This window comes from Neobacillus sp. GCM10027624 (genome assembly GCF_042675345.1).
Classification (GTDB): Bacteria; Bacillota; Bacilli; order Bacillales; family Cytobacillaceae; genus Neobacillus; species Neobacillus cucumis_D.
The window spans coordinates 173,014-230,684 of the sequence record NZ_JBHTHD010000010.1; the positions used below are offsets into that span (position 1 = coordinate 173,014).

General features: G+C 36.5%; 38 protein-coding genes and 1 pseudogene (2 of these 39 only partly in view). 35 read left to right on the forward strand and 4 right to left on the reverse strand.

The window, feature by feature from the left end; translation table 11 throughout:
• Positions 1-2,336 carry the 3' portion of a bifunctional 2',3'-cyclic-nucleotide 2'-phosphodiesterase/3'-nucleotidase gene (locus ACFQZ9_RS15240; RefSeq protein ID WP_498944587.1) on the forward strand. The gene continues 1,738 nt to the left of window position 1, outside the view, so the window shows 2,336 of its 4,074 coding nt (coding positions 1,739-4,074); its start codon lies off the left edge, out of view; the stop codon is at positions 2,334-2,336.
• A gap of 136 nt (positions 2,337-2,472) precedes the next feature.
• Here the strand turns inward: ACFQZ9_RS15240 and ACFQZ9_RS15245 are convergent, their stop codons facing one another.
• A complete protein-coding gene (locus ACFQZ9_RS15245; RefSeq protein WP_498944445.1) occupies positions 2,473-3,684 on the reverse strand; it encodes a HupE/UreJ family protein in 1,212 nt (403 codons plus the stop codon).
• A gap of 225 nt (positions 3,685-3,909) precedes the next feature.
• Here ACFQZ9_RS15245 and ACFQZ9_RS15250 point away from each other — a divergent pair, with 225 nt between their 5' ends.
• The 26 genes and pseudogenes from ACFQZ9_RS15250 to ACFQZ9_RS15375 all read left to right on the forward strand — a co-directional run bounded on the left by ACFQZ9_RS15250 (position 3,910) and on the right by ACFQZ9_RS15375 (position 45,317).
• Positions 3,910-10,485 (forward strand): lamin tail domain-containing protein, encoded by a 6,576-nt coding sequence (locus ACFQZ9_RS15250; protein ID WP_498944446.1) that lies wholly within the window; start codon positions 3,910-3,912, stop codon positions 10,483-10,485.
• A 443-nt stretch (positions 10,486-10,928) separates the two neighbouring features.
• Positions 10,929-11,942, forward strand: coding sequence for a UDP-glucose 4-epimerase GalE (galE, locus tag ACFQZ9_RS15255; protein ID WP_498944447.1), 1,014 nt, complete (start codon positions 10,929-10,931; stop codon positions 11,940-11,942).
• A 176-nt stretch (positions 11,943-12,118) separates the two neighbouring features.
• Positions 12,119-12,622, forward strand: a complete 504-nt coding sequence (locus ACFQZ9_RS15260) for a serine hydrolase (protein WP_498944448.1) — start codon at positions 12,119-12,121, stop codon at positions 12,620-12,622.
• The gene (locus tag ACFQZ9_RS15265; RefSeq protein WP_498944449.1) at positions 12,615-13,388 is read left to right on the forward strand and encodes a serine hydrolase; all 774 of its coding nucleotides are present in this window, start codon (positions 12,615-12,617) and stop codon (positions 13,386-13,388) included. The genes ACFQZ9_RS15260 and ACFQZ9_RS15265 overlap by 8 nt, the downstream gene beginning before the upstream one ends.
• A 107-nt stretch (positions 13,389-13,495) precedes the next feature.
• Positions 13,496-14,212 carry a polysaccharide deacetylase family protein gene (locus tag ACFQZ9_RS15270; protein ID WP_498944450.1) on the forward strand — a complete coding sequence of 239 codons (717 nt, stop codon included), beginning with the start codon at positions 13,496-13,498 and terminating at the stop codon, positions 14,210-14,212.
• Between the two features lie 516 nt (positions 14,213-14,728).
• Positions 14,729-15,760: an acyltransferase family protein gene (locus tag ACFQZ9_RS15275; protein WP_498944452.1), complete on the forward strand. Its 1,032-nt coding sequence runs from the start codon at positions 14,729-14,731 to the stop codon at positions 15,758-15,760.
• A 101-nt stretch (positions 15,761-15,861) separates the two neighbouring features.
• Positions 15,862-19,197 (forward strand): CDP-glycerol glycerophosphotransferase family protein, encoded by a 3,336-nt coding sequence (locus tag ACFQZ9_RS15280; protein WP_498944454.1) that lies wholly within the window; start codon positions 15,862-15,864, stop codon positions 19,195-19,197.
• A gap of 198 nt (positions 19,198-19,395) precedes the next feature.
• On the forward strand, positions 19,396-20,286 hold the full coding sequence (gene galU / locus ACFQZ9_RS15285; RefSeq protein ID WP_498944455.1) for a UTP--glucose-1-phosphate uridylyltransferase GalU: 891 nt from the start codon (positions 19,396-19,398) through the stop codon (positions 20,284-20,286).
• Between the two features lie 90 nt (positions 20,287-20,376).
• Positions 20,377-23,601, forward strand: a complete 3,225-nt coding sequence (locus ACFQZ9_RS15290; protein ID WP_498944456.1) for a CDP-glycerol glycerophosphotransferase family protein — start codon at positions 20,377-20,379, stop codon at positions 23,599-23,601.
• 26 nt (positions 23,602-23,627) lie between these two features.
• A complete protein-coding gene (locus tag ACFQZ9_RS15295) occupies positions 23,628-24,800 on the forward strand; it encodes a glycosyltransferase family 4 protein (protein ID WP_498944457.1) in 1,173 nt (390 codons plus the stop codon).
• A 69-nt stretch (positions 24,801-24,869) separates the two neighbouring features.
• Entirely contained in the window at positions 24,870-25,805 is a 936-nt protein-coding gene (locus tag ACFQZ9_RS15300) for a glycosyltransferase family 2 protein (protein WP_498944458.1), read from the forward strand.
• Entirely contained in the window at positions 25,802-27,547 is a 1,746-nt protein-coding gene (locus tag ACFQZ9_RS15305; protein WP_498944459.1) for a DUF6020 family protein, read from the forward strand. The genes ACFQZ9_RS15300 and ACFQZ9_RS15305 overlap by 4 nt, the downstream gene beginning before the upstream one ends.
• Positions 27,540-27,887: a DMT family transporter gene (locus ACFQZ9_RS15310; protein ID WP_498944460.1), complete on the forward strand. Its 348-nt coding sequence runs from the start codon at positions 27,540-27,542 to the stop codon at positions 27,885-27,887. Before ACFQZ9_RS15305 ends, ACFQZ9_RS15310 begins: the two co-directional genes overlap by 8 nt.
• Positions 27,874-28,212, forward strand: a complete 339-nt coding sequence (locus ACFQZ9_RS15315; RefSeq protein WP_498944588.1) for an EamA family transporter — start codon at positions 27,874-27,876, stop codon at positions 28,210-28,212. Before ACFQZ9_RS15310 ends, ACFQZ9_RS15315 begins: the two co-directional genes overlap by 14 nt.
• A 372-nt stretch (positions 28,213-28,584) precedes the next feature.
• Positions 28,585-29,787: pseudogene (locus ACFQZ9_RS15320) on the forward strand (CDP-glycerol glycerophosphotransferase family protein); the annotation flags it as partial.
• Between the two features lie 285 nt (positions 29,788-30,072).
• Positions 30,073-30,789, forward strand: a complete 717-nt coding sequence (locus ACFQZ9_RS15325) for an IspD/TarI family cytidylyltransferase (protein ID WP_498944461.1) — start codon at positions 30,073-30,075, stop codon at positions 30,787-30,789.
• Positions 30,782-31,813, forward strand: coding sequence for a ribitol-5-phosphate dehydrogenase (locus tag ACFQZ9_RS15330; protein WP_498944462.1), 1,032 nt, complete (start codon positions 30,782-30,784; stop codon positions 31,811-31,813). Before ACFQZ9_RS15325 ends, ACFQZ9_RS15330 begins: the two co-directional genes overlap by 8 nt.
• Positions 31,814-31,845: 32 nt before the next feature.
• The gene (locus ACFQZ9_RS15335) at positions 31,846-33,006 is read left to right on the forward strand and encodes a CDP-glycerol glycerophosphotransferase family protein (protein WP_198310495.1); all 1,161 of its coding nucleotides are present in this window, start codon (positions 31,846-31,848) and stop codon (positions 33,004-33,006) included.
• A gap of 78 nt (positions 33,007-33,084) precedes the next feature.
• A complete protein-coding gene (locus tag ACFQZ9_RS15340; RefSeq protein ID WP_498944463.1) occupies positions 33,085-34,989 on the forward strand; it encodes a CDP-glycerol glycerophosphotransferase family protein in 1,905 nt (634 codons plus the stop codon).
• A gap of 254 nt (positions 34,990-35,243) precedes the next feature.
• The gene (locus ACFQZ9_RS15345; protein WP_498944464.1) at positions 35,244-37,742 is read left to right on the forward strand and encodes an SH3 domain-containing protein; all 2,499 of its coding nucleotides are present in this window, start codon (positions 35,244-35,246) and stop codon (positions 37,740-37,742) included.
• A gap of 175 nt (positions 37,743-37,917) precedes the next feature.
• On the forward strand, positions 37,918-40,146 hold the full coding sequence (locus ACFQZ9_RS15350; RefSeq protein ID WP_498944465.1) for an SH3 domain-containing protein: 2,229 nt from the start codon (positions 37,918-37,920) through the stop codon (positions 40,144-40,146).
• A gap of 232 nt (positions 40,147-40,378) precedes the next feature.
• Positions 40,379-40,777, forward strand: a complete 399-nt coding sequence (tagD, locus tag ACFQZ9_RS15355; protein ID WP_498944466.1) for a glycerol-3-phosphate cytidylyltransferase — start codon at positions 40,379-40,381, stop codon at positions 40,775-40,777.
• Positions 40,770-41,969 (forward strand): CDP-glycerol glycerophosphotransferase family protein, encoded by a 1,200-nt coding sequence (locus ACFQZ9_RS15360; protein WP_498944467.1) that lies wholly within the window; start codon positions 40,770-40,772, stop codon positions 41,967-41,969. Before tagD ends, ACFQZ9_RS15360 begins: the two co-directional genes overlap by 8 nt.
• A 270-nt stretch (positions 41,970-42,239) precedes the next feature.
• Positions 42,240-43,070 (forward strand): ABC transporter permease, encoded by an 831-nt coding sequence (locus tag ACFQZ9_RS15365; RefSeq protein WP_498944468.1) that lies wholly within the window; start codon positions 42,240-42,242, stop codon positions 43,068-43,070.
• A 17-nt stretch (positions 43,071-43,087) separates the two neighbouring features.
• The gene (gene tagH / locus ACFQZ9_RS15370) at positions 43,088-43,888 is read left to right on the forward strand and encodes a teichoic acids export ABC transporter ATP-binding subunit TagH (protein WP_498944469.1); all 801 of its coding nucleotides are present in this window, start codon (positions 43,088-43,090) and stop codon (positions 43,886-43,888) included.
• Between the two features lie 109 nt (positions 43,889-43,997).
• The gene (locus ACFQZ9_RS15375) at positions 43,998-45,317 is read left to right on the forward strand and encodes an O-antigen ligase family protein (protein ID WP_498944470.1); all 1,320 of its coding nucleotides are present in this window, start codon (positions 43,998-44,000) and stop codon (positions 45,315-45,317) included.
• Positions 45,318-45,344: 27 nt separating this feature from the next.
• On the opposite strand, the gene murJ is transcribed toward ACFQZ9_RS15375, so the two are convergent.
• Positions 45,345-46,868, reverse strand: coding sequence for a murein biosynthesis integral membrane protein MurJ (gene murJ, locus ACFQZ9_RS15380; protein ID WP_498944471.1), 1,524 nt, complete (start codon positions 46,866-46,868; stop codon positions 45,345-45,347).
• A gap of 98 nt (positions 46,869-46,966) precedes the next feature.
• Here murJ and ACFQZ9_RS15385 point away from each other — a divergent pair, with 98 nt between their 5' ends.
• The 3 genes from ACFQZ9_RS15385 (at position 46,967) to ACFQZ9_RS15395 (ending at position 50,189) form a co-directional block, all read left to right on the forward strand.
• The gene (locus ACFQZ9_RS15385) at positions 46,967-47,689 is read left to right on the forward strand and encodes a WecB/TagA/CpsF family glycosyltransferase (protein ID WP_498944472.1); all 723 of its coding nucleotides are present in this window, start codon (positions 46,967-46,969) and stop codon (positions 47,687-47,689) included.
• 146 nt (positions 47,690-47,835) lie between these two features.
• Positions 47,836-48,942 (forward strand): glycosyltransferase, encoded by a 1,107-nt coding sequence (locus ACFQZ9_RS15390; RefSeq protein WP_498944473.1) that lies wholly within the window; start codon positions 47,836-47,838, stop codon positions 48,940-48,942.
• 194 nt (positions 48,943-49,136) lie between these two features.
• Positions 49,137-50,189 carry a glycosyltransferase family 4 protein gene (locus ACFQZ9_RS15395; RefSeq protein WP_498944474.1) on the forward strand — a complete coding sequence of 351 codons (1,053 nt, stop codon included), beginning with the start codon at positions 49,137-49,139 and terminating at the stop codon, positions 50,187-50,189.
• A gap of 84 nt (positions 50,190-50,273) precedes the next feature.
• On the opposite strand, the gene ACFQZ9_RS15400 is transcribed toward ACFQZ9_RS15395, so the two are convergent.
• Positions 50,274-51,278 carry an LCP family protein gene (locus tag ACFQZ9_RS15400; protein WP_498944475.1) on the reverse strand — a complete coding sequence of 335 codons (1,005 nt, stop codon included), beginning with the start codon at positions 51,276-51,278 and terminating at the stop codon, positions 50,274-50,276.
• 187 nt (positions 51,279-51,465) lie between these two features.
• Positions 51,466-52,098: a YigZ family protein gene (locus ACFQZ9_RS15405; protein WP_498944476.1), complete on the reverse strand. Its 633-nt coding sequence runs from the start codon at positions 52,096-52,098 to the stop codon at positions 51,466-51,468.
• 299 nt (positions 52,099-52,397) lie between these two features.
• Here ACFQZ9_RS15405 and ACFQZ9_RS15410 point away from each other — a divergent pair, with 299 nt between their 5' ends.
• The 5 genes from ACFQZ9_RS15410 to ACFQZ9_RS15430 form a co-directional block, all read left to right on the forward strand.
• Entirely contained in the window at positions 52,398-53,531 is a 1,134-nt protein-coding gene (locus ACFQZ9_RS15410; protein ID WP_498944477.1) for a sensor histidine kinase, read from the forward strand.
• A 72-nt stretch (positions 53,532-53,603) separates the two neighbouring features.
• Positions 53,604-54,287, forward strand: coding sequence for a response regulator transcription factor (locus tag ACFQZ9_RS15415; RefSeq protein ID WP_198310480.1), 684 nt, complete (start codon positions 53,604-53,606; stop codon positions 54,285-54,287).
• 265 nt (positions 54,288-54,552) lie between these two features.
• Positions 54,553-55,392 carry a DegV family protein gene (locus ACFQZ9_RS15420; protein WP_498944478.1) on the forward strand — a complete coding sequence of 280 codons (840 nt, stop codon included), beginning with the start codon at positions 54,553-54,555 and terminating at the stop codon, positions 55,390-55,392.
• Positions 55,393-55,820: 428 nt separating this feature from the next.
• Complete coding sequence (locus tag ACFQZ9_RS15425) at positions 55,821-57,293, forward strand: ATP-dependent helicase ComFA (protein WP_498944479.1); 1,473 nt, start codon at positions 55,821-55,823, stop codon at positions 57,291-57,293.
• 16 nt (positions 57,294-57,309) lie between these two features.
• Positions 57,310-57,671, forward strand: the 5' portion of a protein-coding gene (locus ACFQZ9_RS15430; RefSeq protein ID WP_498944480.1) for a ComFC family protein. The gene runs 355 nt beyond the window's last position; the window shows 362 of its 717 coding nt (coding positions 1-362); it begins with the start codon at positions 57,310-57,312; the stop codon falls past the right edge of the window.

Genomic DNA, 57,671 nt, shown 5'->3' on the forward strand with positions numbered 1-57,671 from the left:
GAGGAGGTAACTTTCCAGGGACAAAAGGTGGCAAGGCAACAATTGTTGTTGATTCTCCTTATGAAAACCGTCAAATCTTGATGGATTATATCAAAGAAAAAGGAGTAGTAAATCCATCAGCTGATAATAACTGGAAGATTGCTCCGATTGATGGTGCTGCAAAAACGTTAACATTTAAATCATCACCAGCAGCAATAAACGTGTTAGCTTCTACACCAAATGTTAAAGATGTTGGTGCATTATCAGATGGCTCTGGTTTTGAGCAATATACTTTAGACCAAAATGTACATGTCCAATTATTAGGTATCAACGACTATCATGGTCAGCTTGATACTTGGAGATCAATTAAAGATAAAGATGGTAAAATTGTAGATTACTCTGGCGGTATCGAATGGCTCGCTGGATATTTGGAACAGAGAGAGGCTACAAACCCAGCTAATACACTTAAGATTCAAGCCGGAGACCTTGTCGGAGCAAGTCCGCCAGTATCTGCCCTATTACAAGACGAGCCTACCATTCGTTTCATGAACGAACTTGGTTTTGACGTAGGTACAATCGGTAACCATGAATTTGATGAGGGTGTTGCCGAAATGAAACGTTTAATCAATGGCGGCAGCAATCCAAAAACTGAAAAATACGAAGAAAAGTATGGGAAGTTTACAGGTTCAACCATGGACTATGTAGTTGCAAACGTAGTGGATAAAACAACAAAAGAACCTATTTTACCTCCGTATACGGTTAAAGAGGTTGATGGAGTAAAAATTGGCTTTATTGGGGTTGTAACAACTGAAACACCAACCATTGTAACGCCAAAAGGTGTAGAAGGTGTTGAATTTACTGATGAAGTCACAGCAGTAAACAAATACGCACAAGAATTAACGGCTAAAGGCATTAAGACCATAGTCGTTCTCGCACATGATCCTGGTACATCCAATACGGATGGATCAAACGCAACTGGAAAAGTTGTCGATATGGCAAAAGCAATTGCTCCTTCCGTTGATGTGATTTATGGTGCACACGATCATAAATATTTAAATACTACAGTAAATGGAAAGCTTTTAGTCCAATCCTGGTCTTATGGAACAGCATTCTCTGATATTGATTTAACGATTGATCCAATCACACAAGATATCGTGAATGAAAAGGCAGAAGTAGTTGACACTCTTCACAGCAAGATCACTCCTGATGCGCACATCAAAGCGGAACTTGATGGATATCAAGAAGATATCAAACCAATTACAGGTCAAGTGGTTGGTGAAACAGCGGATGCTATAAGTAACACTGCAAATGAAAGTGGAGAGTCTGCACTTGGTAACCTTATTGCAGACGGAATGAAAGCTACGACAGGTACCGATTTTGGATTTATGAACTCCGGTGGTATTCGTAACCCGCTTCCGAAAGGAACGATTACATGGGGGGATTTATTTAAAGTTCAGCCATTCGGTAATGATTTAGTCACGATGACTATTACTGGAGTCCAAGTAAGAACATTATTAAATCAACAATTCCAAGCACCGCCAAGCTATAATAAAATTATGGCAATCTCAGGACTACGATACACTTGGTCTGACAAATTACCATATGGACAAAAAGTCCTTGATATCTATCTGCCAAATGGATCGAAGATTGATCCTGCAGGAGAATACACGATCACTGTGAATAATTTCATGGCAGACGGTGGAGACGGATTTACAATCCTAAAGTCTGGTAAAAACCGTGTAACCGATAAGGTTGATTTAGATGCTTTTGTTGACTATTTTAAATCATTGCCACAGCCGGTTAGTGCGAAAATTGAAGGAAGAATTATGATAGATACTGTAGCTCCAGATGCTCCAGATGTGAATGAAGTGAATGATCAATCAACAAAAGTAATAGGTACGACTGAACCTGGTGCAAAAGTTGACGTAAAATTAAATGGTAAAGTTATCGGATCAGCTAATGCATCCGATGATGGCAAATTTAGTGTAACAATTGAACCTCAAAAAGCAGGATCTGAATTAGCTGTAACTTCAACAGATAAAGCTTTAAATACTAGCACAGAAACAAAGCTAGTAGTTAAGGATGTAACGGCGCCAGCTGCTCCCGAGATAGGGAAAATCATTGCTCCTGCTAAGAATGTAACAGGCAAAGCTGAAGCTGGTTCCACTGTTAAAGTATTTGAAGGAAAAACTCTTCTTGGTATGGCTTCTGCTGATAAAAATGGTGTATTCTATATACCGTTTAAATCAGCACAAACTCACGATACGGTATTAATTTTTACTGCTACGGATGCTGCTGGAAATGCAAGTAAAGAAACGGCTATAAAGCTTGTAAAAAGTAATCCAAAGTTTCAGTAAAAACTTATCTTACCATTTGGTGTAATAATTTTCGCGTTGAAGCCCCCTGGATAATTCCAGAGGGGCTTCTTCACTATTTTTTGTAAAATAAACTGCTCTTGTCGAAGTGGATAAAGAGCAGTTCTTGGGTTTTATATTAAAAGAATATCCGTTGTATTAGCCAAATAGCTCCTAATAAAACAATCACCATTGAGCCGAACTTCACTATTTTAGGAGAAGCTTTCAACTTGAACATATAAGTCAAAAGCGGTAATAGCAGAAGTACAATCGTTAATTGAACCGCTTCAATTCCCAGATTAAAGTTAATTAAGGCGACGACAAGATGGCTTTTAGAAATCGCCATTTCTCTTAAAAGTGATGCAAAACCAAGACCGTGAATTAACCCGAATATAAAGGTTATCGTCCAGCGGTGATGGATTTTTATTCTGAAAATATTTTCAAGAGCTACGTAGCAAATACTAAAAGCAATTGTCGCCTCGACAAACCTTGATGGGATGGAAACCAATCCTAACACAGAAAGACTAAGAGTAATACTGTGTGCAATGGTAAAGGATGTGACAATGGCTGCATATTGCTTAAACGTTTGCTTTCTTAGTAACAACGCAAGCAAAAATAACAAATGATCGTAACCAGTTAAGATATGCATCATCCCTAGCTTAAAAAAGGAAAACCAGGTTGATGTAGTTGGCTGAACATGTGGAGCAGGAGGTTGATGTTGTTGGTTTTGATCCGGTTGTGCCGTTTGTCCGCTGTCGGATTGTTGCTCCTGCTGAACCTCGGTGAGCAGCATTGTCCATGTCCGATTATCCCCTTGTAAAGCTGCTTCACTTGTTTCACCTTTATAATTAGCGGATATCAGATTTACATAATTCGTTGTCGGGTCGTTGGCATAAAAACCATCATTAAAGCTAATCGTTTCCCCAGGAGAAAAGCCAGGGTACTTTAAATAGATAGAAAGAAATATTTTGTTTGATTTTTTTACGATTTTCATTTTTTCCAGTTCTGGAGTCTGTTCATTGTTGTCTTTATCAAGAGCAATTCCCTCGGTAAGAAGCTCTTCAATATGGTGCTTTTCTTTGTCTATTTCCGATTGCTGGAGAACCCAGTCTTTATTTTTATCAATCCCATCAATTAGTTCAATAATAGATAAAGTATCAATTGAAAAAACCACTTCTGTCTTGTTTTGATCCATTGTTATTTGCGTATAACTAGCACTATAGGCATGTGCTTGGGCGGTCATGGGGTGGTAAACACAAGATATAAACACTCCAAATAAAAAAATGGCAAGGATAAATCTATATATGGTAGACGTCTGACTTCGTCGATTTTCACCTGAAATAATGTTCACATAAAAACCTCCTGAATTACTATTTTGAAATACTTTCCTGTATATACCATTTTTAAAAAGATAATCAAATCACCTTTATATAATCATATTTCATCTACATTTGTATACAGAAAATAAAAAATTTACAAAATATTTATATAATAATATTGATTTCTATATATCTAAAAGTCGAAAAATTTCGTAGAATTAAAGAGTATTAGAATTAAATTATAGGGAGGTTAGAAAGTGGATTTCAGAAATAAAAAATTTAAGCGTTGGACAAGCTCGTTCATGGCGATTTTACTTCTGATCGGCACGTTTTTGCCAAGCGGTTTGATTGGTAGGGCACATGCAGATATGGCGGATCATGTGGTAATTTCTCAAGTATTTGGTGGGGGTGGCAATGGTTCAGGAAGTACAGCAGCTCCTTACAATAAGGACTTCATCGAATTGTACAATCCAACGGATCAGGATGTTGACCTTACGAACTGGTCTGTCCAATATGCTTCTTCAGGTGGAACATCTTGGCAAGCGACTCCATTAGCAGGTACGATTAAATCACATGGATATTACTTAATTTCTGAGGGCGGAGGTACAAGTGGAGCTGATCTTCCAACACCGGATGCTGGAGGAGCAATACCTATGTCAGCAACTTCTGGAAAAGTAGCTTTATTTAAAGACAAAACTACTGGAGCTTCAGGAGCAAAACCGGCTGAAGCAATCGATTTTGTTGGATTTGGAGCAGCAACAGCTTTTGAGGGCACTGGTGCCACGGGTGGACCATCAAATACAGCAAGCGCTCAACGACGTCCTTATGCAAACACTGACCCAGCACCTGGTAAGGGTAATGCATGGGATACGGACGATAATAAAGCTGATTTCTATGTAGGACCTGTTGCAGCACCAAGAAACACTGCAAGTCCAACCGAAGCCCCAATGGTTCCGCAAATTAGCTTGCAGCCAAAAGGAACTAATATTCAATTTTTACAAAATGGTACCTCAGTTAAGGTAACAGGGGCTGCTGAAGCCGCTGAACCGAATTCAGCTATTAAGGTCTATGAAAGCGCAACCAAAGTAAATGGAATTGGAAATGCTACTACAGCGGCTGATGGATCTTTTACAGTCGATTTTACAACTGACAAAACTTACACATCTGTTTTTGTAGCTTCAACACAAACAGGCCTTGCAGAAAGTGCAGCTATTGAAATTAAACTTGCAACAGCAAGTGCATCTGTTGATCAAACCAAATTGAGCTATGTGGTTAACGATGGAACAGGTACATTAATCGGCGGTGCAGGAAGTGCTGCAGCGAATGCAAACATTAATGTTTACTCTGATAACACTGCGTCTTCCACTGCAAAATTAAACAGTGAGGATATTAAAGCAGGCACATCAGGAGATTTTTCAACCACTATTACCAATGCTCCTGATACTGTTTATGTAACGCAAATCACCAATTCTGCCAAAGGAATTATGCTAGAGAGCGTTCCAGTAACCGTTACGAAGGCAGATACAGCAAAAGTTTCAACGATTAAAGATGTAAGAACCTATGATTCAAATGGACAGCCTTTAAATCTTAATAAGTATTTTACTATTGAAGGTGTCGCAACTGTAGATAACCAAATTCTTGGAACGCAGAAGCAAAACTTCTACATACAAGATGCTACAGGCGGAATCAATATTTTTAGCACAACCTATGAAACTCCCTTTAAAGTTACCAAAGGAGATAAATTAAAGGTTACTGGTAAGGTTATTGTTTACAACGGACTTCTAGAATTTGATACTTCCTCCATTGAAAAAATCAGTGAAGGCGAGCCGGTTCCGGAACCAAAGGACTTATCGATTGTTGATTCAACCACCTTTGCAACGGCAGAACCACTGGAAGGAAGCCTTGTTACCGTGACAGGTAAAGTATCTGCAACTGTAAGTACGCCACCTAACTATAATGTAACTTTTGTTGATGAAAACAATAAAGCTACAACCTTACGGGTTATGAGTACAACAGGGATTGTTCCAGATAACGATCTAGTCATTGGTAAAAGCTACACCATAACGGGGGTATTAGGTCAATATACAACGAATAAAACACAATTAACTACAGGGTACCAAATTTATCCACGATACGTAAAAGATATTGCGCCAATTCTTGGGATCACACATACAGCATTAACAGAAGTTTACGAGGACACGAATGTTCTTTTTGAAGCAAACGCAGATGGCGCAGAGTCTGTGACGGTTTATTACAGAGCAACTGGCACTACCGATTATACTGCACTGCCAATGACAAAAGGCAGTGAGGGTCGCTATACAGCTACATTAGATAAAGAAAATATCTCTAATAATGACTTTGAATATTATATTGAGGCAAAAGCCGGCCAACAGGTGAAAACAGCCGGGACAAGTGCTGCTCCTTTTGCTGTTAAAGTAATTAAGGACACAGTTGGACCAGTATTCAGCGGTGAAACTCCACAAAATGGAGATAAGATTGAAACACCGCAACCTGAAATTTCTGTATTAATTTACGACCCTAGCGGAGTGGATGAAACTTCTGTCAAATTTACATTTGATGATAAGGAAATAACAGCTCCGGATGCAACCATTAGCAAAACACAAGTAAAATATACTCCTACTGAAGACCTTGCCCTTGGAACCCATACGGTGAGCGTTACAGCAACGGATGTAAAAGGAAATTCGAATTCAAAAGAATGGACGTTTGAAATCGTTCCACGATTCACAGGTGGACATCACTATCGTGGTACAACACATAATCACACTGCCATTTCACATGATGCGGCAGGAACACCTGAAGATGCATTAAAAGCAGGTAAAGCCCATCACTATGATTGGTTTGCTTTTTCAGACCACTCACATGATATTGACCCTACGCTAATTGGGCAAGACACTGTTGACCGTAATGGAATGCAGGAGCGTAAAGGCGGGGAGCAGTGGCAATTAGAGAAAGATCTTGCTAAACAATATACAACAAGTGATTATGTCGTATTCCCTGCGTTCGAAATGACTTCAACTACATGGGGCCACTCCAATATTTTCGGAACCGATAACTTTATCGATCGAAAAATCAACAGCGGACAATATCAAGATTTAAATCAGTATTATGCATGGGTTATGACGTATGATGATATCGTTGGTCAGTTTAACCACCCAGACATGTCTGCAAATGCATTCAATAACTTCAAGCCGTACAATAAAGAAGTTGATCGATTATTTACAATGCTTGAAGTAGGAAACGGATCCGGCCACTATGGTTATGCGAATGCTGAAGCTAAGTTCTTTTCTGCACTTGATTTAGGCTGGCATGTTGCCCCTACTTATGGTGAGGACAACCATGAAGGAACTTGGGGTCAAACAAACCAACGGACGGTTATCGTTGCGGATGATCTTTCACAAGATTCGTTAATGCGTTCAATGCGCAATATGCGTGTGTACATGGAAGAAGATCCAAACTTCACATTAGATGTTTTAGCAAATGGCTACTACATGGGTTCAACGGTTGACAGAAAAACATTAAAGTTTGACATCAAAGGAAGCGACTTGGTAGCTGAAGCTCATAATGACTCAGACTATAACTATCTACCAACAAGCTATAAATCTGATGACCGCATTAAGAGTGTTGAATTGATTACAAGCGGTGGAAAAGTTGTTGATTCCATCTCACCAATGGAAAAAGAATTTTCTTGGAAACCTGAGTATACAGTTTCAAGCGGCCAGCAGTGGTTTGTTGTAAAAGTAACTCAGATGGATGGAGAAAGAATTTATTCTGCGCCAATCTGGTCAAAAGAACAGCCAGTTGATGTAAAGGTTAACAGTATTGATATCGACGGTGGCGTGATTGTTGGCGGCAATCCTGCTAAATTATCGGCAACGATTGCGAATAATGGTACACAAGAAATCACGAACTTAAAGGTAGACTTCTACTATGATTCTGTAGATGAAGGCCATTTTATCGGAACCAATGATATCTCATCAATTTTAAGCAAAGGTTCATCCACTGCATCTACAATCTGGAATAATCCTCTGACAGGGGACCATAAGCTAATTGCAGTTGTAACCTCTAAGGATGGACTTGATATTGGTGATGTTCAATTTAACCTTGCAGTAAAAATTAAGGATCCACTGGGAATCAAAGTATTAATTGATGCAAAACACAGCAACGAAAATACATCTGGTGACAGTGGTTCGTATAAAGATAATTTAAAAGCATTCACATTACAGCTTCAAAAAGAAGGCTATACTGTTGCTGAAAATACAGTCACGATTACCGATGAGGTATTAAGCAATGTAAAAGTATTAGTGATGACTGCTCCAAGAACAGCGCTTACAGCAGATGAACAGGCTGCAGTTGCGAAGTTTGTGAAAAATGGCGGCTCATTATTGATGGCTGGTAAGAGTAACAATAGCTCTGACCCATCTATTAATAATGGTTTACTAAGCGACATTGGTACAGCAATCCGCATGGGTAACGACGGAGTCTTTGATGATAGTAAGACAGGAAACTTCTGGTCTGATCCTGCTGTAAGCCCATGGGCTGTAAGGGTACACCCAGGACTTGTTTCAAACTACATTACAGACCGCGTATCATTCATTGATTACTACAGTGGTACAAGCTTATCAGGTGCAGATGGTCAGCCGTTAACTCAATCTGGTAAGGTTACGATCCTAGCAAAGGGTAATGACACCACATATCAAGGCAATATTAAAGGTGGATATACCTATGATGCCGTATCTGACAGCACTGGCGGATCAGCGATTCCATTAATTGCTTCAGATGAAGTCGGTGAAAATGGCCGTGTGATTGTCACTGGCATGAACTTCTTTAATGATAAGCAAATGGATGAGTCATACGAGCCAAAAGGAAATAACGAGTTGGCACTCAATGCGGTAAACTGGCTTGCATATCGTGAAGCAAAAGTTACGAAGATTGCCGATGTAAGAAAATTAGTTGACGATCAAGAAGCAGTAATCGAAGGAACTGTAACAACCAGTGCCGGCGTATTCTTTGATGCTTTCTATGTTCAAGATGAAACTGGAGGGATTATGGCATTTAAAGAAACTCCAGATACTTCATTAAAAGCAGGGGATAAGGTACGTATTTACGGACACCTTAAAACCTATGAAAATAACAAAGAATTCGAGTTTAATAGTTTTGCAACAGATGTGATAAGAGTTGGCAAAAGTACACCTCTTAAGCCGAAGGAAGTTAAGACGGGTGAGGCAACATCGAACGCAAATCAGGGATTGCTAGTCAAGGTAAAAGGGACTGTTGTAAAAAAATACGACGAAAATTCTTATGTAATTAATGATGGTTCCGGTGATGTACTTGTATTTACTGATGGGTATATCGTGAACCAAAGCGGCCCGGTTCCAACTCTTAAAGCAGGTGACACCTTGGAAGCTGTCGGACTTTCCGGTAAGTTTGCGGAAGGCGACCGGATTCGTGTTCGTGATACGAAAGAGTTAATGGGTACACCAGCAAAAGCTCCTGAGGTAACGGGTGTAGAAAACAATCATTCTTACAATCATGATGTAACCATTTCCTTCGATAAAGGAACGGCTACATTAAATGGCAAGGATTTTGAAAATGGAACAAAGGTTAGTGACGATGGAACCTACACACTTGTTGTAACCGATGAATATGGAAACGGAACAACCGTTATTTTTACCATTGATCAAACAGCTCCAAAAGTAACAGGAGTTAAGGATATGGGTCTTTATAATCAAGATGTGATGATTACGTTTAATGAAGGAACCGCAACTTTAAATGGAGAAGTATTTGAAGGTGGTACCGTTGTTAGCAAAGAAGGAAAATACACATTAATTGTAACGGACGATGTAGGAAACAAATCAACCATTGATTTCACGATTGATAAAACGGCTCCAAAGGTTAGCGGAGTAGAGGATGGTTACTATAATCGTGATTTAACCATTAGCTTTGATGATGGCACCGCATCATTAAATGGTGATGATTTTACAAGCGGCACAACGGTTTCAGCTGAGGGAGATTACACCTTAGTGGTAACGGATGATGCCGGGAATGATACAGTTGTAATCTTTACGATTGATAAAACCGCTCCAACTGTAACAGGTGTTGCAGATAATAGTTACTACAATAAGAACGTGACCATTACCTTTAATAAGGGTACTGCAACATTAAATGGGGAAGCTTTCGAAAGTCGCACAAAAGTTAGTGAAGAAGGAACTTACACATTGATAGTAAAGGACAGAGCAGGGAATGAAACAACCGTTCACTTTACGATTGATAAAACCGCTCCAGTGGTCACTGGTGTAAAAGAAAAGGGTCTTTACAATCATGATGTGGTCGTTGAATTTAATGAGCAAGGTGGTTTATTAAATGGGGAGTCCGTTCCTTCAGGAGTTGTTGTTTCCATGGATGGATCCTATACATTAACTGTAACTGACCAGGCGGGTAACGTCACAACGGTTAACTTTATCGTTGACCAAACGGCGCCTGTGCTGAAGGCAACAGTAGATAAGCCAATTCTATCTGTACCAAATCATAAATTAGAAAATATTATGGTGAATTTGGAGTATTCGGATGCGTTATCAGGAATTGATTCTGTTGTACTGGAATCGATTATAGTTAACGAAACCAATGTTGCAGCAGATGATATTCAGGATGCAAACTATGGGACTTCGGATACGGAATTTAAATTGCGCTCTGAAAGAAATGGTACAAGTAATGGAAGAGTATATACGATTACTTATTTGGCAAAAGACAAAGCAGGCAATAGTACTAAAGCGACTGCTACTGTAACTGTGCCGAAGGGGAACCAAGGAAAGTAATTAAATAAAGGTGAATAATTGTATGCCTTTTACAGTGTAAAGAAATAATAGCTTAAAAGAGAATGCCCTCAAATTTTTGAGGGCATTTCTATGAGGGGAAAATATCTCACACTTTAAGCAAAAGGTGGACAGACTTATCAAACCTATTACATTTATCCAAAAAAAGTCAGTCACGAATTTCACCTATAATAGCGTTATAAAGGTTTATTATAATTATGATGGATTGAGTTATACGTCCTACCTGTACAGATAAGCAAAGGGGGTCCAACAGGCACTTCTTTGTTTTTTTGTTAGTAAAATTCAGGTAAATGTAAAAGATAATTGATATACTAAATCTATTAAGGTTAAAATCAATATAGTAATTTGAATTTAATGGATAAATAGATCCTTTTTGTGAATATTTAATTATGAGTGTCGTTATTTTTTATAGTGAGGTGTTTTTTATGACGATTTTAGTTACTGGAGGAGCGGGATATATAGGAAGTCACGCTGCTGTTGAACTTTTGGAAAATGGATACGATATTGTAATTCTGGACAATTTGTCCAACAGTCAAAAAGAATCAATCAATCGTGTTAAAGAACTAACAGGAAGAGATTTTCCTTTTTGTGAAGTTGACATTTTGGATCGCGATGCTCTAGATCAACTATTTAGTAATTACAATTTTGATGCTGTTATGCATTTTGCTGGGTTAAAAGCAGTTGGAGAATCGGTCGAAATTCCATTAAAGTATTACAATAATAATATAGTCGGCACAATTAATCTATGTGAAACAATGGCAAAACATAATGTGAAGAAACTTGTTTTTAGCTCATCAGCTACAGTCTATGGGAACCCAGAGAGGGTACCGATCGATGAATCCGCTCGTTTGAATGCAACCAACCCATATGGACGGACCAAATTAATGATTGAAGAGATTTTAAGGGATTTAAATGTTTCTGATTCTACTTGGAGAATTGCTTTATTACGTTACTTTAACCCGATTGGTGCACATGAGAGCGGTAGAATTGGAGAAAACCCAAGTGGGATTCCGAATAATTTAATGCCATATATTTCACAGGTTGCTGTAGGAAAAAGAGAAAGGCTTTCCGTATTCGGTAATGATTATGAAACGCACGATGGCACAGGGGTCAGAGATTATATCCATGTGGTAGATCTAGTAAAGGGGCATTTGAAGGCACTACAATACTTAGATCACAATGAAGGAATCGAAACCTTCAATTTAGGTACAGGGACTGGATACAGTGTTCTAGATATCGTGAATACTTTTAAAGAGGTTACTGCCCAAGAGATTCCTTATTCGATTACCGATCGGCGTCCTGGGGATATTGGGGTTTGTTATGCAAATCCTGATAAAGCAGAAAAAGTACTTGGGTGGACTGCAGAAAAAGACTTGGAAGAAATGTGTCGAGATACTTGGAATTGGCAATCCAAAAATCCGAATGGGTATGATATTTAATTAGGTTAAACTTTTATAACTAAATCAACATTAGGGTGTTCCAAAATTTTGGGGCGCCCTTTTTTACTGCCGTTTTTGTTCTCCTTCGAATTGATTCCGAGTAGACTATACTAATATATGGATATTTTTGATAGAATTATAGTGAATATAGACTATAAAAAGGATGGGGAAAAAGGTTGAAGATAGGACGTTTTTTAAAAGGAATACTAGCCATTTTCATGATTGCCTCTTTGATGCTGCCAACTCAAAGCGCAAGTGCGGCAGAATTAACAGCCCAGAAGGATTTTTCAAAAAAGGCAGCAGCAGAATTAAATCGATACATAAAAAAGGCTGGAGGGACAGTGACCCTTCAATACCAAGATTTAATAACGGGTGATAGCTTGCAAATAAGAGGGAAAACAAGCGGCCGGGCCGCTAGTACGATTAAACTTCCACTCACCCTCTATATTATGGAGCAGGCATCTAAAGGGAAAATCAACCTAAATCAAAAGCTGACATACAAAAAGCATCATTATTATGGCGGGAGCGGCGTGATTCAATATCAAAAGGTGGGAACCCGTTACACGATTCGTGACTTAGTTAAAAAGGCGATTATCTACAGCGATAATATTGCTTTTATTATGTTAAAGGAACGGGTCGGCCAGGGGAATTTTATTAAATATATGAAAAGCCTTGGGTAAATATACCTATCCAAATGGACAAAATTTAACCTCTGCTAATGATTTAACGATTTATGCTAAAAAGCTCTATCAATTCTCGAATAAGAGTAAATATGGCAAGAAGCTCGTCGGATATTTGAAAAAGACGATATACAATACAACAATTCCCAGTGGGATAAAGGGAGTATCGATTGCCCATAAAGTAGGGATGATCCCGATGTACAAGGTATATAACGACGTGGCAATTATCTATCATCAGCAGCCCTTTACGTTAGCCATAATGACAAAAAATATTTCCTATGAAAGATCTCAAAAGGTAATTGCCGATTTGGCTAGAATTGTTTATAAATATCACAAAGCAAAAACAACTGTGAAATATTTTAAAAGTAAAGCAGATGTTACGGTCTATCAAAAGAGGTCAAAAACAACTGCAATCGGCAAACTTATAAAAGCTGAAACCTTTAAGATTACTTCTAATCAAGGTTCTTGGTACGGAATCAAATTTGGCACAGGAACAGGATATATCGAGAAGAAGTCGGTCACAGCAATCAAAAGTCCAATTAAATTGAATTGGACCACCTCTTCCCTAAAGACTGGGGCTATTGAAATGAATCAAGATGTAAATGTTCTCAGCCAGCCAACAGGCGGCAAGGTTATCGGTGTTCTGAAAAAGGGTCAAGATTGCTATTTTTCTAGGTTAGAAAACGATGTTTACATAATTGACCTAGGCGGAAGAGTGGGATATGTAACCAACAAGGATATAACTGTTGTTTCCAGCAATAAGTAAATGGAACCAGTCCTAGTATTCCTTTTAAAAAGGAGCAAGCTGGCACTGCTAATAGTGGAATCAAGAACATAAAAATAAGAGTATATGACTTATGAGGGGGAAGAATCATGGTTAAAAAGTCGGCAACCGTGCTGTTTGCTATGCTACTAATATTGAGTACGGGATATTTTTCTACTCCTGTTTCTTATGCAGCTGAACGTCATTCTAGTAAGGTAGTCTATCTAACCTTTGATGATGGACCCAACCAGTATACTCCAAAAATTCTTGATATTTTAAAAAGGAAAAAAGCTCATGCCACTTTCTTTATGATTGAAGGAAATATTAAACGGAACCCTAAAACCGTAAAACGCATCATTAACGAAGGCAATTATCCGGGGCTGCACAGTGTATCCCATAGCATAACAAAACTCTATCGCGGTAGTTCTAAAAATGTTGCGATTGAAATGGAAAAGACAAGACAGACATTGCTTAAGGTTGCCCATTTTAATAGTCATCTTACAAGAGTCCCATATGGAAGCAAGCCTTATATGACAAGGCCGTTCCGGGATGCCTTGGCTAATAAAGGCTTTAAAATGTGGGATTGGAATATTGATACGCTAGATTGGAAGTATAATAGAACAAGTCCTGGCACAATCACTTCGAGGGTGAAATCAGGACTTGTCGGAAAAAAAGCTCCGATTGTCATCCTGTTTCACGATTCAAGAGGGACTGCACAGCAACTGCCTATTATTATCGATTATCTTCGAAAAAAGGGCTATACCCTACAGGTTTATAATCCGAAACATAAAATTGTTATGAATTTTTGGGGGGATAAGAGGTTTTAATAAACTATAGGTAAAGATGTAGTGGTTTATAAAGATAGGATATTTTAATAATCGACCTACTGTACGATACTTGAAAGCTAGTTACAAAAATATTATGAGATAAAAAGTAAAAAAGCAGGTCTTTTATTTCTAGTGGACGTGACACGATATACAAAATGCGTTGGAATCTTGATGTTCCATAGAAACAATATGCAACAGATATTGGTTGGGCACATAAACAGGTAGGAGAAATTTATGAGCTTACAATATAATGGATTATTATCAAAATAGATTAGAAATTCCTAGGTATAAGTAGCTGTTAAAAGAAGGGCGTCCCAGAAGCCTGCTTTTGGGCACCCTTCTTTTCCATTTTAAAAGGAAAAAATATTTAACAAATTACATATTCTATACATATTCGGTTTATATTGTTAAAATCAAGTAAGAATATTGTCGAAATGTGAAATAAAATTAAATTTAAGGATAGGTAAGGTACATTTAATTTAAAATAATATAATAGTAATTTAAGGAGTATTCTACATGACGGAAAATATAAAAAACAGATTGGAATACCTTGATATTGCAAAAGGGATATTAATTATTTTAGTTGTTTTAGGGCACAGTCCATATGCAAATCGGTATGTTATTTATTGGTTCCATATGCCAGCCTTTTTTATAATTAGTGGCCTTTTGTACAAAAAAGGTAGACCTGTAAGTCTATTTCAAAACATAAAATCATTATTTATTCCCTATGTAAGTTTTTCATTAATTAATATAGCATCTATTTTATGGGTTAGTCCTATTTATAATGGATTAGAGGGCTTTAAAATTTTGGTGGAAAAACATCTTTATAGTGGAAAAGTACTTGGTGGGGTATTTTGGTTTATTCCTGTATTTTTTTTAACGAAAATAATATTTTCTTTTTTAAGCAACCGACTTAATAACAAGTATTTGGGATTAACAATTGCTATTTTATATACCATAGCACATTTACTATCTATATATTTTATTCCCAACAATAATCATACGAGAACTCCAGAGAATATGGTTTTCCCATGGAATATTGATGTTGTCCCAATAGCTCTAAGTTATTATTTTATTGGCTTTTATATACAAAGATTTACATACATTTTTCACAATTGTAAAAATGTATTACTATTTGCGTTGTTTTGTGTATTTTTTCTAATAATTAATAAATTATATGGTTTAAATTATCAATTTGATATGAAATACTCTTTTTATAAAAATCTTATGTTGGACATGTTTGTCCCATTTATATTTACGATTTTAATTCTTTTCATTAGCAGAATCATCTCTAAGGTAAGTAAAGAGGTACCAAAGGTTTTATCCAAATTGGGAGAAAACTCGCTGTTTATAATGTATTTGCATATTCCTGTTTGCTCCGTTTTGCTAGCAAATATTCGGCCAGAATATACACTTTATACTTTAATAGGAATATCTGTACCAATGTGCTTTGCGATTCTTGTTCAGAAAAATAAATATATAAATTTTCTCTTTACTGGAAAGATCTTCTCTTACGAAAATCATCAATTGGAAAGTAAAACTAAATAACCTTATTTGTCTTCAAAAGCAGTATATGAATATTAAATTGTGAGTTATACAGAATAAAAATATAAAAAGAAATACGTAAATTTAGGGTGGTAAATATAAAGATGGTATTTCAAACACTAAGAAAGTTGAAAAGATTTTTAACAAATTCAAATAGAGATCGACTAAAAAGACAATTATGTATTATTCAGGAAAATCAAAAGTTATACATAAGTGGTGAATTAAATGAAAATTACAAGGCAAAGGAACTTTGGCTTATATCAAATAGTGAAGAATCAAAGATTAAAATTGCTGAAACTAATCTTTCTTCAACATTCTCTTTTGAAACTGATATAACAAAATACAAGGAACAAATTCAGGAAGAGATTTATAAATTTTTCATTTTAGTACAAGTTCCGAAAGATCGATTAACGGAAATTCAATATAATAAGATTCAATCTACTGCGGAAACAATTCAAAGTCCTGATGGTAGTATTATTTTAGAGTATTTTATTAGGGTTGGGAAATTCGAAAAGACGATTTTTCAAGGGTTACATGAATTTACATTAGGAGAAAAATCAGGAATTATCTATCTGACTAAGAACAATTTTGTATCGGTTGCATTTGATAAGGAAGTGAACAGCAAACCAAAGGTGAAAATTAATAAAATCAAATCAACAGGGCATCAATTTTTTATTAGTGGTGAGGTGTCAACAAATAGTCTCCGTATTGTTGAGGCATTCATCTTACTTTCGGGCCGTGAAACAGGAATTAAGGTTCGAATCCCAGTTGAATTAAATTTTATGCCAGAAAAAACCGTTCAATCGTATGGAAATAGTTTTTATTGTTATCAAACAACAATCAATCTAAATACAGTATTAAATGGTAAACCCTTAGACGAGGATATATATGACTTCTTTTTAGATCTTAATCTAAATTATAATATAGCAAATACGTCAGTAAGAATGGGTCATCCATCCATTCGAGCAAAAGGATACTCTCAACCTGCATATGCAGACGGGGGAGATATGATGTATATTGCAACTCCATACTATACCATTAAATATTTTAATCTTTCCCTTCAAATTAATAAGTTCGAAAGGGATATTCTTGTTTATTTGAAACGAATGATGAAATGGGCATGGCTTTTAAGACCTTTATACGCATATCGAAATATATGGATTGTTGGAGAACGTCCTTATAAAGCGCAAGATACCGGATATCGTTTTTTTAAATATATGCGAACAGAGCATCCGGAGTTAAATGTAAATTATGTTATTGAAAAGGACTCTCCGGAATTAGAGAACGTAAAAGAACTTGGTAACATATTGTTTTATGGTTCTAAAGAACATATCTGGCATACAATTATGGCAAGAAGAGTAATAGGTTCTCATCATGCTGATTACTTGTATCCTCTAAGAACAGATAATTTTAAAAAGGTCGTAAAGGCAAAGAAAGTATTTTTACAGCATGGGGTTATGGGAACTAAAAACACTGTCCATTTTTATGGAATTAAATCCCCAAGCTTTGATACAGACTTATTTATTGTTAGTTCTGATTATGAAAAAAGTTATATTGTCCAAGATTTCGGATATAACCCAGCTGATGTAGCGGTTACAGGCTTATCTAGATTTGACAGCCTTTTTCGAAATGATGTTGAAGTAAAAAGACAATTATTAATAATACCGACATGGCGTGAATGGATCGTTAACGATGAAATTTTCTTAGAAAGTGAGTATTTTGAGCGGTACCGCTCGTTAGTTAATCATCCTAATCTTCATGAATATGCAAGAAAATATCATTTTGAAATTGTCCTTTGTTTACATCCTAATATGCAAAGATTTACGCATTTTTTTAGTGACGCACCTGTTAGAATCGTAAGTCAGGGAGAAGTAGATGTTCAATTTTTATTAAAAGAAAGTTCTCTTATGATCACTGATTATTCCAGTGTCGCCTTTGACATAAGTTTCTTACATAAACCAATCATTTATTATCAGTTCGATCGTGATCGATTTATCGGAAAACAACCATCTCATCTTGATTTAGATAATGATCTTCCGGGAGATATTGTATATGACCTTGATGAAGTGCTTAATTGTGTTGAAAAATATGCAAGAACTGATTTTGAAATGGAACCAGAATATAAGAAACGTGCGGGGAGATTTTTAAAATTCCACGATTTAAACTCTTGTAAAAGAATTTACGAGAGAACACTTAAAATTCGTAGAAAACCACTTTATTTATCCTTGTTTAAAAATGAGTTTGTTAAAGCCGCTTATCGTAAGTTTAGGAAAAGTAAACTTTATTTTCCAACAATGAAGATTTTCTATAAAGCAGCTAAGACAGTGGTTCCTATTGATAAGAATTTAATTCTTTTCGAAAGTGGATTAGGACAACAATATGCTGATAGTCCTCGCTATATTTATGAGGAAATTGTTCGAAGAGGCTTAAAATATAAGAAGGTGTGGGTCTATAATAAGCAGAAACGCTTTAAAGATCGTAACACCATATATGTAAAAAGGCTAAGTGTTAAATACTATTATTATTTAGCAAAAGCCGGATATTGGGTCAACAATCAAAACTTCCCAACTTATATCAAAAAAAGACCGGGTACTACCTATGTTCAAACTTGGCATGGGACACCATTAAAAAAAATGCTTTTTGATATAGAAAATGTCCAGGGAAGAACGGATGATTATGTAGAGCGTGTCTCAGCAGCAACAAAAACTTGGGATTATTTGATTTCACCCAGCCCATATGCAACCAATGCGTTTAAAAGTGCATTTCGTTATGAAGGGAATATTCTTGAAATAGGATATCCCCGTAATGATATTTTTTACCGTGAAGAAAGAAAAGTGCTAGCAGGTAAAATACGTAATAGTTTAAAGTTACCAGAAAATAAAAAGGTTATCCTCTATGCGCCAACTTTCAGGGATAATCAAACGAACGGAACAAATCAGTTTACCTTCGACATTCCTTTTGACTTTGAACTGATGAAAGAAAAGCTGGGGAATGAGTATGTACTGTTGCTAAGAATGCATGTTGTGATTAAGAATAAAGTGACGATTCCTGAAGAATATAAGGATTTTGTTTTTGATGTATCAAAATACCCTGACATACAAGAACTGTATTTAATTACAGACGTCCTAATCACGGATTACTCTTCGGTCATGTTTGATTTTGTAAACTTAAAACGACCAATTTTATTTTATACCTACGATTTGGAGTTTTATCGTGATCAATTACGTGGATTTTATATGGACTTTGAAAAAGAAGCGCCAGGGCCATTAATAAAAACGAATGAAACGCTAATAAATGCACTTCGAAATATTAATGAAGTTCAGGAAAAATACAAAGATAAATATAATTTCTTTTACAATAAGTACTGCCAGTTAGAAGATGGGGTTGCTGCAGAAAGATTAGTAAATCAAATATTTGATACCAATACAAAGCTTAAGTAGTAAAAAAACAGGCTGTTGGATAATTTTCAATAGCTTGTTTTTATCTATATTATTTCAACTCCTATACATAAAAAAGAAAAATTGCTAAAATCTAATAGAAATTTGTCAGAGTTTCAGGAAAGAAGTTTGGCCGGGATAGAATCAAATAAAAAAATAATTTAAAAGTAAAAATATATAAATTTGTTCGGAGGCGTAAGTATGAAAAAAGTGAGAAAAGCTATAATACCTGCTGCAGGATTAGGAACAAGGTTTTTGCCTGCTACGAAAGCGATGCCTAAAGAAATGCTGCCAATATTAGATAAACCTACAATTCAATATATTGTTGAGGAAGCTGTTTTTTCGGGAATTGAAGATATTATCATAGTTACAGGAAAGGGAAAACGTGCGATTGAAGATCACTTTGATTTTGCACCTGAACTAGAAAAGAACTTAATTGAAAAAGAAAAATTTGATCTTCTTGAAAAGGTACAATATTCATCAAATCTTGCAGATGTTCATTATATAAGACAAAAAGAACCTAAAGGTTTAGGGCATGCTGTTTGGTGTGCACGTAATTTTATTGGGGATGAGCCTTTTGCAGTTTTATTAGGAGACGATATTGTTCAAAGTGATATTCCTTGTCTAAGTCAATTAATAAAACAGTATGAAGAAACACTATCCTCAGTTATCGGTGTACAACAGGTCCCAAATGAAGAGCTTTCAAAATATGGAGTCATTGATCCTGCTACGAAAATAGGTAGAAGGTACCAGGTGAATAGTTTTGTGGAGAAACCTACACAAGCTGAAGCACCTTCAAATTTGGCCATTATCGGCCGTTATGTTTTTACACCAGAAATATTTATGTTTCTTGATGAGCAAGAAACAGGGGCCGGTGGGGAAATACAACTAACTGATGCTATTCAAAAATTAAACCAGATACAACGTGTATTCGGTTACGAATTTGAAGGGAAACGGTTTGATGTTGGGGAAAAATTAGGGTTTGTTAAAACCACAATTGAGTTCGCTTTGAAAAATAACGAACTTAAAGAGGATATTTTAAAATATTTACAGGGAATTGTAAATTCATACCCAGCGGATGTTAACCTTTAAATCATAAGTTAACACCCATGTAAAATTCAGGGGTGCATTTACCTTTTGAATTAACCCTTTGAATTCATGAAGAAATGTGAGATGAGTTAATTGAAGTTTAATGTTTTTTTAGAAGCGATTTATCGTTTAAAAAATAAACGGATTAAATTGATTTTTAATGTGGATCAAAATAGGATTAATGATATAAATGAGTTTTCATTTGGGATTGTAGCATTATCCGAAGGTTCAGATTTTTTGTTGAAAACTCAGACTAACATTGTAGATAATGGAATTGAAGTTATCATTCCATATAAAGAAATTAGTAAAGTTCAGAATGGATGTATGTTGGATTTGGTTATTTATACTCAAAATAATAACCAATACATTAAAATTATTAATAAGTTAAAAAAGGACTTTACTGTAACTATTAGTGGGGAAATCTTTCTTATTTCCAAATCGGACCATGTTGTAGTAAATAGGAAACTGTTGGAAGAGGCAAGAATAGAAGCAACCACGATTTATTCATATAAAGGAAAAAGATTTGAAATAAGTGGTAGAGTTTATAAGGGGCTTAATTATAACGAGATAAATATAAAAAGCTTTTATTTAGAAAATAATGATACAAGCGAGAAAATATTATTCGAATATTTTACAACAAATAGTGATCGATTTAATCTGGTAATCAACCTAGGAAATTACTCTTTTTATGAAGGTGATTGGCAACTACGTTGTTTAGTAACTTTAAACAACATTGAAAAAGTAATGGATGTTACCTATTTTCTTGACGAACCGAAGGTTCAAGGGGACTACTTGGAATATAATAACTCCCTATATTATTTCGAAATAAGTGAAAGCAAAAAAGCCCAAATCATCATTCATATTAAGAAAAATAAGCATAAATTTATTTTATTTGATATTAAAAAGGTTTCATTAAAGGGGAATTTATTATTAATCCAGGGATTTCTTCCCTTCTGTCTTGTTACTAGTAAGGAAGATAAGGTTACTCAAATTGTTCTCATAAATAGAAGGACAAAAGAGCAAATAAGCTTTCCGATTGAAATAGATCATAAAGGAGAATTTTTAGCTAAATTTTATTTCGATGATACAAAAAACATTATTAAGGAAATAGGTATTTGGGATGTTTTTGTTTCACTGCAAATCAGTGGTATTACTGAACTAGTCCGTATAAAAATGAACTTAAATGAAAAAAATGAAGAGTTCAAAGGCTTTTCAAAACCAATCTTTAATACTAAATATGGCATTTTAAAAAATATACGTTCGTATATTACGATTGACGATAATTTAGCCTTTCAAATAACGGATGATATTTTTACTTGTGATATAACTAAAATAGAGCTAGAAAATGGAAAGACGGTTGTAAATGGTTTTATTTTTAATAAGAATCTTAACTTCACTCCGCAAAAAATATTTCTCCAAAATGTTAATGGAGATGATCAGATTCTCTCTTTATTCGAATTCAAAAAAGTAAACGAAATAGTTTATTTTACGGGGGTTGTTGATTGGCGAACCTTGGATATCGATGTTGTACAGGGAAATGATTATCAATTTATGATTTCAATTCTAATTGCGGATAAAGAATATTTTTTTGAATTAGTTTCAAATTTTGATGATATTCCAAACAAATCTAGAATCTTTATATATCCACCTTTATATGTTACAAATAACGATTATCCTCTTCATGTTAGGCATTATTATGGTAGAAGAAACAATTTGTTAGTAACACTTGGAAATTCATTGAAAGCAAATTGCATTGGCTTGACTCGGAAAAATAAAAAATTATTCATTGAAATATCTGCGGAAATTGAGAAGGTTCCGATTCATTCAAATGATGTTGAATTAATTTTGAAAAATGTAATTACAGAAAAGGAAATTAAAATATTTCCCGAAGAAATCAGTAGAAACAAAACCTACCTTTTTAAAATTAGTGAAAATATTTTGGGAGGTTCTCCTCTTGATTCTGGTAATTATGAAATATTTCTTTCATTATATTTAAATGCTCAAACCGTTGAGTCGAGAGTGAGGGGGCATGACTCAGGGTTAGTTGATGTAAATTCTACTTTTAAGAGTAAAGCTATAAGAGTAGATGAAAAATTATTTTTCTCCCTTTATTTTGACCGCAAAAGTAAAAACCTAAATTTTGAAATAAGGGAACTAAGAGCTAATGAAAAAATTGAAGAAAAAATTAAGTTTTTTTTGGCCAAGGGACTTTCAAAAATTACAAAAGGGTTTATAAAAAAGCCTGTATGGTTAATCGGAGAAAACCTAGGAGAAATCGCTCAGGATAATGGTTTTGCTTTCTTTAAGTATTGTATAGAAAACAAAAAAAGTGAAAGGTATTACTACGTAAGTAAGGAAGATAATAAAAATGGAAAAAATTTAATTCAGTATCATGAAAATATCGTCAGGTATGACAGTTTTAAACATTACTTTTTATATTGGGTTTGCCAATATTTAATTGTAAGCCATGGTATACGTGATGTAACGCCAAGTATTGTACACAATAAAATGAATAGTAACCCTAAAAACATGATCTATCTTCAACATGGAATCATTGCAATGAAAAAGTTAAAATTCAATAAGGATTCATACAATGGAAAGATAAAAAAGTTTGTTGTCTCATCAGTACATGAAAAAGAGATTTTAATAAAGAAAATGAATTTTAAACCAAAGCAGATAATGGTAACAGGCTTAGCAAGATTTGACTCTTTAGTTGATAAAAGTAAGGAAAAAACAACAAAGGAAATCCTACTTATTCCTACCTGGAGAGAATGGATTATTGATTCTGAAACGAACTTTATTTCATCTGATTTTTATTTGAATTGTATAGATTTATTGGAAGATCATTATTTGCATAAACTTCTGGAAGAAAATAATGCAATCTTAAAGTTTTTCCCCCATATTGAAATTCAAAAAAAATATATGCATTATTTCTCTTCATTAAATGAAAGGATAAAAATAGTAAATATAGGTGAACAAAGTGTCCAGGATCTCATTCAGGAAAGCGCCTTACTAATAACTGATTATTCCAGCGTTGCTTTTGATTTCAATTATTTGAAAAAGCCGATTATTTTTTATCAGTTTGACATTCATGAATATTTGAAACGAAGAGGTTCTTATGTGGATTTTACAAAAGATTTAATCGGGGATGTAGCATATGCCAAAGAAGGGCTATTAAAATTGATTACTTTTTATGTTCATAATGATTATAAATATAAGCCAATATATCAGGTTAAATCCAAGAAATACTACTCTTATCGAGATAGAGCGAATTCAAAAAGGATCTATAATGAGATAAAAAAACTTAATAACAAATGATTCACTGAAGAGTAGAGGCGAAAGAATTGAAAATTACATTTTTGGTTTACAATATTTATGGCATGGGTGGTACGGTAAGAACTGTTGCGAATACAGCCAATTACTTTGCTTCCAAAGACTACAAGGTGGAAATTATTAGCATAAGAAGAACTAGTGAAAAACCACTTTTTATTCTTAATCCTAAAATAAAGCTCACCCCATTATTTGATGCTAGAAGAGGAATGCTATTTACAAATAATACTCCAGGGTACAAAAGATTTTTAAAACAGATGCTTTTAAAAATTCCAAGCTTCCTTATCGATAAAAGTGAAGATTTGTATCAAATGTTTAACTTGTTTATTGATTTAAAGTTATTATCTGTAATAAAAAAGATCAATAGTGGAGTTTTAATTACTACTATTCCATCCTTTAATATTTTAGCTTCAAAATATACCAATCAGAATGTGATAAAAATTGGACAAGAACATAAATTTTTTGAGGCACATACCGAAAATCTTCAAAGGAAAATTAAGAAATATTACAAGAAACTTGATGCCTTAACCTGTTTAACCAATGCAGATAAAGCAGATTATGAAGAAGTTCTTAAAGGAGGCCGTGCAAAAATATATAAAATTGAAAATGCTACACATATTCCTGAGGAATCTGCCGAATTAGACAATAAGGTGATTATTGCAGCGGGTAGATACTCATACGAAAAGGGGTTTGATTTACTGATCCAAGCATTTTCTAAAGTTATTAAGAAACACCCTGATTGGAAATTAAAAATATTTGGAGTTGGTTCAGAGGGAGAGGTGTATCGAAATCTAATCTTTGAATTGAAGTCTTATAATAATACTTTTTTGATGCCCAAAACAGATAATATCCTGAATGAAATGGTTAATTCCTCCATTTATGCTTTAAGCTCAAGACGTGAATCATTTGGGATGGTTTTGATTGAAGCAATGTCGGTCGGTGTACCATGTGTAAGTTTTGCATGTACGGGTCCCAAGGAAGTAATTACGGATAAGGTAGATGGAATTCTGGTAGAAGAAGGGGATATTGATGGACTTGCAAATGGTTTATCAGTTTTGATTGAATCTGAAACATTAAGGAAAAAAATGGGGAGAAAGGCTAAAGAAAATGTAGAAAGATATACGTTTAATGTAGTAGGAAGAAAATGGGATAACCTAATTCAAGAACAGCTGAAATTAAAAAAATAAGGGTCTAATCTTTTACGTTGAAAGATTCATTAATTTAGTTATGTAATATTTTTAGATATGAGGTGCAGTATGGAAATAGCGGTTTTAATACCTTGTTATAATGAAGAACTAACAATTGGAAAAGTTATAGATGATTTTAAAAGGGAACTGCCGGATTCAACAGTTTATGTTTATGATAATAATTCCTCTGACCGTACTTCTGAGGTGGCAAAACAACATGGAGCAGTTGTACAGAAGGAAACAATGCAAGGAAAAGGGAATGTAGTCCGTTCTATGTTTAGGGAAATAGAAGCAGATGTGTATGTAATGGTGGATGGTGATGATACTTATCCTGCTGAATTCGTTCATGAGATGATAAAACCTATAGTTAACCATGAGGCAAATTTAGTTATTGGTGACAGATTATCGAATGGAACCTACTTTGATGAGAACAAAAGAATGTTTCATAATACAGGGAATAACCTTGTTAAAGGTCTAATTAATTTCCTATATAAAAGCAATATAAAAGATATCATGACTGGTTATCGTGCTTTTGATAAACTTTTTGTCAAAACAATGCCAATTATGAGCCCTGGTTTTGAAATCGAAACAGAAATGAGTTTACATGCCCTTGATAAGAAATTTAAAATCAAAGAAGTCCCAATAGATTATCGAGACCGTCCTGAAGGAAGCGAGTCAAAACTTAATACCTTCTCAGATGGGATTAAAGTTTTAAATATGATTTTTACTTTATTTAAGGAATTTAAGCCTTTTCAATTTTTTAGTCTTTGGTCTGTCATCTTATTAATTTTGGGCCTAGCTGTTGGAATGCCGGTAATTTATGAATTTATGAAAACGGACTATATTACAAAAGTACCTTCTGCCATTCTTGCTGTTGGTATAGTAATACTTTCCGTTCTTTCGTTTGCCTGCGGCTTGATTTTAGATACAATTTCTTCCCAAAATAAAAAACAATACGAGTTAGAACTAATACGTTTATCATCTGAACTTGGAGGAGGAAAATGAAGATAAGACTTTCTTTTTTCCTATTAATTTTAATTTCGCTTATTTCAACGGTGGGGATTGCATTCTTCTATATACCCATAAGAAATATTCCGATTCCCTATTTGATAATTGAGTTTTTTATCGTTTTTGCTATCCACCTTATTTATTATAAAAAATGTTTTAAAGGTTTAGTCAGTAGTCCAAATAAGCAAGAGAAGGTAATAACTTATACCTCCTCTTTGTTTGCTATTTTGTTTTTAATCAGCTCAAGAGGCCCTCAGAATTTTCTGAAGGATAATTCTTTATTTATTATTTTATTAACATACTTAGGTAGCTTTTTATTAATATTTGTTTGTATTAGCCTTTTTTCGATGGCATTAATAAAAAGGACTAATATTCAGTCTACAAAAAAAGCTGGTTTAAAAGATTTTGTAACCTTTTTTTTAATTATTTTTTTAACAGGAATTGTCTATTGGATGGCCTTCTATCCGGCAGGAATGTCCACCGATTCTTTAAACTCCTGGAATCAGGTTCATACAAAGCAATTCAATGATTGGCATCCTATTATATTTACATGGACAATTATGCTCCTGACCTATATTTGGGATTCACCTGCAATAGTAAGTTTATTTCAAATTGCAGTGCTATCCCTTATTTTTGCTACAACTTTTGTACAATTACAAAGGCTTGGGGTAAAAAAGTATCATTTAGTCATTATGAGTCTAATTATGGCTATCATCCCATCCTTTACTGTTTTTTCCATTATCATTTGGAAGGATATATTATTTAGCGTTAGTATACTTCTTTTTACAGTTCATTTATTTCTAATTAATTACTCCAAAGGATTGTGGTTAAAGCATAAAGGAAATTATTTATTATTTTTCCTTTCATCATTTGGAGTGGTATTTTACCGGCACAATGGTTTTCCTGTATTTGTTTTCACAATGATTGTATTGATTTTAATCTATTGGAAGTCCCTTTTAAAAGTAACATGTTCAATCCTTATTATTTTAGTTATAGCCCATCAAATTTTGACTGGACCCATATTCAAATACTTGGGAGTTGAATCATCTGATCCAAATGAAGCTTTATCGATTCCAACTCAACAAATAGCCAATGTCATTAAGAATGACGGTAATCTCACTGAAGAACAACTAAATTATTACAACAGTATTTTTCCAATAAAAATGTGGAAAGAAAAATATAATCCTTATACGGTAGACCCTATTAAATTTTCCTGGGGGAATTATCACCGCGAGGTTATTTTTGATGACTTCCCCAAATATTTAAAAACTTGGGGGAAAGTAGTTGTTCAAAATCCATTATTAGTGGTAGATGCATACATAAAGCAATCATCTCTTGTTTGGCAAATGAGAATTCCTGAAGGTGGTTATGAATATATCTATAATATTGGGGTAAACAAAAATAATTTTGGAATTGAAAGTAGTCCAATCAGTTCTTCTTTGAATAAATGGGTTACAAAGTATTTAGAAGAATCAAAATTAAATCCGTATATTAAGGTTGTATGGCGCCCAGCACTATACTCCTTTATCATTTTGATATGTTCAGTTGTAATCTTATTGAAAAATGGGTGGAGGTCAGGTGTTGTTGTATTACCGTTTTTATTAAATCTACTTTCAATTGCTGCAGCACTACCCGCACAGGATTTTAGATATCTACTTCCTAGTGTGTTCGTAAGTTTTGTTTTTCCTTTTATGGCTTATATTAATCCTAATCTAAAAGAGGAAAAAAGCAATGGATAATTTTTTAATTAAAAAAAATGGAATTTATGTTGGGATTGGATTAATGATTTTGGCTTCACTCTGTACATCATTTGGTCAATTGTTTTGGAAGCTTTCTAATGCAGCTTTTAATTTTAATTTATTAATTGGATTTTTATTGTATTTTCTTGGAGCCGTATTAATGATCTTTGCATTCCGGTTTGGTAAGCTTTCAATTTTACATCCATTATTAAGTGTAGGTTATGTTGTCAGTACTATTCTTGGGGCGATTTTCTTAAATGAAGATATTAGTATTGGGTCAATACTTGGGATTCTGTTTATCATGGCAGGAGTTGTTGTGATTGGCGGTGAATCCAATTAAAGTTTTACTGTTAATAGTTATGACACTTTTTGGTTCATTAGGTGGCTTTTATTTTAAAAAGGCCAGTTCCTTCTTGTCAAAAAGCATACTAAGCCTTTTTTTATTTTTGTCAATTGGAGGATTTTTTTATGTCGCAGGTGCTTTATTAAATATTTTATTACTGAAAAGACTCCCATATTCGATTGTTTTTCCGTTGACATCTATTACCTATTTTTGGACTATGCTTATTTCGAGAATATGGCTAAAAGAGAAAATTACTAAGAAAAAGTTGATAGGAATCTCACTTATCCTAGTAGGTTGTATTTTATTATCTAGACATACCTGATGTATAACATGCGTATTTCAGATTTCGTATCGTAAAAACAAAAGAAGTGATTTAAAAGCCCTTAAAACAGAAAAAATGCTGGTGAAAAATGTTTAACTTTTCACTAGTTTTTTTTTAGCGTTACCATTTGATGTTAATACCGAACAATATTTTTTGATGAATGATAAGATTCAACAAAAATCAACATTAATTCTTAATAAGTTGTCCAAAAATAATAGTTGTATTATCATAATAGATAATACATAGTGAATTTTGGTATGGAAGTTCTTTGTTTGTAATATATTTTCATGGCTTAAGTGCAAAATAAATATAATCAGGTTTTAATCCTTGCTTCCTTTCCATTTTCCTTAGAAAGAAAGCCTTTTCTTATAAAGAGGTGAATATACAGAGTTGATTTCATCACTAAAAAAATTATCTGTCACTAAAATTACATATAAATGGTTGTTTTTATTCGTCTCTTTATTTCCACCAAAAGAAAATCTTATTATATTTGAAAGTTTTCTTGGGAAGCAATATAGTTGCAATCCAAGGGCAATTTATGAATACCTTAAGAACCATCATCCAGAATATAAAATGGTCTGGAGCGTTGATCCGCGATTTGAAAAAGGATTCATTGATAATAAGGTTCCATATGCAATTCGTTTTTCATTTAAATGGCTGTTTTTGATGGCAAGAGCCAAGTTTTGGGTAACAAATAGTCGGATGCCGTTATGGATTCCAAAACCCAAAAATACAATTTATTTGCAAACATGGCACGGTACACCGTTGAAGAAGCTCGCAAATGATATGAGGGAAGTTCTGATGCCGGGAACGACCACTGAAAAATACAAACAAAATTTTTATATAGAATCTAGAAATTGGGATTACTTAATTTCCCCCAATGGGTATTCAACCGAAATTTTTAAGCGTGCCTTTCAATTTGATAAAGAGGTTATTGAGTCCGGTTATCCTAGAAATGATATTTTCTATAAACAGGAACGATACCAAATAGCTGGGGAATTTAAGAAAATACATGGAATACCTGATGATAAAAAAATTATCCTTTATGCCCCAACCTGGAGGGATAATCAGTATTATCAAGTTGGTAAGTATAAATTTGAATTGCATTTGGATTTGGACAAATTAAAAAAAGAACTAGGAAATGAATACATTGTCATTTTACGAATGCACTATTTAGTTGCTGAAAACTTTAATCTCGAATCGTACAAAGGATTCGCCTTTGACTTTTCTAAGCATGAAGACATTCAAGAGCTTTACTTGATTAGTGATTTATTGATTACCGATTATTCCTCTGTCTTTTTTGACTATGCTAACTTAAAGAGGCCAATGATTTTTTTTACTTATGATTTAGATGAATATAAAGAAGATATTAGAGGATTTTATTTTGATTTTGAGAAAAAAGCTCCAGGTCCGTTAGTTAAAACGACTGATGAAGTCATTAACGCCATTAAAAATATGGGTAAAGATCAAATTTCAACAGAGAAGTTTAATGAGTTTTATCAACGCTTTTGTTATTTAGAAGACGGCTATGCAGCTGTACGTGTTGTAAAAGAAGTGATTTTAAAGAATCAATAAGTCACAAAGGGTTTGCCATCAAATTTGTTTGATGGTCTTTTTTTGAGATTGGTTTAGTAATCAAATTATGATTGTAGGTTAAACGCTTGTTAAATTTAGGAATAAATAAGGACCATCGGATAAAAAATAAATAAAACATTACAAGATTATGTCCGGAATATTAAAAGATACAGCTCTTTATTGATAGAAAAAATGAAAGAGTGTATAGTTTATATGAGTTTTTGTTAAGTTTTTGTTGAGTTTTGACAGAAATTCTTTCCCAAAAAATAAGAGGTGTTGAAAAAGATGATTTATGCAGAAATTCTTGCCGGCGGTAAAGGTACCCGGATGGGCAATATCCATATGCCGAAACAGTTTTTAACATTAAACGGAAAGCCGATTATTATACACACGATTGAAAAATTTATATTAAATGATCGATTCGATAAAATTCTTGTGATGTCCCCAAAAGAATGGATCAATCACACGAAAGATATTATTAAAAAGCATATTGGTGTTCAAGAGCGAATTGTCGTTCTTGAAGGCGGATCCGACCGAAATGAATCGATTATGAACGGTATTAATTATATTAAAGAAAACCATGGAATTTTTGACGAAGATGTCATTATTACCCATGATTCGGTAAGACCATTCCTTACTCATCGGATTATTGAAGAAAATATTGATGCCGCTCTTAAATTTGGAGCTGTCGATACCGTGATTGAAGCGATAGACACCATTATTCAATCAACTGATGGGGAATCTATTTCTGATATTCCTGTACGGAGTACCATGTATCAAGGGCAAACACCACAAAGTTTTAATATACAAAAATTGGTTGGCTACTACGAATCCTTAAACGATGAGCAAAAAGAGATTCTTACTGATGCTGCGAAAATTTTTGCGCTAAATGGGGAGAAGGTTCGTTTGGTACGGGGAGAAGTTTTTAATATTAAGGTTACCACCCCTTACGACTTAAAAGTAGCAAATGCCATCATAATGGAGAAGATTAACAATGATTAATCAAGTTTATCGATTAGTGTCTCCAAGACAGTTTGAAGTCACCTACAAAGATAAATCGTTAAAATTTGAAAAAGATTCAATTGTCATTCGACCAACACATTTATCGATTTGTGCAGCGGACCAGCGTTATTACACAGGTTCACGCGGGAAAGAAGCCTTGGCAAAAAAACTTCCGATGGCCCTGATTCACGAAGGAATCGGCAAGGTGGTTTATGACCCAAAAGGTGAGTTTCAAACGGGAACAAAGGTGGTAATGGTTCCGAATACCCCGTCTGAAGAGGATGAATTTATTGCTGAGAATTATTTGCGATCCAGCCGTTTTCGTTCAAGCGGCTTCGACGGTTTCATGCAGGATTATATTTTCCTTGATCGCGACCGGGCAGTACCTATTCCGGAGGAAATGAACCCACATGTTGCCGCCTTTACAGAGCTGATCACGATTGCAATGCATTCGATATCAAGATTTGAAAGAAGGTCCCATACCCGCCGTGATGTTCTCGGTGTCTGGGGAGATGGGAACCTTGGGTTTATTACGACATTGATTCTTAAGAAAAAATATAAAGACAGTAAAATCATTGCATTTGGTAAAAATGAGCACAAACTGGCGAATTTCTCGTTTGTCGATGAGAGCTATTTGATTAACGATATTCCCGGGGATGTTCTTGTTGACCATACATTTGAATGTGTTGGCGGGAAGGGCAGCCAGTATGCAATTGATCAAATGATTGATCATATTCAACCAGAGGGCTCAATTTCGATTATGGGTGTGTCCGAATACCCGGTTGAAGTGAATACAAGAATGATTCTAGAAAAAGGAATTACGATGATTGGCTCAAGCCGGAGTGGTCGTGAGGACTTTGTTAACACCGTTAATTTTATGATGGAACATCCGGATGTTCTTGAATATTTTAGTGTTTTAGTTGGAGAAGTCTGTGAAGTAAAAACAATTCAGGATATCGTTAACTCGTTTGAAAAGGATTTGACCTCATCATGGGGCAAAACCGTCATGGAGTGGAAGATATAAGTGATCTGTATTGTGAAAGGAAGGCATCATACGTGCAGTATTTAAAATTTGCACCGACTATCTTGACGAAATTCGTCATTAACACTCTATATTCCCTGTGCTGCCTCCTTTTCAAAGTGGATTCACAAAGAATTACCTTTGCTTCTTATCGGTCTAATCAAATGACAGGGAATCTTTTATATATTTATAACGAAATGAAGGCAGAATTTCCGAATAAAAACTATCATCTCTTATTTAAAAAATTTGATAGTTCATTGAGCGGAAAAATTGCGTACTTTATTCATCTTGTTAAGGCGATTTATTATCTCGCCACATCCCGATTCTTTATCATTGATGATTTTTATTTCCCTGTCTATGCCATTCACCCTAGAAAAGGAACAGAAATTATTCAGTTATGGCATGCTGCAGGGATTTTTAAAAAATTTGGTTTAAGTACGGTGGGAAAACCATTCGGTCCAAGCCGGGAATATTTAAAGCATATTAAGCTCCACTCCAACTATTCAAGGGTTTATGTGAGTTCAAAGTTGGCCGTACCCCATTTTGCGGAAGCATTTGGAATGGCTGAAGAAAATGTGTTTCCATTAGGCGTCCCAAGAACGGATTATTTTTATGACAGAGAAAAAATGAACCAAATAAAAGAACGCTTTTATTCGCAGTACCCGGGGTTAAGAGGAAAACAGTTAGTCTTATATGCTCCCACCTATCGGGGCAAAAGTCACTATCAGGAAGATTGGAAAAGTCCAATTGATTTTAGCCAGTTGAAGGAAAAATTAGGTGGCGATTTTGCGGTGCTTATCCATTTGCATCCGTATATGTGCGCCCCTAATTTAACTGACCATGAATTTCTTTACCACATCCGTAATGAGTTTACGATTGAAGAATTGCTGACATTGACGGATCTTCTGATTACTGATTATTCCTCTGTCATTTTTGATTACAGTTTATTGGTCAGGCCAATGGCATTTTTCGCCCATGATGTAGAAGATTACATCAAGGAAAGGGACTTTTACCTTGATTATCAATCAATGGTACCGGGGCCAATCTTTTATGATACAAAAGCATTGGCTGAGTGGATTAAGCAGGGGAGCTTTGATTTAGAAAAAGTTAAAGCGTTTCGTGACCGTTTCTTTGATTACTCCGATGGGAAAGCATCGAAACGAATCGTTGACCACTTGTTAAGGAAAGTAGAGTAGATTTGAAGGAGGGTTTTGAACTCTTCTTTTTTCTTATATATTTATATTTGGTTATAAATTACAGATTGGAGATACAGCATGCTGAGAAGAGCGAAAAGGCTTATCAGAAGGGCCATTTTTAGAAAAAAAACGGCGCAAAACAGTAATGAGGCTGTTATCGAGTACGGAAAGTTTTCCGATCAGCCGATTATAGTTGATGATGAAAAAATAATCATTAATAAACAAAACCTAGGTGAGTCGCTTCCGCTGATTGTAGAAATGGCAGGGGTGGAAGAAAGTCTCATTCCCCGCAGAAAAGTGACGACTTTAAAGTGGAATGGCCCGATTTTAGAAATTGCCGGTTATTTTTATATCGAGAACCTGCCGCTTAAGGATGAGGATCTCGTAAAAAAACGGCTTGTGCTGTTAGATGGAGCGGGGATCAAAGTAACCATTCCTTTATATGATATCTCGAAAGAGGACATCGACCATGATGAGGAAATTAGTGATTTGTACTATTGGTCTGGATTCCACGGAAAAATCAACTTTGCGACATTAAATCAAAATGCCCCGCTGCCACAAGGGGAATACAAGGTCTATATTGAGACCGAAGTTCATGTATTAGGGGATAAGGTCTATCGTAAGAGCTTTCCACTGGGGAATATTGAGAAATTCCTTGATAAAGGCTTCCATTCAGCGAAAATGGAGTATTTCACAGCGAAAAGAGAAATGAAATTTAATTTATTGGCCACCTATGATTTGCCGCGGAAGACATTAAAGATCACTTCGAGCAAACTTAAGGATATGGACCCGAGAGAAATGGCGCTCGATGCAGAGGATTATCAAAGAGGGGTCTTCTACCGTTTCTTTTCGAAAACGGTCTTTCAATTCCTATATCGTTTCTATTGCATGCGGCCGATCAAACAAAAGCAAATCCTGTTTGCTTCTGACAGCCGCAGTGATATGAGTGGAAACTTCCAATTTGTCTATGATGAAATCATTAGCCGTAATTTGGATTTTGATATTCATTTTATGTTAAAACGTGGAGTTGACGAAAAGAAAACGTACCGTGAAATCGTTCAACTTGCCAAACTTATTGCCACTTCCCGTTTCGTAATTTTGGATGACTTTTACCCAATGATTTATCCGTTAAAAATTCGTGAAGGTGCCGATTTGGTTCAGCTCTGGCATGCAGTCGGGGCCTTTAAAACCTTTGGTTTCAGCCGTCTTGGCCGACCGGGCGGACCGTCACCAAAATCGATTAATCACCGTAATTATACAAAGGCAATTGTAAGCTCGAAAAATGTTGCGAAGCATTATGCAGAAGGCTTTGGGATTGATGTGGATAAAGTTATTCCAACCGGAATTCCGCGTACAGATGTCTTTTTTGATCAGGAATACCAACAGAATGTCCGTGAACGGCTTTACGAAGAGTATCCTTTCCTAAAAGGAAAAAAAGTGATTATGTTTGCACCGACCTTCCGCGGTAACGGCCAGCAATCTGCCCATTATCCTATGGAAGTGCTAGACCTTGCAAAGCTTTATGACGAGCTTCATGATGAGTATGTATTCTTATTTAAGATTCACCCATTTGTGAAAAACGATATAACGATTCCTTATCAATACAGTGATTTTTACTATGATTTTTCGTCCTATCGGGAAATTAATGACCTGCTCTTTATCTCGGATATTCTTATTACCGATTACTCATCAGTTTGCTTTGAATATGCGTTATTGAATAAACCAATGCTATTCTTCGCCTTTGACGTGGAAGAATATGTTCGAACCCGTGACTTTTATTATGAGTTCCATTCCTTTATACCGGGTCCGCTTGTCCGCTCCGCTGAGGAAATTATTAAAACAATTGAAGAAAAAGACTTCAAGATGGAAAAAGTTGAACCTTTTGTCCGCTATTTCTTTGACCAGATAGACGGAAAATCAAGTACCCGTGTAGTTGATGATATTTTATTACAAGATGAAACAAACGAAGACAAAAAGGAATAAAGAGAAAACACCCAAGCATTTTAGTTTGGGTGTTTTTATATGAATTTAGATATTCCCTTTGTCAACAGCAATTCGTGAATTAACTGAATTTTTCTACAGTCCTCTTCCTTTTATTCTATTTTTAAGCAAGTATTTCCATGAAACTATTTAAAAACTTTTATTAATAAGCGATAATAATAGTATTGTAGAAAATTGCTGTTTAATAGAAGGATTTGTAGTAAAAAAGGATCAAAAATACTACAGGGGTGTATTTTATGAAAGAATTCGGGAAAATCGTTCTTTTATCGACAGGTTTGGTTTTTAGCGGGGCAATAACTCCTTTATCTCCATATAGTTTAGATAAGGCTGAAGCAGCAAGCACCTTGAAGCTTGCCAATATTAGCTATCAAACGACTGCAAATGTAAACCTAAGGACAGGCCCAAGCACAAAAAATCAAGTCGTTACAACGATTCCAAAGTCGAAGACAATCACGGCTTTCGAACAAACTGGAAATTGGTTTAAGATTTCCTATCGGTATAGTTCTAAGGGGAAAACAGTCACGAAAACTGGCTGGGTAAGCGGCCCATATATCAAGAAAATGACTACTGCTGCCCCAAATACCACTACGGTCAAGTTTAAACAAACTATCTACCAAACGACGGCAAGTCTCAATCTTCGTTCCGGAACAGGGACGAAATATAAGGTTTTAGGCACAATCCCAAAAGGGAAAGTATTCACAAGTACCGAGAGGATAGGAACTTGGTATAAGGCTGTTTATACATACACTACTAAAGGGAAGTCCGTAAAAACGACAGGCTGGGTAAGCGGAACATACTTAAAGGAATATTACAAAACTTCCAGCTTCACTGGTGCTTACTACTTTACAAATAAGTCGGTCAGTCTTTATCCAAGTGCCGACACGAAGGAAAAAGCAGTATATAGTCTTGCCCCAGGGAATGGATTTTTCATCACTAGTAAGGTTGTAAACAGTTTGGGCGAAACATGGTATAAGGTCTCCTATAATGGAAAAACGCAATACCTTAATAGTAAAGATGTTACGAAAGCAACGGTTTATTCTTTTACGGCGGCAAATTATCAAGCAAATAAAGATACCAATCTTTACACTTCAGTTGGCAAGGCTTTTTCAAAAGCAGGGCAAATCCCAAAGGGGACGATTATTTCCACAAGTAAAAAAGTGGGAGATTGGTATGAAATAAAATATAACGGGAAGTCCGGTTATGCTGATTCGAACGATTTTTCTAAATACAGCCTACCCACTGAGGAAAATCTGAATGAATCGGGTGATTACCTTGCGATCACAGATGGGGTATTAAGAGTCTATCCTGATGATTCCTCAAATTTATTGTCGACGATTCCAAAAGGGACTAAGCTATCTCCAAGCGCAAAAACATCCAATGGCTGGTTTAAGGTTACGTATAATGGGATGACAGGTTATATCAATGAAGGCACTATCCAAAAGGCTGAGGACCTTCCTCCCGTAAAAGAAGATTCAAGCGAGGCCCCAATTGCCAAGGCAACCTATGTTATTTTGGCAGAGTTAAATCTTCGGGAGTCCAATGATAAAGCGTCAAAAAGTCTTGACGTTATTCCGAAAGGAACAATTGTAACTCCGGCAAGCCTTACTTCTGATGGTTGGTATAAGGTTTCCTATGATGGAAAAACAGGATATGTTTTTGGTAAGTATCTTCAACAAGTGATTACAGGAGATCCAATGGGAAATAGGGACAGCTATCAATTCATTGATTTAAGGACGCAATCCTCGGTAACCCCAAGTCAAATTGACAACTATATTGCAAAATATGAGGCAGATAATAAAAAGACTAGCATTCTCGATGGTAAGGGAGATGTCTTTATTAAAGCTGGTAAAACCTATGGGGTTAATGCCCTATATTTAGCTGCCCATGCGATTCATGAAAGTGGATTTGGCACTTCGGCGATATCAATTGCAAAAAACAATTTATTTGGGTTTGGTGCCTATGATGCCGCACCATATATTTCCGCATACCGTTTTAAAACCGTTGATGACTGTATTTACTACATCGCACGTGAAATTAAAGCCACTTATCTAGAGCCTTCTAGTTGGAAGTATAAAGGTGCTTATCTTGGCTTTAGTACAAAAACGTTATCAAATACTAGAATTGATACCAATAGTGAAGGCATGAACTTTTACTATGCTAGTGACCCAAATTGGGGAAAAGCAATTGCCCAGCACATGCAAAACATTCTAAATTATGATAAAGCCTATTATGCTAAGGCAAATGTGAATACTAGTCCCCAAAACAGGCCCGCGATTCCCACAGGCAGTGATTTATTCCCTAATAATATCATTGCACTTGCGAAAAGTGACATGGTGCTTGACAGCAAAAAGGGAGCTAATGATGCAGTAAAAACAATTAAAAAAGGCTCATCGTTTATCATTTTAGAAAAAACAAATGATTATTGGCTAAGGGTCAAGGTTGGTGACAAGGAGTATTGGACAGATGATATTAAATTTAGTTCTTATGCAAATTATCTATCTGTTCAAAACCTAGGCAGGGTTACAACACCAACGTTAAATGTTAGGTCTATACCATCAACTGAAAAAAATAAACCAATTGGGGAGTTATTTTTAAATGATTTTGTCCAAATAGTTATGAAAAATGATGGGACACTATCAATGGACCCTGAAAAGGCATGGTATGAGGTAGTGTTGTCAAATGGGACACATGCGTGGGTAAGTGCAAGTTTTATATATACAAAAGATTTTAAATAGAATTATAGGATTGTTTTTTCCTATTTTTTTAAAGTGACAACTTGGTAGATTATGTAAATATGAGGTGTTGCGATCGATCCTACTTACGTACGTTCTATTCTGATTAGAAGTTCTCGCTATACAGCGGGGATAGAAAAAGTTGTAAAAGGAAGAGAGAGAAAAGGAAGTGTATGTAATGAAACATATGGGGAAAGCGATTATTTTATCAACGGGATTGTTGTTAGGTGGGGAGATTGTGGCCCCGGTTGCACCGATTGGTATGGGACATGCTGAAGCTGCCAGCCTTGTCCATTTCAAAACATCAACCTATCAAACAACCGCTAATTTAAGAATGCGGACGGGTGCCGGCACGAAGTATAAAACGACTTTAACCATTCCTAAAGGAAAAATGGTTCTATCATCTCAGAAATTAGGAAACTGGTATAAAGTTAGCTACACGTACAAATCCAAGGGTAAGACGGTTACGAAAACAGGTTGGTCAAGCGGGTCATATTTAAAGAAAAAAACTGTCAGCTTAGCAAAGACCTCTGTTTCTAAGACGGTTAAATTTACAAAAACAACTTATTATACATCTGCAAATGTAAATATGCGCACCGGTGCAAGTACAAGTAAAAAGCTGATCATGACTCTTAAAAAGGGTAAAACGGTTACATCGAATGAGAAAAGTGGCAAGTGGTACAAAGTATCCTATGCTTTTACCTCTAAAGGAAAGCATGTGACCAAATCCGGATGGGTAAGCGGCAACTATTTAAAGGAATACTATCGTTATACAAAAACAAGCGGTACGTATTATTTTACGAAAAAAACAACACAGCTATATTCCCATGCAGATAAAAAGTACAAGTATGCATATAGCATTCCTGCTTATAACGGTTTGTATTCATCGCAAAAAGTGGTCAATAGTATTGGACAAACCTGGTACCGTGTTTCATATAATGGCAAGAACCTTTATGTCTATAGTGGTGATGTAAGTAAATCATCCGCCAAGACCTTTGCGAAAAAGAATTACCAGGTGAAGACAAGTACATATGTTTATTCATATTATGGTAGTGCTTATAAACATCTTGTTAGCCTTCCAAAAGGAACTATGATCTCTACCACGCAAAGTGTTGGGACTTGGTATGCTGTAACCTATAAGGGGAAAAAGGGGTATGTTCCTGCCTCCACCTTGCAAACACCACCAAAGGTAAATAACAGTATTAAAGAGGAAAATGTAACCGAGACTGCAAAAACCTATTTAGTAACGGCAGATTTAAATTTGCGAAAATCAGATAATTCATCTTCTGATCGGCTTTCAGTTATTCCAAACGGTTCAACGGTTCAATCCATAACAAAAACAGGGTCCGAATGGTACAAGGTAACCTATAAAGGTGAGACGGGTTATGTGTACGGCTCCTACTTAAAGGAATATACACAAAATGCAGATTACCGGTTTATTGATTTACGCTCCAAGTCTTCTGTAACAGCAGGGCAAATTAATAATTACATCGCTGCTAATGTCAATGGAAGACCTAGTGTGCTGTTAGGTAAAGGGCAGGCTTTTATTGACGCAGGGAATAAATATGGTGTAAATGCTCTTTATTTAGCCGCACATGCGATCCACGAAAGTGCATTCGGGACATCAAGTATCTCCTTAGGGAAAAAGAATTTATTTGGTTATGGTGCCTATGACGCTGCACCGTACTTTGGGGCCTATCGTTTTTCTTCCGTCGAGGCCTGCATAAATTATGTTGCCCAAAAAATGAAAGCTGATTATTTAAATCCTAATGGAACACATTTTGAAGGAGCCTTCCTAGGTTATCGGACGAATGATAAAAATGGAACACGAGTTACAAGCAAAAGCATCGGGATGAACTATTGGTATGCAAGCGACCCAAACTGGGGTAATGGAATTGCCCGCCATATGAATAACATATTGACGTTTGATAAGAGCTATTATAATAAAGCAGCTATCAATACGTATGTTCCTGCAACTCCTGGAATTCCATCTGGAAGCGATAAATTGCCTGTTAATATTCAAGTGGTTGCGAAAAAGGATTTATCAAGTGTGGTTAAAAAGGGAACCAACTTTGTCATGCTTGAAAAAACAAATGATTTTCGCGTAAAAGTTCTTGTGGACAGCAAACAATATTGGATTGATAATATTCGTTTTTCCGTTTATAAGGACTATATTTCAGTTCTCAATTTGGGAAGGGTTACTATTTCTACGCTGAATGTTCGATCCGGTCCATCCACTTCTAAGGGGATTATTGGATACCTTCATTTAAATCAATACGTGCAATTAGTATTGGATGATGATAAAAAAATGATCACTGACAGTACAAAGAAATGGTACAAGGTGAAATTAGCCGATGGGAAAACCGGCTGGGCAAGTTCATCTTATATTGTAAGAGAACTTAAATAAACAAAAAGCTGACATGCATCATATATTGATGTGGTCAGCTTTTTTAATGTTTGATCACAAACACTTATCCAATTCTGGTATTTTAGTGGAAACTTCACGAATATGGATTGAAATTTAAGATTGATAGTCTTATAATGAGTTGGTAAGTTAATTTCATGTAAATAATTGACGATTTTTGATAGATGACAAACACTAAAAGTAATTCTTTCTCACTGAAGGGAGGAAATAATATATGAAAAAAGTACTAACATACGGAACATTTGATTTATTACACTTTGGACATATCAATTTACTTAGCCGCGCAAAAGATTTAGGAGATCACTTAATTGTTGGTCTTTCAACAGATGAATTCAATAAAGGTAAAAACAAACAAGCATATCACAGCTTTGAAAATAGAAAGTTAATTTTAGAATCGATTCGTTTTGTCGATGAAGTGATTCCAGAGAACACTTGGGATCAGAAAATCCAGGATGTAATCAAGCATAATGTTGATATCTTCGTAATGGGCGACGATTGGAAAGGTAAGTTTGATTTCCTTAAAGACTATTGTGAAGTAATATACTTACCAAGAACAATTGGGATTTCTACATCTCAAATAAAAAACGACTTGGGAATGGTGACAAATGGTTAGGGAACTAGCCATTTCTTTGTATCTGTTTGTCTTTAAGTGTGTATTTTCCATCTTAAATTGGATGCCGCTTAAAGACAAAACCACCTTTGTCATCAGCTTTGGTGATAACAGCCAATATGTCTTTGAGGAAATGCGTCGTCAAAACGTCCAAAATGAAGTGGTTTTCCTATGCAAAGGTAAAAGTATCGCTTTTTTTAAGGACTATAAAGATGTTACCTGTGTTCCATTTGAAACCTACAACCTTATGAACTGGTTAAAGTCTATTTATCATTTAGCGACATCCCGACATATTTTTATAGATAACTATTTTGGTTTTCTTGCCAGTGTTACTTTCAAGCAAGAGGTTACTTGCGTTCAGTTATGGCATGCATCCGGTGCGATTAAAAAATTCGGCCTTGAGGATGGGTCCGTTAAAAACAGAAGCGAACGAGCAAAACAACGTTTTTTACAGGTATATCAACAATTTGATAAAGTCGTTGTCGGTTCAGATGTTATGGCGGCTACTTTTATGAAATCCTTTAATCTAAAAAAGGAAAACATTTTAACAACAGGTGTTCCAAGAACGGATTTCTTTTTTAACGAAAAGGAGAAGCAAAAAGCCGTTCAAAAGCTGACTCGTACGCATCGTGTCTTAAAGGATAAAAAGGTAATTCTTTATGCACCAACTTATCGTGACCATGAGTTAGAAAATTTCTCATTACAGCTTAACGTAGAAAAAATGAGCAAAGAACTTGGAAATGAGTACATTTTAGCTTTGCGTTTACATCCAGCAATTAAGAACTCGGTTGATTTCTCTAAATTACACTCGGATTTTATCGTTGATTTCTCCTCCAGTCAGTATGATATCAATGAGTTACTTGCGGTGGCTGATTATTTGATTACAGACTATTCTTCAATCCCATTTGAATTTTCCTTATTACGAAAACCTATTATCTTTTTCGCTTACGATTTAGAAGAATACAAAAAGGACCGCGGTGTTTTAAATGACTTCGAAGAAAATCTTCCTGGTCCGATTGTGAAAGATACTGACTCAATTATTGATTTAGTTCAAAATAACCACTTTGATCAAAAAGTTGTTGATCATTATGCTGAAAAGTGGAACAAATACTCCAATGGCCGTTCAAGCCAAAATTTGGTTCATTATTTATTTGGTGAAAAAGGTGTGCAAATCCAACAACGAAGAGCACAATAATATGGATACCAGCTTCGGGTAGATTTATTGCTCGAAGCTTTATGTTTTTATCCCGCATTAACTGGCAGTAAGACCCTTAATTTTACGAATTTAAGGGTACGATAAGGATATGAGAGTAAACTGCCCGTAAATGCCCGATTGATTCAACTAACAATCAGTTGGGATGAAAAAAATTCCCCACTGATGGAAGTTTCATTTTATAATGCCCATTTGGAGAAATTAATGTATAATGAACAAGGTTATTATTGTTTAAAAGGAAGGACAATTTTGATGAAGTCAATGATTACAATAATAAAGGAGCAAATAAGTTCCTTTTATCTGATTTTGAGACTATCTGCATTTGAAATGAAAAGCGCCAATACGAATAACTATCTTGGTCGGCTGTGGGAAGTACTAAATCCAAGTATTCAACTTGCGATTTATTGGTTTATTTTTGGTTTGACAGTACGTGGTGGTCAAGAGGTTGTCATGGAAAATAAAATCCATGTTCCTTTTTTTATTTGGATGGTAACAGGAATGATTGTTTGGTTCTTTGTTAATCCGACAATTTCAGCAGCATCTCGGTCGATTTATTCAAGAATTCAGTTGATATCAAAAATGAATTTTCCGATGAGTGCAATCCCTTCTTTTGTCATTATGGCAAATTTTTATACCCATGTAATGTTAGTGGCTGTTGTTACAATAATTTTACAATTTACAAAATTTAAACTATCGATTTATTTTATTCAGCTCCCTTATTTTATGATTTCGACATTAATCTTTTTATTAGCACTTGCTCTTGTAACTTCTACATTATCAACGATTGTAAGAGATGTGCAGCAGATCGTTCAATCTATTTTAAAAATGCTGCTTTATTTAACACCACTTTTATGGCATACAGATCATATATGGGTTAAAGGGGTAGATTTAGCTTTTTTATTAAAATTAAATCCATTGTATTATTTGGTTGAAGGATATAGGGCTGCTTTACTTGGAACAACATGGTATCCAGTAGAGTATGCTCAACTTACTCTGTATTTTTGGATTCTAACGCTTGTGTTGTTAATGATTGGTTCTGCACTACACCTGAAATTCAGAAACCGCTTTGTTGATTACTTGTAATATGGGGGTGACTCTACATGACAGAAACGGTAATTGTCAAAAATGTATTTAAAAAATATAAAATGCATAAATCACCAAAGGAAAAACTGCTTGATGTAATATTACCGGGAGGCTACGGCGAAGATTTTTACGCACTTCAGGATATCTCTTTTACGGCCAATCAAGGAGATGTAATTGGTTTAGTTGGGGTGAACGGTTCCGGGAAATCAACCCTTTCGAATATCATCGCAGGAGTTATCCCTCCCACTTCAGGAACAGTGGAATCGCATGGTACTACTTCAATTATTGCGATTTCCTCAGGGTTGGATAATCAATTAACAGGAAGAGAAAACATTGAATTAAAATGTTTAATGCTTGGCTTTAAAAAGAAAGAAATTCTAGAACTTGAGCCACAAATCATTGAATTTGCGGACCTTGGGAAATTTATTGATCAGCCGGTAAAAAAATATTCAAGCGGGATGAAATCACGTCTCGGCTTTGCTATTTCCGTTACCGTTGACCCTGATATTCTTATTGTTGACGAGGCATTGTCCGTCGGGGACCAGGCTTTCGCTGAAAAGTCAAAGAACAAAATGTTTGAATTTAAGGAGAAAGGCAAGACGATTTTCTTTGTCAGTCACTCAATGAAACAAATAAAGGAATTTTGTAATAAAGCCATTTGGCTGGAGTACGGGGAAATTAAGGAATATGGTACGGTAACAGACGTTATAGCCAATTATGAAAAGTTTCTAAAAAAATATAAAGCAATGACGAACGAAGAACAAAAGAAATTCCGCGAAGAAGTAATGCGAAAACAAAGCGGCTTGGCAACAGTATAAAATATATTTCATAAAACCTAAAATGGTTAGCTGGAATTAGCTGCCGTTTTAGGTTTTTTCTTTTTCTAAATGTAAATATTAAAAGTATTGCTTTTACGGAAAGGGGCCGTTGAAAATCAATCGTAGTCGAAAAACGTCTATGGTTTATCTGATTTTGTTTATTTATATTATTTTGCAGCCCATTCTTGATCTCTTAACATCGTTATCGCTACGGATTCGGGGACAGGATTTTACTGCTGGATTAGTGATTCGTTTGGCTTTTCTGGTATTTATGGGGCTGTATGCAATGTTTTTTTCGAAAGGAGTGAGAAATTACTTCCTCCTGTTGGCTGGATTTTTAGTGATTCATTTACTCATCAATCATCACCATAAGCCTATATTTTCAGTTTCCGTTGAAATTAAATACATAGTCAAACTAGTTTATTTTAATGTGGCACTACTCTTTTCTGTTGTTCTTTTTAGCCATGAAGAAGATATCCGAAGGCATAAGGCGATTGATGTAATTGTGATCGCGATGACATTGATGGGAGTAATCATGATGGTTTCCGGTTTAACCGGTACCGCATTTAACAGCTATTCATGGGGAAAAGAAGGGCATGTGGGCTGGTTTTATGCCGGGAATGAAATTGGAGCGATCTTGGCGATGGGTTTTCCTGTAGTGGTGTTGGCTGCACTCCATAAAACAAACTGGGCCTGGATTTCGGTATTGCTTGTCATATTTTCGTTGTTTGCCTTAGGGACGAAGGTTGGTTTTGGGGCAATCGTCATCGTCTTGCTTTTGGCCCTGTTGATGTCCTTGATTGGATTAGTCAAAAATCGTTCCGGATGGATACGGCCAATTATGCTCATGGCACTCTTCGCTGGGATCTCTTGTTATTTTCCGTTTTCCTCCATCGCTAGAAATATGAATATGCATGTGAATTTGGTTGAAGCGAATCAATCGCAGGATGTGGAGGAGGTTAAATCAGAGACTCCTGGAACCACAGGAACCCATGTTGTCCAGATGGAAAATTTGGTGCTGAGCGGGCGGGAACATTTCCTTTCCATACAGAAACAATACTTTAGAGACGCTCCCATTACGCAAAAGCTGTTTGGAATGGGGTATGGGGGAAATTATCCGCAACAACCAAAGCTGATTGAAATGGACTTCTATGATGTGTTTTATTCGTTGGGAATATTCGGGTTTATTTTATACGTTATCCCGCTTGCTTGGATACTGGTTCAAATTGGACGTTACACACTGCGTTATCTTTCGGAAAGCTTTACGATAAGGAATGTATTAATCGCAGCAGGTGCCGCTCTGGGATTAGGGATTGCTTTTACCGCGGGACACGTTTTAACGGCCCCAGGGGTAAGTATTTATTTAGGACTGCTGCTGGCTTATTTAATGACGATTCTTAAGGACCAGAGTGGAGAGAAGGGATTGTAAGGGAACTTGCCTTGGAGCCGGTTCCCTTTAAGTTTGTTTTCTCCTTTTTATAATGGCGATCAGTCCGAGAATTTCTTGCGATTTTAAGAGAAGCGAAAAGGCTGTAAATATAGCAAATGTAATCATTGTAACGAGACCTAGATGGAGAATAGGGTTTGTTACAGGTAAAATGAATGCTGATAGTCTTGAAGCCATAAAGACGATTCCGAAAAGGATGAGTAATTTCCCTAAGCTTTTCTTAAAGGTTAACTTTGCCTTTTTTTCAATCAAGACATGTTTGGAAAGACTGAAAAATAATAATAATGTTTGAAACAGCATAGCAATCGCGGTAGCCAGGGCAATCCCGCCCACACCTATAAAATGAGCCAAAGCGATGCTTAACACGATATTCAAGCCCACCGAAAAGATACTGCATCTCATCGTTACCTTTGTTTCTTTTAAAGCGACAAAACAGCGATTCAAATACTCCTTTAAGGCCATAAAGACCATTCCAAAGGTATAAAAGAAAAAGGCTTGTTTGGTCATCGTAGCTGCGGTTTCATCAAAAGCTCCCCGTTTAAAGGCCAATTCCACTAGGATTCTGCTCTCGACGAGCATTACAACAGCAATTGGAATTGCGGCAAAGGTAATTAACGAAATTCCTTTGAATACCCACTGGACAAACTCTCCCCCTCTTTTAACGGCTGAATCTACAACCGACGGAAAGATCACGGTAATCAGGGATAATAGGAGAATACTAAGGGGCAGGTACATTAATTTATTGGCGTAATTTAATGCTGAAACGCTGCCCTCCGGAAGCCGGGATGCCACCATTCGGTCTACCACTGCATTTATTTGATAAGCACCGGACGCAATGATAATAGGCGAAAATAATTTTAGCGTATTAAAGATTTGTTTCTGATACGTTTTAAAGGCGAAATTAACGTAAAAAACCTGATATTTTTTTATAAAAGGATAAAGTATGAAAAATTGACTGACGGCACCAAGAAGCGTTGCAACCGCGACACCGTAAATCCCATATTGTTTGGTTAAAAATATAATCGTAATGATCACAAATAAATTTTGTGGTATCGCAATAAACGCTGGTGGTGCAAAGACTTTTTCATATTCAAGGATCCCGGTCATGATCGCCGATAGGACAAAAAAACAAAAGCTCGGCAGCATAATCATTGTTAGTTGGTTGGTAAGTTCAGCTTGTTGGGTGCTGAAGCCTGGCGCAATCATTTTTGTCATTAAGGGTGTCACTAAATAGAATACGAATGTTAGAAAAACGGACAACGTAATAAACAGAGTTGCCAAGACGCTAATGATGTTGCTAGCTTCCCTCTTGCTTTTTTCCTTTGCTTCAGCATAAATCGGTGCAATTCCGCTTGTAATCGCCATTCCGACAGCGGCAAACAGCAGGACAGGAATAATCGACGCAACAAAAAAGGCATCAGTAACAGTGGATGCGCCAAAATAGGCGGCCATCAATAGGTCACGGCCGAACCCGAGAACCTTGCTGATTATCGCAATTAACGTTATAATTCCAACTGATTTAATCATTTTCATAAAAGTCACCGTCTTTGACTTGCCAAATGTTTCATTAGCCATTATGGTCAATAATGGAACAGGTTATATGTAAGGATATGAAAGAATGAGGATTACATATGAAAAATAACGTAAATATACTAGGAATCAATTTTTTAAATAAAGGCTTTAATGAGGTTGTTCATTTGCTAACGGAGCGGGTTGCTCAGGGCGTTAAAACGTTTGTCGTAACCGCCAATCCGGAAATTGTGATGTATGCAAGAGAGGACAATGAGTATTGGAAAATTGTCCAGGAGGCCGATTATGTCGTTCCAGATGGATCTGGGATTATTTTAGCTGCTAAAATCTTAAATACGCCGATTCAGGAACGGGTCACCGGCTATGATTTAACCGTAAGGCTTTTGGAGATAGCCAACCAGAATGGCTGGCGTATTTACCTATTGGGTGGCAAGGAGGAAACGAATAAGAAGGCAGTTGCAACTATCTGCGAGCGGTATCCTCATTTGGTGATGGCCGGCTCCCACAATGGGTATTTTAAAGGGAAAGAGAACAAGATTGCTGAAGAAATCAAAGCAGCCAATGCGGATATTGTTTTCGTGGCATTAGGCTTTCCGCGGCAGGAAAAGTGGATTTCTGCTCATTACGCGACGTTTTCAAAGGGGATATTTATGGGGGTTGGCGGAAGCATTGATGTCCTTGCGGGGGAGGTTAAGCGTGCCCCTCTTGTTTGGCAGAAGCTAAACCTAGAATGGTTTTACCGGCTTGTGAAACAGCCATCCCGTTGGAGAAGAATGCTGGCTTTACCAAGGTTTTTGGTGGAGATTTTCAAGGTAAAAAGGTAATTGGTACTGGAAAAACTTTTTATTGGCATCACCCACTTGGATAAATGTAACGTACATGATTTTCCTCCATTATGGTAATAAACAATAATAGATGAAACTTTTTATCGAAAAAAGTCGTCAATTTATTGAACCAGAAGGTGAGAAGGGTGAAGGTGCTTCATTTAAATGCCGGTGGGGAAACCGGTGGGGGAATGGTTCATATTCTTGGTTTGCTTGAAAATGATCAAGAACCCGAAATCATTTTAGGACTTTTTGAAAAGGGCCTTATGTACGAGAAAGCAATCAATAAAGGAATTAAAGTCGTACTATTTCACCAAAAATCAAAATGGGATTTTACCCTTCTTAAAAAAATCATATCATTAATTGATCAAGAGATGATTGATATTGTCCACACCCATGGGCCGCGGGCTAATTTTTACGGCTGTTTTTTAAAAAGAAAAAGGCAAACCATACGCTGGATCACTACTCTCCATAGCAACCCACGCCATGACTTTCTTGGCAGGGGATTGCCAGGTGTGATGTTTACAGCACTTCATTTATGGGCATTAAAAAAGCCAGATCATTTCTTAGCCATTTCCGAACGATTTAAAGATTTTTTAGTCGCTGAGGGTATTGATGAAAATAAAATTACCCCCATCTTTAATGGTATTGATTTTAAAAAAAACTTTTGGACAGAAAAGATCTCGCGTTATGAATTAAACCTCTTGGATAATGATTTCTTAATCATTATGGTTGCTAGATTATGCCCGGTAAAAGGACATTCTACTGTTTTTCAGGTTATCAAGGAATTAAGCCTTCTTCATGACAATGTCAAATTGCTCGTTGTGGGAACAGGCAGCTTAGAAACAGAACTAAAACAGCTTGTTTCACAGCTGGGAATTGAGAACCATATTCTTTTTTTAGGGGAACGTCAGGATGTTCATGCTTTATACGAAATCTGTGATGTTAAATTACTTGCATCCTTTAGTGAGAGCTTTCCACTCGTTTTGCTGGAGGCTGCTCGTGCTAAAAAACCAATCATCACCTCCGATGTCGGCGGTGTTCGTGAATTAATCCCTTCAAAAGAGTTTGGTTGGATTGTTCCGGTTAATCAAAAGGAACCTTTGCTTTATTCGATAAAAGAAGCCATTCACTTTCGTGAAAAGGGTAAGCTAAAGGAAATAGGTATGAATCTTTACAACCATGCTTCCACACAATTCACTATTGAAAACTTTCGTAATAGCGTCTTTGCTGTATATAAAAATCTTGGATAGAAAAAGGATCCATTGTGGATCCCTATGTTACAAAAATCGCTCAAAAAACGGTTATTTTGACATTATTTTTACAAAACGATTTTTTTAGACCAAACTAAAATCTATGTGCTATAATATACACATTGTATCAATAGAAAAATATGCCTTGGTTCTAAAATTCAGAAAGGGGCATTATATTCATAAGGAGGGTCTTTATGCTTTATTTGACCTTTTTATTATGTTTTTTATGCTCCATTCTTATCACACCGATTGTTAAAAAATTGGCCTTTAAGTTAGGAGCAACAGACAACCCGAACCAACGAAAAGTCCACCTGAAGATTATGCCGCGATTGGGCGGTTTGGCGATATATGTAAGCTTCATTCTTGGGCTTCTCCTCATGCATCCAGACAGTCAGTATCACGCAGCCATTGTGGTTGGGAGTGTGATCATATTAGCTGCTGGTATATTAGACGATATCTATGAATTATCAGCAAAAATAAAGTTTTTGTTACAAATTTCAGCAGCCCTCATTGTTGTTTATTGGGGCGGTGTCCATGTTGATTTTATTAACTTACCATTCGGCGGGAACTTATATTTTGGTGCCATGAGCGTACCGATTACCGTCATTTGGATTGTCGGTGTTACCAATGCAATCAATCTGATTGACGGACTTGATGGTTTAGCAGCTGGTGTTTCATCGATAGCATTAATCACGATTTCCGCAATGGCGATTGTCATGGGAGATCCGTACGTCATGACGATGGGTGCCATATTATTAGCAAGTACATTAGGATTTCTTATTTTCAATTTTCATCCCGCGAAGATTTTCATGGGAGATACAGGAGCTCTTTTCCTTGGGTATATGATCGCCGTTCTTTCCTTATTAGGTTTTAAAAACGTAGCGTTTATCTCCTTTGTTGTTCCTGTCATTATTTTAGGTGTTCCAATTTCAGATACATTCTTTGCGATTGTGCGTCGCCTTTACAATAAAAATCCATTATCGGCTCCGGATAAATCCCATTTACACCATTGTTTACTTAAATTGGGCTTTACACATCGACAAACGGTATTGTTGATTTATGCGATGAGTGCGATGTTCGGCTTAGCTGCAGTGATCTTTACGATGACAACAGTATGGGGATCAATTTTAATGCTGATTATCATTTTGTTGGCAATTGAATTGATCGTTGAAAGCATTGGCTTAATCAATGTAAATTATAAACCCTTACTAAAAATTGTCCAGGTATTAGCAAGAAATCGTCAATAATGAAAGGACCTTTTGGAGGGTCCTTTTTATTTTGGAGAAATTAAATACAAAAAAACCGGCTGAAGGTGTCAGCCGGTTTTTTTATTATTGACTTGTTCCAGTAGTATCACTTGAAGACGTAGTAGTTTTTCCTAATAGATGGTTTTTCAAGATTAACTTTGTTTCATCTAGTGAGGCTTGATCTAATCGATAATAATAAATCCCATTAATCCGTGAATCAGAACCATTTAAGGTAAGTGACTCAGTATCTAAGCCGCCTGCTTTAATATAGTTAAGAAACGATAACATTTGGTCGAAGGTTAAATCTGTTGTCATATTTTTACCAACTGCATCGATTACCTTTGAATAATTGGTTACATTTTTAACAGAAGTTGCTTGTGAGAGAATCGACTTCATAATTTCCTGTTGTCGTTTTCCACGATAAATATCGCTGTCATAATGTCTTGTTCTTGCTAGAGCCAATGCTTGTTCCCCGTTAAGATGTTGCATTCCTTTTTGTAAGGTAATGGCACCCTTATGATCCTGAGAATCCTGCTCCGTAAAGGTATATGGAACATTAACATCAATTCCACCTAGGGCATTAATGATATCCATAAACGCATTGAAATTCATTTTTACATAGTAATTAATTGGCATATCAAGTAATTCTTCAACAGTATCAAGGGTAAGCTTTACCCCGCCATAGGCATGTGCATGAGTGATTTTTGTGTAGATATTCTTTTCAGGAATATAAACATAAGAATCACGTGGGATGCTAAGCAGCTTAATGGATTTATCTTTTTTGTTAAAAGTTGCTACCATCAATGCATCTGAACGAGGGTTTCCTTCTTTCCGTTTACTGCTGTCATCGACTCCGATAAAAAGGATCGAAGTATTTTCCACTGGCACATTTTTAAATACTCGTTTGGATTCCCGGTCAATTGGTTTATATGATTTATTCATCACCGATTCTGCCTTATTATAAAGGAAGGTAGCATAGGCTGCACCGCCTAAGGTAATTACTAAAACGGGTAATATGACCCAGGCTAGAAGTCTTTTTCTTCTTTTCTTAGATTTATTATTAATTCGGTCTTGTCTAATCGCAGACATAGATGATCTCCTTTTCATTGTAAAATACTGTATGAAAACATACAGAACCATGATTAATTCTATAATATTTTAGGAGATTGGTAAAATGAAATTTTTTGTAAATCGTAAATTTAATGTTGCATATTGTTGGAATTTGTAAAAAAAGTACTTAGATGACAAAAAGGCCGATCCATCGTTGGTCAGCCGTTTAAATATCTTCCTCCAGGTACAGTATTTCCCCTTCGCTAATTTTACCTTGTCCATTGGTCATTTCTATTATCCAAGTGCTGAATTGCTCAATTTCGCTTTCTTCAACAAAAATTTCAAATTCTACTGTATCTAAATAATGAATTTCTTTGATCGTATAAACAGAAGAACGCAGTTCATTTTCCAATTTACCAAGCCATGTATAATCGACAGTAACATGCATGACTTTCATTAATTTCCGCTCAACCACACCAGTTGCTAAAATTCCTTCTGAAGTCGCTTTTCCGTACGCACGAATCAGTCCGCCGGCTCCCAACTTAATTCCTCCAAAATAACGGGTGACGACAACCGCTGTATCCTTCAAATTCTTTTTCTTTAATACTTCGAGGATCGGTACGCCAGCTGTGCCGCTTGGTTCGCCATCATCATTGGCTTTTTGTATTTGATCGTTTTCGCCAATTAGATAGGCAGAACAATTATGTGTTGCATCCCAATGTATTTTCTTAATCGTCTGGATAAAATCCTGTGCAGCTGCTTCCGTTTCAACTCTTTTTATATGGGCAATAAAACGGGATTTTTGTATAACAATTTCATGTTCTCCGGATTCTTTTACCGTATAGTAGTGGGACAGCATAGTTAGCCTCCTTCTATTTATGTGAAAAAATATTCAGTGTAATATAACTTTAATACTTGTGTAACTTTTGCATGGTATAATAGGACATGTTTATATAGTGTAAACCTGTTAAGGCTTATTTTTAATAGTAAAAAAGTTTTAGGAATAGTACTCTTATTATACAACTTTTTTACGAAATTTGAGGAGGCAGTCAACATCAAATTTCTATAGTAGTACAATTTAAGGTAAAATATGTTAAAAGGCCTTTATTCAAAGATTGAAAAGCAGGGTACACAAAGCTTCTTAATGGAGGCATTTTTATGAAGATAAAAAAAATTAATATGAAGTCGATTGATGAGATTCGTGAAAAAATGATTGAAACCGTTACTTCCAGTAAATCGGATATATTTCAAATTGAAGAGCAGTGCCGCCAGGATTACGACAGCATGAGGGATGAGCTCCAAGCTATTAAGCATATGGTAGAGAAGCTCTCGGGTGAAGGCGACTCCCTTGAGGAACAGGTCCGGCAGGCTCGTTCAAGGCTTTCTGAAGTGAGTATGAACATTAAACATTATTCGGAGGGCGAAGTCCGGGAGGCGTACGAAAAAGCGCACCAGCTTCAAATGGACCTCACTATTAATTGGCAATATAAGAAGCAGCTATTGGATAAACGAGATGATCTTGAGCGAAGACTGCTGGCACTGGATGATACCATTGATCGGGCCGAGCATCTGATATCGCAAATCTCCGTTGTGATGAATTATTTAATGAGTGAAATGGGCGTCGCACTCGAGGATGCGAAAGCGAAGCAGGACTTCGGCTTGAAAATTATTGAGGCTCAGGAAGAAGAGCGTAAGAGAATGTCACGGGAAATCCATGATGGTCCCGCGCAAATGCTGGCCAATGTGATTATGCGCTCGGATTTAATTGAGCGGGTGTACCGAGAGAGCGGACCCGAGGATGCTTTTTCGGAGATTCATAGTTTTAAAAAAATGGTCCGTTCAGCCCTTTACGAGGTTCGCAGGATTATTTACGACCTTCGTCCTATGGCGTTGGATGATTTAGGATTGGTTCCTACCCTCAGAAAATACCTGATAACCATCGAAGAATATCATAACCACTCCAAAATTCATTTTGTGAATATTGGACTAGAACACCGTCTTCCAGCTAAGTATGAGGTCGCATTATTTCGAATGATCCAAGAGTCGGTGCAGAACGCTTTAAAACACGCCAATGCCTGCGAAATTAAAGTAAAATTAGAAATGACTAAGACAGCCATTACAGTACTCATTAAGGATAATGGTGCTGGATTTGATACGAGTCAGAAGAAACCTGAATCCTTTGGGATTATGGGTATGAAGGAACGGGTTGACTTGCTGGATGGCGAAATTATAATTGAATCACAAATTGGTAAGGGAACCGCTGTTACCATTCACGTTCCGCTGCCTGAATAGGAATTAATTAACCAGAACTTAAAGTGATTTAAACAACAAAATCTTATTACAAGGATTAGGGAGGCGAAGAAATTGACAACTAAAATTGCCATTATCGACGATCATCAATTGTTTAGAGAAGGAGTAAAGAGGATTCTCGAATTTGAAAAAACGTTCCAGGTTGTCGCCGAGGGGGATGACGGCAGTGAAGCGGTTCGTATTGTCCAAGAATTCAGTCCAGATGTGGTCATCATGGATATAAATATGCCGCAAAAGAACGGAGTGGAAGCAACCAAGGAGCTTGTAGAAAAATACCCGGAGACAAAGGTCATTATTTTATCGATTCATGATGATGAAAATTATGTCACACATGCACTTCAAACTGGTGCACAAGGGTATCTTTTAAAGGAAATGGATGCCGATGCCCTCATCGATGCAGTTCGCGTCGTTGCAGACGGTGGCTCCTATTTACATCCAAAGGTTACGCATAATCTGGTGAATGAATACCGCCGTTTAACAGCTGGAAAGGTATTTGGGGGTTCATACGTTCAAACGGTGGAAATCCGCCGGCCGCTTCATTTGTTAACGCGCCGTGAATGTGAAGTGCTGCAAATGCTTGCTGATGGAAAAAGTAACCGTGGAATCGGGGAAGCCCTTTTCATCAGTGAAAAAACCGTTAAAAACCATGTAAGCAATATCCTGCAAAAAATGAATGTAAACGACCGTACACAAGCGGTTGTCGTTGCAATTAAAAATGGCTGGGTAGAAGTTCGTTAACGAATATAGTCGTTAAAATACTTTTGGAGAGAGCACGCTTTCGGGCGTGTTCTTTTTTGTGTTTCTTCTCAAAATATTTGATACGCGGATAAAGTAGGTGGATTCGTGGATAAGAGGGCTACATTCGCGGATAAAGTCCGATACATAGCGGTTGAAGTGTAAATTTACACATTGTGCTATTCTAATACCTAGATAATTAATGCAAAATAACCGGATTTCGGCTAAAATGGAAAAACAATAGTCTAGACAAGGATGGTATTTTGTTATGAAAACAGCAGTTGTCACGGATAGTACTGCATACATCCCGAAAGAATTACGTGATAAATGGAATATACATATGGTCTCTTTAAATGTTATTTTTGGAACCGAGGCTTATCAAGAAGAGGTTGACATATCCGCAGAAGAATTTTATCAAGAGGTGAAGGAAAAAGGTCTGCCAACCACCTCACAGCCGCCAGTCGGCCAGTTTGTTGAGCTGTTTAAACAATTAGCTAAGGAGTATGATTCGGTCATCTGCATCCATCTTTCAAGTGGCATCAGCGGAACCATCCAGGGGGCTGTAACCGCTGGAACGATGGTTGAGGGTATTACAGTCTATCCGTTTGATTCGGAAATCAGCTGTATGGTACAAGGCTTTTATGCGCTTGAAGCTGCGGAAATGGCGTCAAAAGGTGCTGATGCTGATATGATCATGGCACGCCTTGAAGAGCTGAAGCGATCAGCCCGGGCCTATTTTATGGTCGATGATCTCTCTCATTTGCAGCGAGGGGGGCGTCTTACAAGCGCACAAGCCTTTATCGGCAGTCTACTCCAGGTGAAACCGTTGCTCCATTTTGAAAATAAGGTCATCGTGCCTTTTGAAAAAATTCGTACACGCAAAAAAGCGATGAAGCGGATCGCTGACCAGCTGGGTGAGGATGCAGCAACGGGTGCGTCTTATAGGGCTGTCATTATCCACGCCAACCGCGAAGCAGAAGCAAATGCATGGAAAGCAGAGTTATCGGCTATATATCCGAATGTTGAATTTTCGATTGGTTATTTTGGTGCCGTAATCGGAACCCATCTAGGCGAAGGCGCAATGGGCATGGGCTGGATGAGGAAATAAGATTAGATCATAAAATCGGAAAACGAGAACATATATTGCCTAACTTGGAACTAAATCGTCCGAATCGGAACATATAACGTTCATATAGGAAAGTAAAATTGAATCTCTTCTATAGATGGTAAAAAGAAGCCCAAGATTCGCATAAAATTAGTTCCGACGTTCAAAAATTGAATGGAAAATTACCTAAGCCAGGCACTCGCTTGGCTTTTTGACTGTCTCAAGGTCAGTTTGGAACATAAAATCAGTGGGTGGGAACATATATTGCTTAGCTTGGAGCATAAACCGGTTAATCAGAACATTTATAAAGTCTCGCTTGAAACATCAAAAAGATTTTTCGACATAAACAGGATATTATCAGTTCCTGTCGAAATTTTAAATGACCCCACTGATTGAATTTTACTACAATCCCCTAAAAAGAAGGTGCCCTCATGCGTTTTGCATTGAAAAACAATTTCCTCCATCCGCAAAAGGAAGATTCCCTGCCGATTTCCCGCATCCCCAACATCCCGCATCCACCGCCTAACCCAAACTTTCACTTTAACCCTGAACTGCAGCAGCTTCTTACTGGCAAACAACTTCTCACAGATGACATCCCATCGAAGGAACTCGAAGCTCACTATGAACAAGGCTATGTAACCTACCGTAAAGGCATTGATTACCTCGGAAAACAGCCGATTTGCGCTCGTTGTGGGAACAAGGACCCACAATGGTTCGCCCGCTTTCCATGCGCACGATGTGGCGAAATATGCCTCTATTGCCGCCACTGTATTATGATGGGAAGAATAAGTGAATGCACACCTCTTATTGGTTGGAATGGTCCCCCGCCAGAAATAAAACTACCCGGAAAGATCATGGAATGGCAAGGGAAACTATCAGCTGGACAACAGACTGCATCCGACAGGGTGGTTGAAGCAATCGAGCAAAATCATGAGCTTTTGGTATGGGCAGTTTGCGGGGCGGGGAAAACTGAAGTCTTGTTCCATGGAATCGAGACCGCACTGGCCTCACGAAAAAGAATTTGCATCGCTACCCCAAGAACAGATGTAGTTCTCGAACTAACTCCCCGTCTTCAATCAGCGTTTCCTGGAATCCTTGTTGCCTCCCTCTATGGCGGGAGCAAGGACCGCCATCTTTACGCACCGCTCACGATTGCGACCACACATCAGCTGCTAAGGTTCTACCATGCCTTTGATACCCTGATCCTTGATGAAGTGGATGCTTTTCCTTATACCGTTGAAGAGTCACTCCAGCATGCGGCTGTACAGGCGCGAAAACCGGTTTCAGCGATGATTTATTTAACCGCAACCCCTAATCAAAAATGGCAGAAAGAATGCCGGCAGGAAAAAAGAGCCTATACAACGATTCCAGCCCGATTCCATAGACATCCGCTTCCAGTCCCGCAATTTGTCTGGTGTGGGAATTGGCAAAAGAAGCTGCATAAAAACAAACTACCCGCAAATGTGCTTCAATGGATAAAAAATCGAATTGAAAGTAATAAACAATCACTCGTATTTTTTCCACATATTCCTTTGATGGAAAAAGCGCTCCCGATCCTACGCCAGTTTGCTCCAAATATAGAAGCCGTCCATGCGGAAGACCCGGAACGAAAGGAAAAGGTACAAAAAATGAGGGGAAAGGAAATTCCATTACTTTTAACGACAACGATCCTTGAACGGGGCGTTACCTTTCCCAACATTGATGTCGCCGTTGTTGGTGCTGAAGATGATATTTTTTCTGAAAGCGCACTTGTCCAAATTGCCGGAAGGGCAGGAAGGAGCGCGGCCCATCCAACAGGGGTGGTCACCTTTTTTCACTATGGTAAAACGGATGAGATGCTAAAAGCAAAGCAGCAAATTGTTTTTATGAATCAAGAAGGAGTTAAAAAGGGACTAATCGATTAAAAAGAGGTGAATTCCGATGATTCTTTTCCAGCAGGACCGTTGTTATCTTTGCCATCAACCCATCCCTCCTATCATTGGATGGAGGGTGATTTTTTCGCCGGAGAAAGATCAGTATCTATGCTCCGAATGTGAAAACAAATTTGAAAAAATAGCAGGGGAGACATGCAGCATTTGCTGCCGGCCATTCTGTAATTTGGATGAGAAATTTCGTCATGGGGACCTCTGTCATGATTGCCTGCGGTGGGAGCAGGATCCAGAGTGGCAGGGGCATCTCGATAAAAACACATCATTATATCTTTACAATGATTTTTTAAAAGAAGTGATTGCTGTATTTAAATTTCGCGGTGACTATGTCGTTGCGAAGGTATTTGCAGTCCA

Bases quoted from the DNA above. Each gene is read 5' to 3' on its own strand.
- galE (WP_498944447.1), top strand. From the start codon at position 10,929: ATGACGATTTTAGTTACTGGAGGAGCGGGATATATAGGAAGTCACGCT.
- ACFQZ9_RS15270 (WP_498944450.1), top strand. From the start codon at position 13,496: ATGGTTAAAAAGTCGGCAACCGTGCTGTTTGCTATGCTACTAATATTG.
- ACFQZ9_RS15275 (WP_498944452.1), top strand. From the start codon at position 14,729: ATGACGGAAAATATAAAAAACAGATTGGAATACCTTGATATTGCAAAA.
- ACFQZ9_RS15280 (WP_498944454.1), top strand. From the start codon at position 15,862: ATGGTATTTCAAACACTAAGAAAGTTGAAAAGATTTTTAACAAATTCA.
- galU (WP_498944455.1), top strand. From the start codon at position 19,396: ATGAAAAAAGTGAGAAAAGCTATAATACCTGCTGCAGGATTAGGAACA.
- ACFQZ9_RS15300 (WP_498944458.1), top strand. From the start codon at position 24,870: ATGGAAATAGCGGTTTTAATACCTTGTTATAATGAAGAACTAACAATT.
- ACFQZ9_RS15305 (WP_498944459.1), top strand. From the start codon at position 25,802: ATGAAGATAAGACTTTCTTTTTTCCTATTAATTTTAATTTCGCTTATT.
- ACFQZ9_RS15310 (WP_498944460.1), top strand. From the start codon at position 27,540: ATGGATAATTTTTTAATTAAAAAAAATGGAATTTATGTTGGGATTGGA.
- ACFQZ9_RS15325 (WP_498944461.1), top strand. From the start codon at position 30,073: ATGATTTATGCAGAAATTCTTGCCGGCGGTAAAGGTACCCGGATGGGC.
- ACFQZ9_RS15330 (WP_498944462.1), top strand. From the start codon at position 30,782: ATGATTAATCAAGTTTATCGATTAGTGTCTCCAAGACAGTTTGAAGTC.
- ACFQZ9_RS15340 (WP_498944463.1), top strand. From the start codon at position 33,085: ATGCTGAGAAGAGCGAAAAGGCTTATCAGAAGGGCCATTTTTAGAAAA.
- ACFQZ9_RS15345 (WP_498944464.1), top strand. From the start codon at position 35,244: ATGAAAGAATTCGGGAAAATCGTTCTTTTATCGACAGGTTTGGTTTTT.
- ACFQZ9_RS15350 (WP_498944465.1), top strand. From the start codon at position 37,918: ATGAAACATATGGGGAAAGCGATTATTTTATCAACGGGATTGTTGTTA.
- tagD (WP_498944466.1), top strand. From the start codon at position 40,379: ATGAAAAAAGTACTAACATACGGAACATTTGATTTATTACACTTTGGA.
- ACFQZ9_RS15360 (WP_498944467.1), top strand. From the start codon at position 40,770: ATGGTTAGGGAACTAGCCATTTCTTTGTATCTGTTTGTCTTTAAGTGT.
- ACFQZ9_RS15365 (WP_498944468.1), top strand. From the start codon at position 42,240: ATGAAGTCAATGATTACAATAATAAAGGAGCAAATAAGTTCCTTTTAT.
- tagH (WP_498944469.1), top strand. From the start codon at position 43,088: ATGACAGAAACGGTAATTGTCAAAAATGTATTTAAAAAATATAAAATG.
- murJ (WP_498944471.1), bottom strand. From the start codon at position 46,868: ATGAAAATGATTAAATCAGTTGGAATTATAACGTTAATTGCGATAATC.
- ACFQZ9_RS15385 (WP_498944472.1), top strand. From the start codon at position 46,967: ATGAAAAATAACGTAAATATACTAGGAATCAATTTTTTAAATAAAGGC.
- ACFQZ9_RS15395 (WP_498944474.1), top strand. From the start codon at position 49,137: ATGCTTTATTTGACCTTTTTATTATGTTTTTTATGCTCCATTCTTATC.
- ACFQZ9_RS15400 (WP_498944475.1), bottom strand. From the start codon at position 51,278: ATGTCTGCGATTAGACAAGACCGAATTAATAATAAATCTAAGAAAAGA.
- ACFQZ9_RS15405 (WP_498944476.1), bottom strand. From the start codon at position 52,098: ATGCTGTCCCACTACTATACGGTAAAAGAATCCGGAGAACATGAAATT.
- ACFQZ9_RS15410 (WP_498944477.1), top strand. From the start codon at position 52,398: ATGAAGATAAAAAAAATTAATATGAAGTCGATTGATGAGATTCGTGAA.
- ACFQZ9_RS15420 (WP_498944478.1), top strand. From the start codon at position 54,553: ATGAAAACAGCAGTTGTCACGGATAGTACTGCATACATCCCGAAAGAA.
- ACFQZ9_RS15425 (WP_498944479.1), top strand. From the start codon at position 55,821: ATGCGTTTTGCATTGAAAAACAATTTCCTCCATCCGCAAAAGGAAGAT.